The 55,335-nt window shown below is 70.8% G+C and carries 61 protein-coding genes and 3 pseudogenes (1 of these 64 cut by a window edge); 10 read left to right on the top strand and 54 right to left on the bottom strand.

The window, feature by feature from the left end; genetic code table 11:
- Nucleotides 1-336: 336 nt before the first annotated feature.
- A complete protein-coding gene (locus IXW69_RS01880) occupies nt 337-633 on the top strand; it encodes a WhiB family transcriptional regulator (protein ID WP_194784693.1) in 297 nt (98 codons plus the stop codon).
- Between the two features lie 121 nt (nt 634-754).
- Here the strand turns inward: IXW69_RS01880 and groES are convergent, their stop codons facing one another.
- On the bottom strand, nt 755-1,051 hold the full coding sequence (gene groES, locus IXW69_RS01875; RefSeq protein WP_067942120.1) for a co-chaperone GroES: 297 nt from the start codon (nt 1,049-1,051) through the stop codon (nt 755-757).
- A gap of 172 nt (nt 1,052-1,223) precedes the next feature.
- Nucleotides 1,224-2,063: a SanA/YdcF family protein gene (locus IXW69_RS01870; RefSeq protein ID WP_194784692.1), complete on the bottom strand. Its 840-nt coding sequence runs from the start codon at nt 2,061-2,063 to the stop codon at nt 1,224-1,226.
- Nucleotides 2,064-2,231: 168 nt separating this feature from the next.
- Here IXW69_RS01870 and IXW69_RS01865 point away from each other — a divergent pair, with 168 nt between their 5' ends.
- Both IXW69_RS01865 and IXW69_RS01860 read left to right on the top strand, forming a co-directional pair.
- Complete coding sequence (locus tag IXW69_RS01865; RefSeq protein WP_228524562.1) at nt 2,232-3,473, top strand: class I SAM-dependent methyltransferase; 1,242 nt, start codon at nt 2,232-2,234, stop codon at nt 3,471-3,473.
- A 114-nt stretch (nt 3,474-3,587) separates the two neighbouring features.
- Nucleotides 3,588-4,769, top strand: coding sequence for a glutamate--cysteine ligase (locus IXW69_RS01860; RefSeq protein WP_194784690.1), 1,182 nt, complete (start codon nt 3,588-3,590; stop codon nt 4,767-4,769).
- Between the two features lie 124 nt (nt 4,770-4,893).
- Here the strand turns inward: IXW69_RS01860 and tsaD are convergent, their stop codons facing one another.
- The 10 genes from tsaD to IXW69_RS01810 all read right to left on the bottom strand — a co-directional run bounded on the left by tsaD (nt 4,894) and on the right by IXW69_RS01810 (nt 15,951).
- A complete protein-coding gene (gene tsaD, locus IXW69_RS01855) occupies nt 4,894-5,940 on the bottom strand; it encodes a tRNA (adenosine(37)-N6)-threonylcarbamoyltransferase complex transferase subunit TsaD (RefSeq protein ID WP_194784689.1) in 1,047 nt (348 codons plus the stop codon).
- Nucleotides 5,941-6,063: 123 nt separating this feature from the next.
- Nucleotides 6,064-6,837, bottom strand: coding sequence for a succinate dehydrogenase/fumarate reductase iron-sulfur subunit (locus IXW69_RS01850; RefSeq protein ID WP_194784688.1), 774 nt, complete (start codon nt 6,835-6,837; stop codon nt 6,064-6,066).
- A complete protein-coding gene (locus IXW69_RS01845) occupies nt 6,834-8,831 on the bottom strand; it encodes a fumarate reductase/succinate dehydrogenase flavoprotein subunit (RefSeq protein ID WP_194784687.1) in 1,998 nt (665 codons plus the stop codon). Before IXW69_RS01845 ends, IXW69_RS01850 begins: the two co-directional genes overlap by 4 nt.
- 14 nt (nt 8,832-8,845) lie before the next feature.
- Nucleotides 8,846-9,565 (bottom strand): succinate dehydrogenase cytochrome b subunit, encoded by a 720-nt coding sequence (locus IXW69_RS01840; protein WP_194784686.1) that lies wholly within the window; start codon nt 9,563-9,565, stop codon nt 8,846-8,848.
- 301 nt (nt 9,566-9,866) lie between these two features.
- Nucleotides 9,867-10,322, bottom strand: a complete 456-nt coding sequence (locus IXW69_RS01835) for a GNAT family N-acetyltransferase (protein WP_228524560.1) — start codon at nt 10,320-10,322, stop codon at nt 9,867-9,869.
- A gap of 152 nt (nt 10,323-10,474) precedes the next feature.
- Nucleotides 10,475-11,197 carry a tRNA (adenosine(37)-N6)-threonylcarbamoyltransferase complex dimerization subunit type 1 TsaB gene (gene tsaB, locus IXW69_RS01830; protein ID WP_194784684.1) on the bottom strand — a complete coding sequence of 241 codons (723 nt, stop codon included), beginning with the start codon at nt 11,195-11,197 and terminating at the stop codon, nt 10,475-10,477.
- A gap of 9 nt (nt 11,198-11,206) precedes the next feature.
- Complete coding sequence (locus IXW69_RS01825; RefSeq protein WP_194784683.1) at nt 11,207-12,172, bottom strand: hypothetical protein; 966 nt, start codon at nt 12,170-12,172, stop codon at nt 11,207-11,209.
- 58 nt (nt 12,173-12,230) lie between these two features.
- On the bottom strand, nt 12,231-12,785 hold the full coding sequence (gene tsaE / locus IXW69_RS01820; RefSeq protein ID WP_194784682.1) for a tRNA (adenosine(37)-N6)-threonylcarbamoyltransferase complex ATPase subunit type 1 TsaE: 555 nt from the start codon (nt 12,783-12,785) through the stop codon (nt 12,231-12,233).
- Between the two features lie 109 nt (nt 12,786-12,894).
- The gene (alr, locus tag IXW69_RS01815) at nt 12,895-14,181 is read right to left on the bottom strand and encodes an alanine racemase (RefSeq protein ID WP_323745128.1); all 1,287 of its coding nucleotides are present in this window, start codon (nt 14,179-14,181) and stop codon (nt 12,895-12,897) included.
- A 108-nt stretch (nt 14,182-14,289) separates the two neighbouring features.
- Nucleotides 14,290-15,951 carry a bifunctional ADP-dependent NAD(P)H-hydrate dehydratase/NAD(P)H-hydrate epimerase gene (locus IXW69_RS01810; protein ID WP_194784680.1) on the bottom strand — a complete coding sequence of 554 codons (1,662 nt, stop codon included), beginning with the start codon at nt 15,949-15,951 and terminating at the stop codon, nt 14,290-14,292.
- A 90-nt stretch (nt 15,952-16,041) separates the two neighbouring features.
- On the opposite strand from IXW69_RS01810, the gene IXW69_RS01805 reads away from it, so the two are divergent.
- Entirely contained in the window at nt 16,042-16,428 is a 387-nt protein-coding gene (locus IXW69_RS01805) for a holo-ACP synthase (RefSeq protein WP_194784679.1), read from the top strand.
- A 140-nt stretch (nt 16,429-16,568) separates the two neighbouring features.
- On the opposite strand, the gene glmS is transcribed toward IXW69_RS01805, so the two are convergent.
- Nucleotides 16,569-18,473 carry a glutamine--fructose-6-phosphate transaminase (isomerizing) gene (gene glmS, locus IXW69_RS01800; RefSeq protein ID WP_194784678.1) on the bottom strand — a complete coding sequence of 635 codons (1,905 nt, stop codon included), beginning with the start codon at nt 18,471-18,473 and terminating at the stop codon, nt 16,569-16,571.
- A gap of 142 nt (nt 18,474-18,615) precedes the next feature.
- Between glmS and coaA the strand changes: the two genes are divergently transcribed.
- The 5 genes and pseudogenes from coaA to IXW69_RS01780 all read left to right on the top strand — a co-directional run.
- Nucleotides 18,616-19,686 (top strand): type I pantothenate kinase, encoded by a 1,071-nt coding sequence (gene coaA / locus IXW69_RS01795; RefSeq protein WP_407646510.1) that lies wholly within the window; start codon nt 18,616-18,618, stop codon nt 19,684-19,686.
- Nucleotides 19,687-19,703: 17 nt separating this feature from the next.
- Nucleotides 19,704-20,186: pseudogene (locus IXW69_RS11475) on the top strand (Re/Si-specific NAD(P)(+) transhydrogenase subunit alpha); the annotation flags it as partial.
- Between the two features lie 217 nt (nt 20,187-20,403).
- Nucleotides 20,404-20,715, top strand: a complete 312-nt coding sequence (locus tag IXW69_RS11470) for a proton-translocating transhydrogenase family protein (RefSeq protein ID WP_323745114.1) — start codon at nt 20,404-20,406, stop codon at nt 20,713-20,715.
- A complete protein-coding gene (locus IXW69_RS01785) occupies nt 20,715-20,864 on the top strand; it encodes a hypothetical protein (RefSeq protein WP_194784676.1) in 150 nt (49 codons plus the stop codon). The genes IXW69_RS11470 and IXW69_RS01785 overlap by 1 nt, the downstream gene beginning before the upstream one ends.
- Before the next feature lie 79 nt (nt 20,865-20,943).
- A pseudogene (locus IXW69_RS01780) lies at nt 20,944-21,748 on the top strand (NAD(P)(+) transhydrogenase (Re/Si-specific) subunit beta); the annotation flags it as partial.
- Between the two features lie 74 nt (nt 21,749-21,822).
- Here the strand turns inward: IXW69_RS01780 and glmM are convergent.
- The 4 genes from glmM to IXW69_RS01760 form a co-directional block, all read right to left on the bottom strand.
- Nucleotides 21,823-23,184 (bottom strand): phosphoglucosamine mutase, encoded by a 1,362-nt coding sequence (gene glmM, locus IXW69_RS01775; protein ID WP_194784675.1) that lies wholly within the window; start codon nt 23,182-23,184, stop codon nt 21,823-21,825.
- 213 nt (nt 23,185-23,397) lie between these two features.
- Nucleotides 23,398-23,895, bottom strand: coding sequence for a 30S ribosomal protein S9 (gene rpsI / locus IXW69_RS01770; RefSeq protein WP_194784674.1), 498 nt, complete (start codon nt 23,893-23,895; stop codon nt 23,398-23,400).
- Nucleotides 23,896-23,938: 43 nt separating this feature from the next.
- Nucleotides 23,939-24,382 (bottom strand): 50S ribosomal protein L13, encoded by a 444-nt coding sequence (gene rplM, locus IXW69_RS01765; RefSeq protein WP_194784673.1) that lies wholly within the window; start codon nt 24,380-24,382, stop codon nt 23,939-23,941.
- A gap of 254 nt (nt 24,383-24,636) precedes the next feature.
- Nucleotides 24,637-25,671, bottom strand: a complete 1,035-nt coding sequence (locus IXW69_RS01760) for a tRNA pseudouridine synthase A (RefSeq protein ID WP_194784672.1) — start codon at nt 25,669-25,671, stop codon at nt 24,637-24,639.
- Nucleotides 25,672-25,742: 71 nt separating this feature from the next.
- On the opposite strand from IXW69_RS01760, the gene IXW69_RS01755 reads away from it, so the two are divergent.
- The gene (locus IXW69_RS01755; RefSeq protein ID WP_194784671.1) at nt 25,743-26,501 is read left to right on the top strand and encodes an ROK family protein; all 759 of its coding nucleotides are present in this window, start codon (nt 25,743-25,745) and stop codon (nt 26,499-26,501) included.
- 209 nt (nt 26,502-26,710) lie between these two features.
- Here the strand turns inward: IXW69_RS01755 and IXW69_RS01750 are convergent, their stop codons facing one another.
- The 37 genes and pseudogenes from IXW69_RS01750 to rpoB all read right to left on the bottom strand — a co-directional run.
- Entirely contained in the window at nt 26,711-27,937 is a 1,227-nt protein-coding gene (locus IXW69_RS01750; RefSeq protein ID WP_194784670.1) for a hypothetical protein, read from the bottom strand.
- Nucleotides 27,938-28,401: 464 nt separating this feature from the next.
- Nucleotides 28,402-28,845: pseudogene (gene rplQ, locus IXW69_RS01745) on the bottom strand (50S ribosomal protein L17); the annotation flags it as partial.
- 30 nt (nt 28,846-28,875) lie between these two features.
- On the bottom strand, nt 28,876-29,877 hold the full coding sequence (locus IXW69_RS01740) for a DNA-directed RNA polymerase subunit alpha (protein ID WP_194784668.1): 1,002 nt from the start codon (nt 29,875-29,877) through the stop codon (nt 28,876-28,878).
- Between the two features lie 166 nt (nt 29,878-30,043).
- The gene (gene rpsK, locus IXW69_RS01735) at nt 30,044-30,445 is read right to left on the bottom strand and encodes a 30S ribosomal protein S11 (RefSeq protein ID WP_067942085.1); all 402 of its coding nucleotides are present in this window, start codon (nt 30,443-30,445) and stop codon (nt 30,044-30,046) included.
- A 70-nt stretch (nt 30,446-30,515) separates the two neighbouring features.
- Nucleotides 30,516-30,890, bottom strand: a complete 375-nt coding sequence (gene rpsM, locus IXW69_RS01730) for a 30S ribosomal protein S13 (RefSeq protein WP_194784667.1) — start codon at nt 30,888-30,890, stop codon at nt 30,516-30,518.
- A 176-nt stretch (nt 30,891-31,066) separates the two neighbouring features.
- Nucleotides 31,067-31,180: a 50S ribosomal protein L36 gene (gene rpmJ, locus IXW69_RS01725; RefSeq protein WP_005987264.1), complete on the bottom strand. Its 114-nt coding sequence runs from the start codon at nt 31,178-31,180 to the stop codon at nt 31,067-31,069.
- A 35-nt stretch (nt 31,181-31,215) separates the two neighbouring features.
- Nucleotides 31,216-31,437 (bottom strand): translation initiation factor IF-1, encoded by a 222-nt coding sequence (infA, locus tag IXW69_RS01720; protein WP_003781847.1) that lies wholly within the window; start codon nt 31,435-31,437, stop codon nt 31,216-31,218.
- Between the two features lie 284 nt (nt 31,438-31,721).
- Entirely contained in the window at nt 31,722-32,603 is an 882-nt protein-coding gene (map, locus tag IXW69_RS01715; protein WP_194784666.1) for a type I methionyl aminopeptidase, read from the bottom strand.
- A 155-nt stretch (nt 32,604-32,758) separates the two neighbouring features.
- Nucleotides 32,759-33,343: an adenylate kinase gene (locus IXW69_RS01710; RefSeq protein ID WP_228524503.1), complete on the bottom strand. Its 585-nt coding sequence runs from the start codon at nt 33,341-33,343 to the stop codon at nt 32,759-32,761.
- Nucleotides 33,340-34,632, bottom strand: coding sequence for a preprotein translocase subunit SecY (gene secY / locus IXW69_RS01705; protein ID WP_194784665.1), 1,293 nt, complete (start codon nt 34,630-34,632; stop codon nt 33,340-33,342). Before secY ends, IXW69_RS01710 begins: the two co-directional genes overlap by 4 nt.
- Nucleotides 34,633-34,905: 273 nt before the next feature.
- Nucleotides 34,906-35,379 (bottom strand): 50S ribosomal protein L15, encoded by a 474-nt coding sequence (rplO, locus tag IXW69_RS01700; RefSeq protein ID WP_194784664.1) that lies wholly within the window; start codon nt 35,377-35,379, stop codon nt 34,906-34,908.
- A gap of 1 nt (nt 35,380) precedes the next feature.
- Nucleotides 35,381-35,575, bottom strand: coding sequence for a 50S ribosomal protein L30 (gene rpmD, locus IXW69_RS01695; protein WP_194784663.1), 195 nt, complete (start codon nt 35,573-35,575; stop codon nt 35,381-35,383).
- Nucleotides 35,575-36,285: a 30S ribosomal protein S5 gene (rpsE, locus tag IXW69_RS01690; protein WP_194784662.1), complete on the bottom strand. Its 711-nt coding sequence runs from the start codon at nt 36,283-36,285 to the stop codon at nt 35,575-35,577. The genes rpmD and rpsE overlap by 1 nt, the downstream gene beginning before the upstream one ends.
- 34 nt (nt 36,286-36,319) lie before the next feature.
- Nucleotides 36,320-36,694 (bottom strand): 50S ribosomal protein L18, encoded by a 375-nt coding sequence (gene rplR, locus IXW69_RS01685; RefSeq protein ID WP_194784661.1) that lies wholly within the window; start codon nt 36,692-36,694, stop codon nt 36,320-36,322.
- 2 nt (nt 36,695-36,696) lie between these two features.
- The gene (gene rplF, locus IXW69_RS01680) at nt 36,697-37,236 is read right to left on the bottom strand and encodes a 50S ribosomal protein L6 (protein WP_194784660.1); all 540 of its coding nucleotides are present in this window, start codon (nt 37,234-37,236) and stop codon (nt 36,697-36,699) included.
- A 21-nt stretch (nt 37,237-37,257) separates the two neighbouring features.
- A complete protein-coding gene (gene rpsH, locus IXW69_RS01675) occupies nt 37,258-37,656 on the bottom strand; it encodes a 30S ribosomal protein S8 (RefSeq protein ID WP_067942071.1) in 399 nt (132 codons plus the stop codon).
- A 57-nt stretch (nt 37,657-37,713) separates the two neighbouring features.
- Nucleotides 37,714-37,899, bottom strand: a complete 186-nt coding sequence (locus IXW69_RS01670; RefSeq protein WP_194784659.1) for a type Z 30S ribosomal protein S14 — start codon at nt 37,897-37,899, stop codon at nt 37,714-37,716.
- Between the two features lies 1 nt (nt 37,900).
- Nucleotides 37,901-38,455 carry a 50S ribosomal protein L5 gene (gene rplE / locus IXW69_RS01665; protein ID WP_194784658.1) on the bottom strand — a complete coding sequence of 185 codons (555 nt, stop codon included), beginning with the start codon at nt 38,453-38,455 and terminating at the stop codon, nt 37,901-37,903.
- A 2-nt stretch (nt 38,456-38,457) separates the two neighbouring features.
- Nucleotides 38,458-38,802, bottom strand: a complete 345-nt coding sequence (gene rplX / locus IXW69_RS01660; protein WP_194784657.1) for a 50S ribosomal protein L24 — start codon at nt 38,800-38,802, stop codon at nt 38,458-38,460.
- 2 nt (nt 38,803-38,804) lie between these two features.
- Complete coding sequence (gene rplN / locus IXW69_RS01655) at nt 38,805-39,173, bottom strand: 50S ribosomal protein L14 (RefSeq protein WP_194784656.1); 369 nt, start codon at nt 39,171-39,173, stop codon at nt 38,805-38,807.
- 390 nt (nt 39,174-39,563) lie between these two features.
- Nucleotides 39,564-39,845, bottom strand: coding sequence for a 30S ribosomal protein S17 (gene rpsQ / locus IXW69_RS01650; protein WP_067942061.1), 282 nt, complete (start codon nt 39,843-39,845; stop codon nt 39,564-39,566).
- Nucleotides 39,842-40,087: a 50S ribosomal protein L29 gene (gene rpmC, locus IXW69_RS01645; RefSeq protein WP_067942059.1), complete on the bottom strand. Its 246-nt coding sequence runs from the start codon at nt 40,085-40,087 to the stop codon at nt 39,842-39,844. The genes rpsQ and rpmC overlap by 4 nt, the downstream gene beginning before the upstream one ends.
- Nucleotides 40,087-40,506 carry a 50S ribosomal protein L16 gene (rplP, locus tag IXW69_RS01640; RefSeq protein WP_194784655.1) on the bottom strand — a complete coding sequence of 140 codons (420 nt, stop codon included), beginning with the start codon at nt 40,504-40,506 and terminating at the stop codon, nt 40,087-40,089. The genes rpmC and rplP overlap by 1 nt, the downstream gene beginning before the upstream one ends.
- 3 nt (nt 40,507-40,509) lie before the next feature.
- Nucleotides 40,510-41,319 carry a 30S ribosomal protein S3 gene (rpsC, locus tag IXW69_RS01635; RefSeq protein ID WP_194784654.1) on the bottom strand — a complete coding sequence of 270 codons (810 nt, stop codon included), beginning with the start codon at nt 41,317-41,319 and terminating at the stop codon, nt 40,510-40,512.
- Nucleotides 41,319-41,696: a 50S ribosomal protein L22 gene (rplV, locus tag IXW69_RS01630; RefSeq protein WP_194784653.1), complete on the bottom strand. Its 378-nt coding sequence runs from the start codon at nt 41,694-41,696 to the stop codon at nt 41,319-41,321. Before rplV ends, rpsC begins: the two co-directional genes overlap by 1 nt.
- Nucleotides 41,697-41,724: 28 nt before the next feature.
- On the bottom strand, nt 41,725-42,003 hold the full coding sequence (rpsS, locus tag IXW69_RS01625) for a 30S ribosomal protein S19 (protein ID WP_194784652.1): 279 nt from the start codon (nt 42,001-42,003) through the stop codon (nt 41,725-41,727).
- A 12-nt stretch (nt 42,004-42,015) separates the two neighbouring features.
- Nucleotides 42,016-42,852, bottom strand: a complete 837-nt coding sequence (rplB, locus tag IXW69_RS01620; RefSeq protein ID WP_194784651.1) for a 50S ribosomal protein L2 — start codon at nt 42,850-42,852, stop codon at nt 42,016-42,018.
- A 23-nt stretch (nt 42,853-42,875) separates the two neighbouring features.
- Nucleotides 42,876-43,181 carry a 50S ribosomal protein L23 gene (gene rplW, locus IXW69_RS01615; protein ID WP_067942047.1) on the bottom strand — a complete coding sequence of 102 codons (306 nt, stop codon included), beginning with the start codon at nt 43,179-43,181 and terminating at the stop codon, nt 42,876-42,878.
- Nucleotides 43,178-43,822, bottom strand: a complete 645-nt coding sequence (gene rplD, locus IXW69_RS01610; RefSeq protein WP_194784650.1) for a 50S ribosomal protein L4 — start codon at nt 43,820-43,822, stop codon at nt 43,178-43,180. The genes rplW and rplD overlap by 4 nt, the downstream gene beginning before the upstream one ends.
- A gap of 4 nt (nt 43,823-43,826) precedes the next feature.
- On the bottom strand, nt 43,827-44,495 hold the full coding sequence (gene rplC / locus IXW69_RS01605; RefSeq protein WP_194784649.1) for a 50S ribosomal protein L3: 669 nt from the start codon (nt 44,493-44,495) through the stop codon (nt 43,827-43,829).
- Between the two features lie 11 nt (nt 44,496-44,506).
- On the bottom strand, nt 44,507-44,815 hold the full coding sequence (gene rpsJ, locus IXW69_RS01600; protein WP_005987219.1) for a 30S ribosomal protein S10: 309 nt from the start codon (nt 44,813-44,815) through the stop codon (nt 44,507-44,509).
- Nucleotides 44,816-45,223: 408 nt separating this feature from the next.
- On the bottom strand, nt 45,224-46,414 hold the full coding sequence (gene tuf, locus IXW69_RS01595) for an elongation factor Tu (RefSeq protein ID WP_194784648.1): 1,191 nt from the start codon (nt 46,412-46,414) through the stop codon (nt 45,224-45,226).
- A gap of 192 nt (nt 46,415-46,606) precedes the next feature.
- Entirely contained in the window at nt 46,607-48,751 is a 2,145-nt protein-coding gene (gene fusA / locus IXW69_RS01590) for an elongation factor G (RefSeq protein WP_194784647.1), read from the bottom strand.
- An 87-nt stretch (nt 48,752-48,838) separates the two neighbouring features.
- On the bottom strand, nt 48,839-49,309 hold the full coding sequence (gene rpsG / locus IXW69_RS01585; protein WP_067942036.1) for a 30S ribosomal protein S7: 471 nt from the start codon (nt 49,307-49,309) through the stop codon (nt 48,839-48,841).
- Complete coding sequence (gene rpsL / locus IXW69_RS01580; RefSeq protein WP_194784646.1) at nt 49,309-49,683, bottom strand: 30S ribosomal protein S12; 375 nt, start codon at nt 49,681-49,683, stop codon at nt 49,309-49,311. The genes rpsG and rpsL overlap by 1 nt, the downstream gene beginning before the upstream one ends.
- A gap of 416 nt (nt 49,684-50,099) precedes the next feature.
- Nucleotides 50,100-54,059, bottom strand: a complete 3,960-nt coding sequence (locus tag IXW69_RS01575) for a DNA-directed RNA polymerase subunit beta' (RefSeq protein ID WP_194784645.1) — start codon at nt 54,057-54,059, stop codon at nt 50,100-50,102.
- A gap of 161 nt (nt 54,060-54,220) precedes the next feature.
- Nucleotides 54,221-55,335, bottom strand: the 3' portion of a protein-coding gene (gene rpoB, locus IXW69_RS01570; RefSeq protein ID WP_194784644.1) for a DNA-directed RNA polymerase subunit beta. Its footprint extends 2,407 nt past the window's final position; 1,115 of the gene's 3,522 nt are visible here — the last part of the coding sequence; the start codon falls outside the window, past its right edge — the gene reads right to left on this strand; it ends in the stop codon at nt 54,221-54,223.

Genomic DNA, 55,335 nt, shown 5'->3' with positions numbered 1-55,335 from the left:
CACGTCGGGGCGACGGGCCCTGCACGCCGAGGCCCCTCAGTCACCCGGGCCCAGCCCGCGAGCGCCTCAGGAGACGCCCGAGAACACCCACTGACCTGCACTTTCACCCGTTTGAGGTCGAATCGACTTATACATCGTCCGCATCGTTATCAATCCATCCGCATCGATAGCAAAGGCACGGTCACCTCCGTCACAAAGCCCTTCGGGGACGGGTGAAACCCGCGCGGCAGTCCTTGTCGGTACCAGAGCCGTCTCTTAATGTCTGCGCCAGACACAGCGACCCGAGCCGTGCCGCCGGCGTCGCCGCTCGGCTCCCACCTGAGGAAGGCACCATCCATGACGGAGAGCTCGCGCCAGCCCGGTCCCATCGTCGCCCTGTGGGAGTGGCAGTACGAAGGCGCCTGCAGGGGGATGGACTCCGCGGCCTTCTTCCACCCGGAGGGCGAGCGCGGCAGCTCCCGCCGCCGCCGCGACGAGGAGGCCAAGGCCGTGTGCCAGACGTGCCCCGTCATCGTCGACTGCCGCAACCACGCTCTCGCGACGCACGAGCCCTACGGCGTCTGGGGCGGTCTCACGGAGGAGGAGCGCCGCGGGCTCATCGAGCAGCGCGGGCGCCACGAGCCGGTCGCCTGACTCCGCGGGCACGTGGCTCTCGCATGCGTCCAGGGGTCCGAGCAGCACGACGGAGGGGCGGGAAGCAGATGCTTCCCGCCCCTCCGTCATCTCCGCGCGACCAGGGGTCGCGCGGCCGGAGTCACTTGGTGACGACCGCGAGCACGTCGCGGGCCGAGAGGATGAGGTAGTCCTCGCCGGCGTACTTGACCTCGGTGCCGCCGTACTTCGAGTAGATGACGACGTCACCCTCGGCGACGTCCACCGGGATGCGCTTGCCGGAGTCGTCGACGCGGCCCGGGCCCACGGCCACGACCTTGCCCTCCTGCGGCTTCTCCTTGGCGGTGTCCGGGATGACCAGGCCGGAGGCGGTGGTCTGCTCGGCCTCGACCGTCTGGATGACGATCCGGTCCTCGAGCGGCTTGATGGAGATCGACATGGCGTCCTCCCCTTCTCGCTTGTTGAGCGTGTGGAATGTCGGTTGGTCGCGTCCGTCCGGGAGGGCCGCCGTCGCGGGGGTCAGCCTGTTCCGTCCTTGGCGCGAGCCGCGAGAGCGTGCCGGGCACGTCCCCGCGTCTGGACGAGAATCTACGCGCGGGATTAGCACTCAGTCAACGCGAGTGCCAAGGATGCGGAGCCGGTTCGCCGAGGGCGTGCGGGGCACGTTGAAGGGCGGCACGAGCACGCCACGGATCCGTGCTCGTCCAGGCGACGGCGGCCGCCACGTCGCCCTCAGGAGGCTCGGTGGAGGGCGCCCGGTGGCTGAGGACGTCCCAGGCGGCCTTGACGGCAGCAGGGCGCTCGCGCAGCCATGAGTCGCGCCAGCGGTGCGGGCTGCGGCGCCGGGCGAGCAGGTCGCCGGCACCGTCGGCACGCAGTCCGACGGCCCGGGCGATGGCGACGGCGCGAGGAACGTGGAAGTCCTGGCTGACGAGCACGGCTCGGCGCACGCCCAGGACCGTGAGCGCCCGCACGCAGGTGTCGTAGGTGTCCAGACCGGCTCGGTCAAGCACGATCGCCTCCACGGGCACGCCGACGCGCACGAGGTGGTCGCGCATGACGGCCGGCTCGTCCCGCCACTCGCACCGTCCGTCACCGGAGACGACGACGGCGTCGACGAGACCGGCCAGGTAGAGGCCCGCGGCCGCGTCGAGGCGGTAGGCGAGCCACGGCGAGGGCACTCCCCCGGGCCAGACGGCGGCGCCGAGGACGATGGCCACGCAGGCCCCCTCGTCCTCATCGGGGACGGCACGGCGGCGGGCGCCGACGCCCGCGCCACCGGACGCGACGAGCCGCTCCCAGTCCGTGACGCGTCCCGAGCTCGCCACCGCGACCCAGGCGTTGGAGACGACGAGGAGCGTCGCCGTACCGAGGACTCCCGCTCCCGCGAGCGCGGCTCCACGGCGGAGGAGCCGCTGGGCGGCACCGGCGCGGACGAGGGTGCGACCCACGAGACCTCCTGGAGCTGTTCGGGACCTACCGGCCAGCGCACTCTAGCGGGCCGTGCCATGATCCGTCCCGTGAGCCCCTCGACGCCCTCCGGCACCTCGTCGCGCAGTCCCCGACGGGAGGCCCCGCGCCCCGCCCGGGGCCCAGTCGAGGCGGAGTCACTCGCACCGCTGCTCACGCCGGAGGGCTGGGCGCTGCTCTCCTCGCTGCCGCCCTATGACGAGTCCGAGGCGCTCGCCCAGGGCGAGCGCCTGCGCGCGAAGGGGCACGACCCTGCGCTCGTCGCCGCCGCCCTCACCCAGCAGCGGCTTCGCGGCCGTGCCGCCGCGAAGTTCGGGCCCTTCGCGGAGCGGATGCTCCTCACCCCCGACGGGCTCGAGCAGGCGACGCGCCTCGTCGTCTCCGCCCACCACGCCTCCCGCTTCGCCTCCGCGGCGCCGAGCCGGGTGGCGGACCTGGGCTGCGGCATCGGCGGCGACGCGATGGTCCTGGCGGGCCTCGGGCTGCCGGTCCTCGCCGTCGAGCGCGACGAGGCCACGGCCGCCCTGGCCACCGTCAACCTCATGCCCTTCCCCGACGCCGAGGTGCGCTGCGCGGATGCCATGGAGGTCGACCTCGCCGCCGAGGGCGTCGACGCGGTCTTCGCCGACCCCGCTCGCCGCGCCGCCGGTCGTCGCCTCACCGACCCCGAGCAGTGGTCGCCCGCGCTCAGCCGCGTCCTGGCGCTTCGGGAGCGGGTCGAGGCTCTCGGGGTCAAGGTCGCGCCCGGCATCGACCACGCGCTCCTGCCCGCCGACTCCCACGCCCAGTGGGTGAGCGTCGACGGAGACGTCGTCGAGGCCGGGATCTGGTGCGGCCCCCTGGCGCCGGAGGGACCGGGCCGCTCCGCCCTGTGCCTGCGCACGGGGCCGGACGGCGTCGCCCGGCCCCACGTCCTGCACGATCCGGCCTGCACGAACCCGAGCTCACCGCCCGAGCAGCTCGATCCAATCACGGGGCCGGAGGACCTGTCCCCGTTCATCCACGAGCCCGACGGCGCCGTCATCCGCGCCGGCCTCGTCGCCGAGGTCGCCCGGCGGCTGGGCGCGAGGCCCGTCGGCGACCGGATCGCCTACCTCACCGGCGACGCCCCCGCCCCCGCGGAGCTCGCCCCCTTCGTGCGCTCGTGGCGGCTCGTCGACGTGCTGCCCCTGCACGTCAAGGCGCTGCGCGCCCGCGTGCGCCAGGACCGGATCGGGCGGCTCGAGATCCACAAGCGCGGCGTCGACCAGTCCCCGGACCTCCTGCGCAAGCAGGTGCGTCCCTCCGGGGCCGAGTCCGAGACCTGGATCCTGACCCGCGTGGGCGCACGGGACACCGGGTCCGCCCGGGGCACGGTGCTCGTCGTCGAGACGGTGCCTGAGGCCGGATGACTCGTTCGGAGGGGTCCCGACCGGCCGCGTGCCCAGGACCGACGCCGTCCGGCCCCCTACGATGAGTCTGCGGTCCCGCTCGGGGCCGCGCTCACGCGTCCCTCGAGGAGCCCCATGGCACCCGCCGCCCGACTCATCCACCGCGAGCCGCTGCCCTTCGCCGACTCACCGCGCTCGACGCTCGGCGTCGAGTGGGAGCTCCAGCTCATCGACCAGGACAGCCTCGACCTGCGCCAGTGCGCCGCCGAGGTCCTGCACGAGGTGGGCGAGGACGAGAACATCCACGGCGAGATGATGCTCAACACCGTCGAGCTCGTCTCGGGCGCGCGGCGCACGGTGGCCGAGTGCGTCCAGGACATCGCCCAGGCCTACGACCGCCTCCTGCCGGTGATCCAGCCGCTGCGCGTCGAGCTGGCGAGCGCCGGGACCCATCCCTTCGCCGATCCGCTCGTCCAGAAGGTGACCGACTCCGAGCGTTACGAGCGGCTGGTCGACCGCACACGGCTGTGGGGCCACCAGATGCTCATCTTCGGCACGCACGTCCACGTCGGGATCGAGGACCGGGACAAGGCCCTCCCGATCCTCAAGGCGCTCCTCACGCGCACCGCCCACCTGCAGTGCCTGTCCGCCTCCTCCCCCTTCTGGGCCGGCGAGGACACGGGCTACGCGGACAACCGCGCCATGATGTTCCAGCAGCTGCCCACGGCGGGCGCCCCGCACCAGCTCGTCACCTGGGACGAGCTCGAGGCCTACGCCGGCGACATGATCCACACGGGGGTCATCGAGGACTTCACCGAGGTGCGCTGGGACGTGCGCCCCTCACCGCGGCTCGGCACGATCGAGGTAAGGGCCTGCGACGCCGCCACCAACCTCACCGAGCTCGCCGGCATCGCCGCGCTCACCCAGTGCATGGTCGAGGACTTCTCACGGCGGCTGGACCGCGGCGAGGAGCTCGACGCGATGCCGGATTGGTACGTCGACGAGAACAAGTGGCGCTCGGCGCGCTACGGGATGGATGCCATCCTCATCACGGACTCCGCCGGCAACGAGGAGCTCGTGACGGACACCGTCCGCCGGATGCTCACCGAGCTCGAGCCGGTGGCCGCGGACCTGGGCTGCGAGGCCGAGCTCGCCGGGGTCGCGGCGACCCTTGACGCAGGCGCCTCGTACCAGCGGCAGATGGCCGCCGTCGGGGCGGCCGGCGGCGCGAACGAGGCGGCGGTGCGCCTGCTGCTCGCCGAGGTCCGCGCCGGGCGCCCGCTCACGCCGAGCGAGGTCCTCTCCCTCGGCGCCTGACAGGCTCACCGGACACGCGAGGAGGGCGGCCCGCACCTGCTGGTGCGGGCCGCCCTCCTGCGGCTGAGGCGCGCGTCAGGACGCCGGTGCGCGATGGAGCTCCGTGTCGGCCTGACGCGGTCGCTCAGTGGACGACGGTGACGTCGAGGGGCATGCCGGAGTCGGGCGCGAAGTCCATGGGGCTCGGGGCGACGCCGGCACGCACGGCCGCGGAGCCGAGCGCCGCGATCTGGGCGCCGTTGTCCGTGCAGTACCTGAGCGGGGGGAGGCGCAGCTCGACGCCCGCGGCCTCGCAGCGCTCGGCCGCGAGCGACCGGAGGCGGGAGTTGGCAGAGTAGCCGCCGCCCACGACGAGCGTGCTCACGCCCTTGTCGAGGCAGGCCTGGACGGCCTTGGCCGTGAGCGAGTCGTTGACGGCCTCGGAGAAGGCGGCGCAGACGTCGGCCTTCGGGACCTCGCTGCCGGCGTCCTCGAGGGACTCGACGTAGCGCGCGACGGCCGTCTTGAGCCCGGAGAAGGAGAAGTCGTAGCGGTGACGGTCCTTGTCCTTCGCGGCGGACAGGCCGCGCGGGAAGCGGATCGTCTTGCGGTCGCCCTCCTGGGAGAGGCGGTCGACGTGGGGGCCGCCGGGGTAGGGCAGGTCGAGGAGACGACCGACCTTGTCGAAGGCCTCGCCGGCGGCGTCGTCCAGGGTGCCGCCCAGCTCGACGACGTCGGTGGCGATGTCCGAGATCGACAGGATGTTGGAGTGGCCGCCGGACACGATGAGCCCGATGAACTGCTCGGGCAGCGGACCGTCCACGAGCTCGTCGACGGCGAGGTGCCCGATGACGTGGTTGACGCCGTAGATCGGCTTGTTGATGGAGGCGGCGAGCGCCTTGGCGGCGGAGATGCCGACGGTGAGGGAGCCGATGAGTCCGGGGCCCGCGCACACGGCGACGGCGTCGACCTCGGAGAGGTCCACGTCGGCCTTGGCGAGGGCGGCGTCGAGAGTGGGGACGAAGGACTGGAGGTGGGCGCGGGAGGCGATCTCCGGGATGATGCCGCCGAAGCGGGCGTACTCGTCCATGGAGGTGGCGACGACGTCGCCGAGGAGCTCGCGGCCGCGGACCAGCGCCACGCCGGTCTCGTCGCAGGTGGACTCGATGCCGAGAATCAGTGGTTCGCTCACGGTTCGCAAGCCTAGCCCCTCCCCCGGGCGTCCCGACTCCGGGGTGACAGGGACGACGCGCGAGGGGCGGCCGTCCTCACGGACGGCCGCCCCTCGCGGTGCTGATGGTCGCTTCGGCGGTCCTCAGGCGTGGGCCTTGGTGCCCTTCCAGACGGCGTGGCCGAGGTCGCGGTTGAGGCGCGTGATGACCTCGAGCGGGACGGACTTGGGGCACACCGCGGCGCACTCGCCGATGTTGGTGCAGCCGCCGAAGCCCTCGGCGTCGTGCTGGTTGAGCATGCTCACCACGCGGGGGAGGCGCTCCGGCTGGCCCTGCGGGAGCAGGCCCAGGTGGGAGATCTTCGCGGCGGTGAAGAGCATGGCGGAGGCGTTGGGGCAGGCGGCGACGCAGGCGCCGCAGCCGATGCACGCGGCTGCCTCGAAGGCGGCCTCGGCCTTCTCCTTCTGGACCGGCGCCGAGTGGGCCTCCGGGGCCGCGCCCGTGTTGACGGAGATGTAGCCGCCGGCCTGGACGATGTGGTCGAGGGCTGAGCGGTCGACGATGAGGTCCTTGAGAACCGGGAAGCCGGTCGAGCGGAAGGGCTCGATGGTGATGGTGGAGCCGTCCTTGAAGGACGGGTCCTCGGCCAGGTGGCGCATGTGCAGCTGGCAGGTCGTCGAGCGGATCGGGCCGTGGGCCTGACCGTTGATGACGACGCCGCACTGGCCGCAGATGCCCTCACGGCAGTCCGAGTCGAAGGCGACGGGCTCCTTGCCCTCCTGGAAGAGCTGCTCGTTGAGCAGGTCGAGGACCTCGAGGAAGCTCATGTGCTCCTCGACGCCGGACATCGAGTACTCCTCGAAGCGGCCCTCGGCGTCGCGGTTCTTCTGGCGCCAGATCTTGAGCTTGATGTTCACTTGTAACTCCGCTGCTTGAGCTCGATGTCCTTGTAGATGAGGTCCTCCTTGTGGAGGATCGGCGGCTGGTTCTCGCCGCCCCACTCCCACGCGGCCACGTAGAGGAACTCGTCGTCGTGGCGCAGAGCCTCGCCCTCGGGGGTCTGCGACTCGGCGCGGAAGTGGCCGCCGCAGGACTCGCGGCGGTGGAGCGCGTCGATGCACATGAGCTCGGCCAGCTCGAAGAAGTCGAGCAGGCGGCCCGCCTTCTCCAGGGACTGGTTGAGCTCCATGGCCTCACCGGTCACCTTGCCGTCGCGCCAGAACTCCTCCTTGAGAGCCCGGATCTGCTTGATGGCCTCGCGCAGGCCCTCGTCGCGGCGCTCCATGCCGCAGTACTCCCACATGATGCGGCCGAGGGCCATGTGGAAGTCATCGACGGAGCGGGTGCCCTGGAGCGCCATGAGGCGGTTGATCCGGTCCTCGACGCTCTTGCGGGCCTCGGCGATCTCAGGGGCGTGCGGGTCCGGCTTGCCCTCGCGCAGGGCGTCGGCGAGGTAGTCGTTGAGCGTGTTCGGCAGGACGAAGTAGCCGTCGGCGAGACCCTGCATGAGGGCCGAGGCGCCGAGGCGGTTCGCCCCGTGGTCCGAGAAGTTGGCCTCGCCGGCGACGTACAGGCCGGGGAGGCTGGACTCGAGGTCGTAGTCGACCCACAGGCCGCCCATCGTGTAGTGGACGGCGGGGTAGATGCGCATGGGGACCTCGTAGGGGTCTTCGCCCGTGATGCGCTGGTACATCTCGAAGAGGTTGCCGTACTTGGCGGACACCTGGTCCTTTCCGAGGCGGCCGATGGCCTCGGAGAAGTCGAGGTAGACGCCGCGTCGCATCTCGCGCTCGCCGCCCTCCGGCGAGGTCTCGCGGATGGCGGGTCCGACGCCGCGGCCCTCGTCGCACATGTTCTTCGCCTGGCGAGAGGCGATGTCACGGGGGACGAGGTTGCCGAAGGCCGGGTAGATGCGCTCGAGGTAGTAGTCGCGGTCCTCCTCGGGGATCTCGCGCGGGTCCTTCGAGCAGTCCTCGGCCTTCTTCGGCACCCAGATGCGGCCGTCGTTGCGCAGCGACTCGCTCATGAGGGTGAGCTTGGACTGGAAGTCTCCGGACTGCGGGATGCAGGTCGGGTGGATCTGCGTGTAGCACGGGTTGGCGAAGTAGGCGCCCTTGCGGTGCGCGCGCCAGACCGCGGTGCCGTTGCAGCCCATGGCGTTCGTCGAGAGGAAGAAGACGTTGCCGTAGCCGCCGGTGCACAGTACGACGGCGTCAGCGAGGTGCTCCTCGATCTCGCCCGTCACCATGTTGCGGGCGATGATGCCCTTGGCCTTGCCGTTGATGACGATGAGCTCGAGCATCTCGTGGCGGCGGAACTCCGTGACAGTACCCGCGTGGACCTGGCGCTCGAGCGCCTGGTAGGCGCCGATGAGGAGCTGCTGACCGGTCTGGCCGCGGGCGTAGAAGGTGCGGGAGACCTGGACGCCGCCGAAGGAGCGGTTGTCGAGCAGTCCGCCGTACTCGCGGGCGAAGGGGACGCCCTGGGCGACGCACTGGTCGATGATGTTCGCGCTCACCTCGGCGAGGCGGTAGACGTTGTCCTCGCGGGAGCGGTAGTCGCCGCCCTTGACCGTGTCGTAGAAGAGGCGGTAGGTCGAGTCGCCGTCGTTGCGGTAGTTCTTCGCGGCGTTGATGCCGCCCTGGGCGGCGATGGAGTGGGCGCGGCGCGCGGAGTCCTGGTAGAAGAAGGACTTCACGTTGTAGCCCTGCTCGCCGAGGGAGGCAGCGGCCGAGGCGCCGGCGAGACCGGTGCCGACGACGATGACCTCGAGCTTGCGGCGGTTCGAGGGGTTGACGAGCTTGGCCTCGAACTTGCGCTGCTCCCAGCGGCGGTCGATCGGGACCTCGTGGGGGGCCTTGGTGTCGGCGATCTTCTCGCCAACGGTGTACAGGTCGGTGGTGACAGTCATTTGGTGCGTCTCTCTCAGTGCGTGAGGATGCCGGCGGCCTGCGCGGCCTGGTGGTAGGCGGCGGCGCCCATCGGGGCGTCGACCCAGCCGAGGAGGATGGCCGTCGGGACGATCATGAAGGCGACGAAGACGCCGAAGGCGACGATGAAGGCGATGACGCGGATCGCGGGGACCGTGTTGCGGCGGGTGGCGCCGAGGGTCTGGAGCGCGGACCACACGCCGTGCCAGATGTGCAGGCACAGGGCGGCGAGGGCGACGAGGTAGATGAGGTACACCCACCACTGGTTGAAGCCGTAGTACATGTTCATGTAGGCGCGGCCGTGCTCGTAGTCGCCACCGGCCTGGATGGTCAGGGTGGTGAACTGGAGGATGTGCCAGATGATGAAGAGCAGGAGGATGACGCCGCCCCAACGCATGGTCCGCATCGCGTAGCGGGAGGCGAAGTACTCCGCGCCCGGCTTCTTGACCGCGTACTTGTCCGTGCCGCGCGCCTTCTTGTTGCGCGCCCACAGGTGGAAGGCGCTCCCGGCGTGCAGGACGATGAGCGCGATGAGCACGACGCGCATGATCCACAGGAAGCCGCCGTACGGGAGGATCGGCATGAGGAGCCGGCGCAGGAAGTGCGCGTACTCGTCGTAGGCGATCTCGCCCTCGAAGTAGTGGGTGTTCCCGTAGGCGTGGAAGACGAGGAAGAGCATGAACACGATGCCCGACCACGCCATCAAGCGCTTCATGAACACGGTGGTGCGGTAAGGGGTCCGCTTGCGGGGAGCGGAAACAGTCGAAGAGGCCACGTCCGCAGGTTAGGCAGGAGTGCTGCGCCGATGGTCCTAGATGACAGGGACTGCCGGCGGGCGCGATCCGCGATCCGCGCGATGCCGCGCCAAGACCGGGGCGCGCGCAGCGAGGTCCGCGACGGTGCGCCGGCGTTCGGGCGGAGCCTTGAGCGCCGACCCGCCGTTATTTCGTTACTAAGGCATCAGACAATTCCCAGCGTCGCGGTTCCCCGGACGCCGCAGGCGGGCAGCCGACCGCTCAGACGACCTCCGAGCCCACCGGGCCTGGGCCGCTCGGCACCCGCAGGACCCGCCGCATGACGAGGGCGTCCTCGATCGGGGCGAGGTAGTAGCGCCGCCTGGTCCCGATGCCCTCGAAGCCGTGCGCGGCGTACAGCCGCTGGGCCCCCACGTTCGAGGCGCGTACCTCGAGGAGGACGTCCTCGCAGCCCTGGCCGCCGACGAGCGCCACGAGGTGCTCGAGCATGGCGGAGGCGATCCCACGCCGGCGCGCGGTCGGAACCGTGGCGATGGTGAGGAGGTCGGCGCTCCCCCGGCCGTCCCCGAACCAGGCTCCGGCGTAGCCGAGGACGACGGGCCCGCCCTCGTCACCCGGCTCCTCGACGACGACGTAGGCGCGGTCCGCGCCGGGACCGGCCGCGGCGTCGAGCTCGCCGTCGAGCAGCGCCTGGCTCCAGGCCTCCCCGCCGAACAGCTCGCTCTCGAGGCGCGCGAGCTCCGCGGCGTGGGGGGGGGGGGGGGGGGGGGGGGGGGGGCGCCGGCGGGGGGGGGGGGGGGGGGGGGGGGGGGGGGGGCGGGCGGCCCGATCACCGGGCCCGCCCCCCCCGACGACGGTGGAGGGTGCGCTCACAGGGCTCGCTTGCGGCTCGTGGGAATCTGGACGTCCGCGTGGCGCAGGTAGAGGGGTTCGGTAGAGAGCTCCTCCCCCGCAGCGCGTCGGGCGAGGGCGATGCGCACCTGGGTGCGGGCGTCGCCGGAGACGGGGGCGAGGGTCTCGCGTCCCTGGGCGATCTCGGGGTAGAGGACGGCGCCGGAACCGGCGACGACGTCGGCCTGACCGAGCGCGGCGGCGTCGGTCGGGGCCAGCACCGTGAGGTCGTCGAGGCGCTCCACGTCGTCAGCGCCCTTGGCGCGGTACCGGGCGGCGTAGACCTCCTTGCGACGGGCGTCCGTGACGACGAGGACGGTCGTCGACGCCGCAGCCTCCTGGCCGTCGCGCTCTGCGACGGCGTCGAGCGCGAGGCGGGCGACGGCGTCGAGGCTCGGCACGCCGACGACCTCGATGCCGCGGGCTCGACCGACGGTGCGGGCGGTCACCAGGCCGGCGCGCAGCCCCGTGAAGGGGGCGGGACCGGTAGCGCCGACGACGAGCTCGAGGGTCCCCTCGGCGACGGCGGGCTCGGCGAGAGCGCCGGCGAGCATCGGGCCGAGGGACTCGGCGTGGTGGCGGGAGTCGGACTGCTCGGCGGAGGCGAGGACCTCGAGGGCGGTGCGGCCCTCAGTGCCCGTCCGCGCGTCGCAGACGAGGAGCTGGGTTCCGAGCGAGGAGTCGATGGAGAGGATGCGCACGGGCCCAGACTAGGCCCTCGGCGCCTCTGCACCGGTCTCGGGGGCCGTGGTGCTCGACGCTCCTCGTTCCTCGGTGACGCCCTCGACGGGCTCGGTCCCGCCTGGCTGGGCCTCCCCGGTGCCGACAGCGGTCCCTCCGCCGCGCTCCTGCCGGGCGGTCGGCACGGCCGTGGCGCCCGCCCGGCGGACGGGCGCCCCGGGGACGGCGGTGCGCGGCGAGACCCCGTCGCGCAGGGGAGCCATCACCTGCCGCTCGTGTCGGACGGTGATGACGATGATGCCGATGCCGATGAGGACGACGCCGGCCACGGTGGCCCACACGCTCCAGTCCGAGCCGCTGCTCGGGGCCGTCGTGGCCGTGGTTCCGGCGTCGCCGCGGCTTCGGTCGCGCAGGACGTCGAGGTAGGGACCGACCTCGACCGGCCCGGCGAGCTCGGCCCGGGCCGCCGTGCCGACGGCCGTCACCGTCGAGTCGGCGAGGAGGTACCACGCGCCGTCGTCGGAACGGATGAGCTCGGTCCCGTGCGCGTTCGTGAGGCCGGCGACGGCGCGAGCGACGTCGGCGTCCTGGACGAGCTGCCCGACCGGGGCGGAGCCCGTGGCCGAGACGAGGAGGACGGCCGTCGCCGCGCCGTCGACCGTGACGCTGACGGCCCAGTCGTCGGTGCTCGTCGTCGGGTCGGAGCCTCCGTCGTCGGCGGCGCTCTCGTTCCAGGCTCGCACCGCGACGGGGTCGCCCACGGAGATCCGGGCGTCGGCTCCCACCGCCTGCCGGACGAGGACGAGGCCGTCCTGCGAGGCCCAGCTCGCGACGGCTGCGCGCTGCTCGTCCGGGGTGCTGGCGGCTCGGGCGTCGTCCGAGGCCGTCGTCGCTCCTGTCGACGGCGTCGACGGAGTCGCCGTGGCGGCGAGCGCGGGTGCGGTGGGGGTGAGCAGAGCGGGGCCGGCCAGGACCGCGGCGGCCAGCAGGCGCAACGCCGCTCGTCCCGCGCGCGCCCTCGGCCGGCAGACCCTGCCTGTCATGGTCGAGCGCTCAGCGTGCGAGCGGGCTGAGGTCGACGTCGGCCCAGCGGGGTCCGAGGGCGGTGACGGTGACGGTGCGGCGGCCGTCGTCGACGCCGTCGAGGTCGGTGACGCCGGGCTCGGCGCTCGCGCCCTCGGCGACGAGGCCGCCGTGGGGGCGGGTGACGTCGATCTCGAGGCGGTCCTGGGAGAGTCCCTCGACCTTGTCCTCGCCCCACTCGACGAGGGTGACGGACTCGTCGAGCGAGGAGTCGAGGTCGAGGGCGTCGATCTCCTCGAGCGTGTTGAGCCGGTAGGCGTCGACGTGGATGAGGTCGGGACCGTCGCCGAGCGCGGGGTGGACGCGGGCGATGATGAAGGTGGGGCTGGAGACGCGCCCGCGCACGTCCATGGCGGCGCCGACGCCCTGGGCGAGGGTCGTCTTGCCGGCCCCGAGGCCGCCGGAGAGCATGACGAGGTCGCCGGGGCGCAGGAGTGCGGCGAGGCGCCCGCCGAGGGCGCGGGTGCCGTCGGCGTCGGCCGTCTCGATGACGACGCGGTTGGGGGTGTCCTGGTTCTGGCTCACTGCTGCTCCTGGATGGTGCTGACGGTGGTGACTGTAGCCGCGCGTGGGCCCGGGCACGAACCACGGGCAGCGCGCTGGTGCTCGGAGCGCAGCCCGTGCGCCGGGAGCCTCAGCGCGTCACGGGCTCACCGCCGCCGGTGGGGACGCGCGGGACGCGGGCTCCCAGGCGAGTGACGATCTCGTAGCTGATGGTGCCGCAGACGGCGGCCCAGTCGTCCGCGGTGGGGGTCGCGGAGTCGGCGCCCTCGGCGTGCGGGTCGCCCCACAGGACGGCGGGGTCTCCCGGCGCCGCCGGCGCGGGGACCGCTTCGCCGTCGGGGCCGACTGCGGGGCCGAGGTCGATGACGACCTGGTCCATGCAGACCTTGCCGACGATCGTGGTGCGCAGGCCGCCGACGGCAACGGGACCGGCCGAGGCGGCGGCCCGGGGCAGGCCGTCGGAGTAGCCCAGTGGGACGAGACCGAGCCACCGGTCCGTGGGCGCGGTCCAGGTACCGCCGTAGGACACGGCCTGGCCGGCGGGGATCCGCTTGACCTGGACGAGGGGCGCCTCGACGCGCATGACGGGCCGCAGGCCCAGCTCGGCGGAGGTGGCGACGCTCGGGTCCGGGGACAGTCCGTAGAGGCCGATGCCCGCGCGGACAAGGTCGAGGCGGGTGTCCGGGTGCCACAGGAGGCCACCGGTGGCGGCGAGGTGGCGGACGCGCGGGGCGAGGCCGGCGGCCCTCACGACGTCCTCCGCGTGGCGGAAGCGCTCGAGGTGCTCCTCGGTCGAGCCGGAGCTGGGCTCGTCAGCGCGAGAGAGGTGGGACCACAGGCCGACGACGTCGAGCACGCCCTCCTCCTCGGCTCGGCGGGAGGCTCGTGCGAGGGCGGGGAGGTCGTCGGCCGTCGCCCCAGCGCGTGACATGCCGGTGTCCGCCTTGAGGTGCACGCGGGCCGGGCGTCCCGCGGCGCGCGCGGCGGCGGCGAGGGCCTCGAGCTGGGCGAGGGTGGAGACGGAGAGGTCGATGTCGGCGTCGAGCGCCTGACGGAGCGCGGAGCCGGGCGCCGCCGCCTGCTTCGGGGTGAGGAAGGGGACGAGCCACGCCAGGAGGCGCGGGGAGCGGGGGGTGGTGACGGCGTCGGGGCCGGGCTGGGGGCGGGCGGTGCCGCGGGCGTCGAGGAGGGCGCGCAGGTGAAGGGCCTCGGCGAGCTGGGCGGTGCCGAGCCAGGTGGCGCCGGCGGCGAGGCACGTGGTGGCGACGGCCTCGATGCCGTGCCCGTAGGCGTCGGCCTTGACGACAGCGAGCCAGGGCGTGCCGGCGGTGCGCGCGAGAACCCGGGCGTTGTGGGCGAGGGCGTCGAGGTCGATGACGGCCCGGGAGGTCGCGGCGGCGGGGACGTCGGCGAGCACCTCGGGGTCCGCGGTCGGCTGCGTCGTCGGATCTGCCTGCTGCCCTGTGCTCTGCTCGCTCACGCCGGTCATTGTGGCACTGCGACCGCGCGGGCGGGCGCACCGTGCTCAGACAGCGACCGCCCCGCCGACGCCCCGTCCGGCGTCGTGGAGCCGTCGCCAGGCGACCGGGAGGGCTAGGGCGACGTCCAGGGCGGCGACAGGCCCGCCGTCCGGGGAGGCACCCGTGCGCTCGGCCGCGAGCCGTCCGGCGGTGGCGTGGAGACGGACGGCGAGCGCCGCGACGGCGGCGGGGTCGAGCGCCCGCCGGCCGTTCTCCTCGTCGGCTCGCGCCGCGGCCAGCAGGGCGCCGAGTGTCCCGGCGAGGACGTCGCCGCTGCCGGCGGTGGCGAGCCACCCGGGGCCGGCGTCGAGCGAGAGGAGCGGGGCGCCGTGGCCCGGGTTGGCGCGGGCGACCAGGGTCGGAGTCCCCTTGAGGACGACCGTCGCGCCGGTAAGAGCAGCGAGCCGCTGGGCGGCGGCCGAGGGTGCGGCGTCGACCTCGGAGCGGGTCCGCGCCTCCCCGAGGGCGGTGAGGAGGTCGGCCGCCTCGCCGGCGTGGGGGGTGAGGACGTGGACGGGTGAGCATCGCCGTCCCTCACGGAGAAGCCCGGGCAGGAGCGGGAGGGCGCCGGCGTCGACGACGGCGGGCGCCTCGTCGTCCAGTGCCTCGCCGAGGGCGGTGCGGAGCTCCTCGGTGCGTGCGTGCTCGGGGGAGGTCGGGTCGTCGGTCGGGGCCGTCCCGGGGCCGAGCACGAGGCACTGGCAGCGTCCGGCGGAGGGGACCGCCTCGGGCCGCACGGCGAGGACGAGGTCGACGACGCGACGGGACGCCAGGATCCGGCTCATCCCGGCACCGGCGCGGACCGAGGCGGTGGTCGCCAGGAGGGCGGCTCCCGGGTAGCTCTCGGAACCGGCGAGGAGGCCCACCACGCCGCGCGTGTACTTGTGGTCGGCGTCGCCGGGCACGCGCAGGAGGGCCCCCAGCTCCGCGTCGGAGGGGCGCTCCACGAGCGGCGCGTCCTCGGGCACGGGCAGGCCGAGGTCGACGACGTCGAGGAGGCCGCAGCGCTGGGCCGCGGGAGGGAGGAGGTGAGCGGCGCGCGGGCAGGTGAAGGTGACGGTGCGGTCGGCGACGAGCACGGGACCGGGCAGGGTCCCGTCATCGACGCCGGTGCCGGAGGGCAGGTCGACGGCGAGCACGCGGAAGGGGCGGTGCCCCCGCTCCCCCGCGTCGACGAGAGGAGTCACGAGCGCCGCCGGGAGCGGTCGGAGCGGGCCGGCGGCGCCGATGCCCGTGAGGCCGTCGACGACGAGGTCGGTGCCGGCAGCGAGGGCGGCGGCGTGCTCCGAGGCGTCCTGCTCGCTCACCGCGAGGAGCTCGACGCGCGCCGCTCGGGCGCGCTCGAGAGCGGCCGGGTGCGGGTGCTGCGTCGCGAGGAGCGCGGTGACGCGGCACCCGCTCGCAGCCAGCCGGGCTCCGGCGAGGAGGGCGTCACCCCCGTTGTGACCGCCCCCGACGAGGAGGAGGACGCGGGAGCCGCGGACGGCGCCGCGAGCGAGCCGGAGCTCCTCGGTGGCCGCGAGCGCGAGGGCGTGGGCAGCCGCCTCCATGTAGCGGTCGGTGCCACGGGTGAGGGGCGCCTCGGCACCTCCGATGGCGCCGGCGCGGTGGGCGCGGTGGGGCTCGAGGGTGCGGGGCTCGGTCATGGTCGTGGTCACGGTCGTCATGTCTCCATCATCGCGCGGCCCGCGGCGCACCGCGCCGGGGCCGGCCACGGATGACGCCGGAGGGGCGGCGCCGTCGTGCAGACTGGGGCCGTGATCATCGCCGTCGGGACCGACCTCGTGGACGTGGCGCGCCTGGAGGCGCGGCTGCGCCGGGCGCCGTCGCTGACGGCGCGCGCCCTCACTGCGGAGGAGCTCGAGGTCTGCGCCGGTAGGACCGAGTCGGTGGCGGTCCGTCTCGCTGCCAAGGAGGCCGTCCTCAAGGCGCTCGGGGGCGCCCTGGAGGGTGCGGGGCTCGAGGCACCCGGCGCCTGGTCCCTGCGGGAGATCGAGGTGCGCGGGGGACGCGGCAGCGCGCCGACGCTGCGCCTGAGCGGGGTGACGGCCTCGGTCGCGGCCCGGGTGGGAGCGCACCGCTGGCACCTGTCGCTCGCGCACGACGGCGGTCTCGCTCAGGCCTTCGTCGTGGCGGAGGGCTGAGCGCTCCGACGCCTGACCGCGAGCGCCCTGGTGGGCGCCGTCGGCAGGCGTTGAGGAGCCCCCGCGCCGCGTGGGCGGCACGGGGGCTCGGCGTCGTCGCGGAGCGTCCGACCGTGGCGGTCCCCGGGGCGCTCAGCGAGTCACTCGACGGTGACCGACTTGGCGAGGTTGCGCGGCTGGTCGACGTCGAGGCCCTTGGCCTTGGCGAGTGCCGCCGCGAAGACCTGCAGCGGGACCACCGTGAGCAGCGGCCACATGAGGGTGGGCGCGCGCGGGACGCGGATGACGTCGTCGGCGAAGGGCTCGACGGCGGCGTCGCCCTCCTCCGCGATGACGATGGTGCGGGCGCCGCGGGCGCGGATCTCCTGGATGTTGGAGATGACCTTGTCGTGCAGCACGGGCCGGCGCGGGGTGGGCACGATGACGAAGACCGGCAGGCCGTCCTCGACCAGAGCGATCGGACCGTGCTTGAGCTCGCCGGCCGCGAAGCCCTCGGCGTGGACGTAGGCGAGCTCCTTGAGCTTGAGCGCGCCCTCGAGGGCGACCGGGTAGCCGACGTGACGGCCGAGGAAGAGGAAGGAGTCCTTGTCCGCGAGCTCCGCGCCGAGGGCCTTGACCGCCTCCTCCTCGGTGTCGAGGAGGTGCTGGATCTTGTCCGGCATCCGCTCGAGGTTCTCGAGGTACTCGGCGACCTCGTCGGGCCACTTGTTGCCGCGCAGCTGCGCCAGGTAGAGGCCGAGGAGGTAGCAGGCGGTGATCTGGGCGAGGAAGGCCTTCGTCGAGGCGACGGCGACCTCGGGTCCGGCGTGCGTGTAGAGGACCGCGTCGGCCTCGCGCGCGATGGTCGAGCCGTAGGTGTTGACGATGGCGAGGACCTTGGAGCCCTGCTCGCGGGCGTGGCGGACCGCCTGGATCGTGTCCATGGTCTCGCCGGACTGGGAGATGGCGACGGTGAGGGTCTTCTCCGAGACGATGGGGTCGCGGTACCGGAACTCGTGGGCGAGCTCGATCTCGACGGGGACGCGGCACCAGTGCTCGATGGCGTACTTGGCGACGTGGCCGGCGTAGGAGGCGGTGCCGCAGGCGATGACGATGATCTTGTCGACGCTGCGCAGGACCGCGGGGTCGATGCGCATCTCGTCGAGGACGAGCTCGCCCTTCTCGTCGACGCGGCCGCGGAGGGTGTCGGCGACGGCGGTGGGCTGCTCGTGGATCTCCTTGTCCATGAAGGTCTCGTAGCCGCCCTTGACCGCGGCGGAGGCGTCCCAGGAGACCTCCCAGGTGCGGGGCTCGACGACGGTGCCGTCGGCGTCCCAGACGGTGACCTCGTCGGCGGTGATGCGCAGGACCTGGTCGTCGTCGACCTCGGCGGCGCGCTTGGTGAAGGCGACGAAGGCGGCGACGTCGGAGCCGAGGAAGTTCTCGCCCTCGCCCAGGCCGATGACGAGGGGGCTGGAGCGGCGGGCGGCGACGATGACGCCCGGGGCGAGCGGCGTGACCGCGAGGAGGGAGAAGGCGCCCTCGAGGCGCCTGGTCACGGCCAGCATGGACTCGACGAGGAGGTCGGCGACGACGTCGTGGGTGAGGGCCGTGCCCTCGTTCTCGGTCGCGTCGAGCCGGGCGGCGAGGTCGAGGTCGAGGACGTGGGCGGCGACCTCGGTGTCCGTGTCGGACAGGAGGACGCGACCGGCCTCCTCGACCTCCGCGCGCAGCGGGCGGAAGTTCTCGATGATGCCGTTGTGGACGACGGCGAGGTTTCCGGCGCGGTGCGGGTGGGCGTTCTCGGTGGTGGGGCCTCCGTGGGTGGCCCAGCGGGTGTGCCCGATGCCGGAGACGGCCGGAGCCGGCGGGTTCTCCGCGAGGGCGGCCCGCAGGTTGTCAAGCTTGCCGGCGGACTTGACGACGTCGAGGCCCTCAGGGCCGACGAGCGCGACGCCCGCGGAGTCGTAGCCGCGGTACTCGAGGCGCCCCAGTCCGTCCATGAGGACGGTGAGGGAGCGGTCGGAGGGTGACAGGGGGCCGACGTGGCCGACGATTCCGCACATGGGGATGATCGAAGCATGAGCGGAGCGTGCGCTCAATGACTGCCCCGCGCGCGTTGCGCTCACGATCGTGAGGTCTCGGGCGCACCTGCGCGGACCTGCTCGGTTGCACTCCTCGTGGCGCGGGATGCGTCAGACTGGTGCGGTGACTTCCGCGCGCCACGCCCCGGACCGCCCCACCGCCTCCCCCGCCCCGGGCCGGACGGCAGCACCCTTGAGCCCCACCCCGTACGTCGAGCTCTCGCGCGACCAGTGGCGCTCGCTCGCACGGACGGCGCCCCTGCCGCTGACCCAGGCGGACGTCGAGAAGCTCCGAGGCCTCGGCGACCCCATCGCCCTACCCGAGGTTGACGTCGTCTACCGCCCCCTCACCGCGCTCCTCGAGGACTACATCACGGCGACCCGCGAGCGCGGGCGCCGCACGTCCCGGTTCCTCGGCGTCGACGTCCCACCGACCCCCTTCATCATCGCCGTGGCCGGGTCGGTGGCCGTGGGCAAGTCGACGACGGCGCGCCTCATCGCCCACCTCCTCCGCCGGTTCCCGGGGACGCCCCGCGTCGACCTCGTGACGACCGACGGCTTCCTCCTGCCCAACGCGGTGCTCGAGGAGCGGGGCCTCACGGCGCGGAAGGGCTTCCCGGAGTCCTACGACCGGCGCGCCCTGCTCGACTTCGTCTCCTCGGTCAAGTCCGGGGCGGCGCGGGTGGAGGCTCCCGTGTACTCCCACAAGGTCTACGACGTCGTCCCCGGGGAGTCGATCACGGTGGAGCGTCCCGACGTCCTCGTCCTCGAGGGCCTCAACGTCCTCCAGCCGGCCCCGCGCGGGAGGCAGGCGCTCGAGGTCGAGGAGGCGGCCGTCTCGGCGCCGTCGGTCTCCGGGGTGCCCGGCGCCCGGATCAGCTCCTCCGCCCTGGCGGTGAGCGACTTCATCGACTTCTCGATCTACGTCGACGCCGACCCCGAGCACATCCGGCGCTGGTACCTCGACCGCTTCCTCACGCTCAAGCACACCGCCTTCGAGGACCCCGAGTCCTACTTCCAGCGCTACGCCTCGGTCCCCGACGACGTCGCCCTGACGGCCGCGAACGAGGTCTGGGAGTCGGTCAACCTCACGAACCTGCGGGAGAACATCGCGCCGACGCGCGGGCGCGCGACGCTGGTCCTGCACAAGGACGAGCACCACCACGTCTCCAAGGTGCTCCTGCGCAAGGCCTGACAGGCGCGGCCCACCCGATGGGCGCTACCGTCCACGGCACTGACGTCCGGCCGGAGGCCGCCGAGCAGGTCGAGTCCATGGGAGCCCAGTTCGTGCCGCTCAGCGCCGCCCAGGAGGTCTCCAGCGACGGCTACGCCAAGGAGATGACGGGCGACCAGGCAGCCTCAGCAGCCGTCGTCTACGCGCGCGAGGCCGCCGAGGCCGACATCGTCATCACGACCGCCGCCGTCCCCGGGCGCCGGGCCCCTCTGCTCCTGGACGCCGACGCGCTCGCCGGCATGCGGCCCGGCGCCGTCGTCGTCGACATGGCCGCCGCGACGGGCGGCAACACCGCGCTCACCGTCGCCGGCACCACGACCACGACCGGGACCGGCGTCATCATCGTCGGCGCGACCGACCTCGCCTCGCGCCTGCCGGAGCAGTCCACCCAGCTCTACGCGCAGAACCTCGTCAACCTGCTCACCCTCATGTCGCCGGGCAAGGACGGCGAGCTGGTCGTCGACCTCGATGACCAGCTCGTCCGCGGCATCGCCGTCTGCCACGGCGGGGAGGCCCTGTGGCCGCCGCCGCCCGTCACCGTGAGCGCCGCGCCCGCAGCCGCGGCGCCGCCCCCCCCCCCGGGAGGCCGAGCGGGCGCAGGCGGCGGCCGGGGCCGAGCAGGCGGCGAGCGCGGCCCGTGCCCGCCGGACCCGGCTCGTCTGGGCGACGGTCGGCGTCGTGCTGCTCGTCGCGCTCGTGCTCGCCACTCCCCCAGCGGCGGCCGGGAGCTACGTGGTGCTGCTTCTCGCCGTCGTCGTCGGCTTCCACGTCATCACGAACGTCACCCACTCGCTGCACACACCGCTCATGAGCGTGACCAACGCGATCTCCGGCATCATCCTCGTCGGCGCGATCCTCCAGATCGGCTCCGAGCACCTCGCGGTGACGATCCTCAGCTTCCTCGCGATCATCGTCGCCTCGATCAACATCTTCGGCGGGTTCACCGTGACCCACCGGATGCTCGCCATGTTCAGGAGGGCTGACAGCTGATGGTCACCGGATCCGTTCTCACCACAGCCCTCGCCGCCCCTGTCGGGAGCGCGCCGATCGGCGTTCCCAGCCTGCCCGTCCTGCCCTCGCGGACCGCGAGCACGGGGCTCGTCGACCTGCTCGCCTCACGTGGGACGAGCCTGGCGTAACTCGTCGCGGCGCTCCTGTTCATCGTGGCGCTCTCCGGTCTGTCCCGGCATGAGACGGCCCAGCGCGCAGGCTCGAGCGCTCGGCGCCTTCATCGGCGGCGTCACGCTCACGGGCTCGATCATCGCCTACCTCAAGCTTTCCGCGCGGATCAAGGGCGCTCCCCTCACGCTGCCGGGTCGCAACTGGCTCAACCTCGGGGCGCTCGTCGTCAGCGCCCTCCTCATGGTCGTCCTCCTGCGCGTCGAGGAGGGCTCCGCGCTGTCGTGGATCGCGCTCCTGCTCATGACGGTCGTCGCGCTCGCGCTCGGGCTCCACCTCGTCGCCGCGATCGGCGGAGGCGACATGCCCGTCGTCGTCTCCATGCTCAACTTGTACTCCGGGTGGACGGCGGCGGCCGCCGGCTTCATGCTGAGCAACTCGCTGCTCATCATCACCGGGGCGCTCGTGGGCTCCTCGGGCGCCTACCTGTCCTGGATCATGTGCCAGGCGATGAACCGGTCCTTCACCTCGGTCATCCTCGGCGGCTTCGGCGCGGACACCTCGTCCGCGGGCGCAGGCGGGGCGGCGCAGGACCAGGGCGAGGTCGCCCCCATCGACGCCGAGGGAGTCTCCCAGCTCCTCGCAGACGCCCGCAAGGTCGTCATCACCCCCGGCTACGCCATGGCAGTCGCCCAGGCGCAGTACCCGGTAGCGACGCTCACCGATCGCGGGCATGCCGGTGCTCAGGGTGTGGGAGTCAAGGCGCGTCATCGTCTTCAAGCGCTCGATGGCCGCGGGCTACGCGGGAGTCCAGAACCCGCTGTTCCTCAAGGACAACACCTCGATGCTCTTCGGGGACGCCAAGGAGACCGTCGAGGCCATCATCCGGGCCCTGCCCGCGTAGACGGCGCCCCGGAAGCCCACAGGATCGACGAGGGGCCCCACCGCGGTCGGTGGGGCCCCTCGTCGATCCTCAGCTCAGAGGCTGAGCTCAGCCTTCACGACCTCGGCGAGCTCGCCGGCGACGGCGTCGGCCTCCTCCTGCGTGGCGGCCTCGACCATGACGCGGACGAGGGGCTCGGTGCCCGAGGGGCGCAGGAGGACGCGGCCGGTCTCACCCAGGCGCGCCTCCGCAGAGGCGACGGCGTCCTGGACGGCCTTGTTGGTGCCCGCCGCGGCCTTGTCGACGCCCTTGACGTTGATGAGGGTCTGCGGGAGACGCTGGACGATGGAGGCGAGCTCCTTGAGGCTCTTCCCGGTGCGCTTCATGCGCGCCGCGACGCGCAGCGAGGTGAGGACCCCGTCGCCGGTGGTGGCGTGCAGCGAGTCGATGACGTGGCCGGACTGCTCACCGCCCAGCGTGTAGCCGCCCTGGAGCATCTTCTCGAGGACGTAGCGGTCGCCGACGCCGGTCTGCACGGTGCGGATGCCGTGCTCCTTCATAGCGAGGATGAGGCCGAGGTTGCTCATGACGGTGACGACGAGGGTGTCGGAGCCGAGCGTCCCGTCCTCCTTCATGCCGACGGCGAGGAGACCCATGATCTGGTCGCCGTCGACGAGAGTGCCCTCGGCGTCCACGGCCAGGCAGCGGTCGGCGTCTCCGTCGTAGGCCACGCCCATGTCCGCGCCGACGAACTGGACGTACTGCTGGAGCTGCTCGGGGTGGGTGGAGCCGCAGGCGTCGTTGATGTTGAGGCCGTCCGGCGAGGCGTTGATGACGATGACCTCGGCTCCGGCGGCGCGCAGGGCGGCGGGGCCGACGTTGCTGGCGGCGCCGTTGGAGGCGTCGACGACGATGCGCAGGCCGGACAGGTCGGTGGCGACGGAGTCGACCAGGTGGTTGATGTAGTTCTGGTCGGCGACCGTCTCACCCTTGATGACGCGGCCGACACCGTCGCCGGTGGGCAGGTCGGCGACCTTGCCGAGCAGGGACGCGATCTCGTCCTCGACGGCGTCGTCGAGCTTGTAGCCGCCACGGGCGAAGAACTTGATCCCGTTGTCCTGGAAGGGGTTGTGGGAGGCGGAGATGACGACACCGAGGTCGATGTCCTGGGTGGCCGTCAGGTGAGCGATTGCCGGGGTCGGCAGGATGCCGACGCGGGTGACGTCGACACCGGAGGAGGCGAGGCCGGCGCTGATGGCGTGGTCGAGGAACTCCCCGGAGGCGCGGGTGTCGCGGCCGACGATGGCACGCGGACGACCGGTGCGGGAGCGCTTCGAGGCGGGGGTGTCGCGGGTGAGGACCTTCGCGGCGGCCTCACCGAGCTGGACCGCGAGCGCGGGCGTGAGCAGGTCGTTGGCCAGTCCGCGCACGCCGTCGGTGCCGAAGAGTCGAGCCATGGGTTCCGTTCCTCCTGTAAGTGGGCTGGGGCCATCATCCCACGCGCATCGCGCGGAGCCTGCGAGTCACTGGGGCCTCACCTGTGCGCGTCGCCCGGCGCGGTCGCGGGTGACCGCCGTGCGAGCACGACGACGCCCCGCCGACCGCCGTCCTGAGGACGGGGTGGGCGGGGCGCCGTGAAGGGCTGGGTGCCGAGCGAACCCGGCGCGAGATCAGCGCTTGGAGTACTGCGGGGCGCGGCGAGCCTTGTGCAGACCGGCCTTCTTGCGCTCGACGATGCGGGCGTCGCGGGTGAGGAAGCCGGCCTTCTTGAGCGTCGGGCGGTTGGCCTCACGGTCGATCTCGTTGAGGGCGCGGGAGATGCCGAGGCGCAGGGCGCCGGCCTGGCCGGAGATGCCGCCGCCGTCGATGCGGGCGATGACGTCGAAGCGGCCCTCGAGGTCGAGCAGGGCGAAGGGGGCGCGCACGAGCTGCTGGTGCAGCTTGTTCGGGAAGTAGTCCTCGAGCGTGCGGCCGTTGAGCGTCCACTGGCCGGTGCCGGGGACGAGACGGACGCGAGCAACGGCCTCCTTGCGGCGGCCCAGGCCGGCGCCGGGGGCGGTCGCGGACTGGCCGCGGCCCTCGACGGAGGCTCCGTCGGTCTCAGTGGTGTAGCTGGAGGGGGCGTTCTCCTCGTCCAGCGCGTCGATGTCGACAGTGGTCTCAGCCACGATATGTCCTTTGCTTGTCGCGGGGTGCCGAGCGCCGGGGCGCTTACTGGGCGACCTGGTTGATCTCGAAGGCCTGCGGGTTCTGCGACGCGTGCGGGTGCTCCGCACCGGCGTAGACCTTGAGCTTCTTCAGCTGGGCACGGCCGAGCTTGGTGTGGGGCAGCATGCCCTTGACGGCCTTCTCGACGGCGAGCTCGGGGCGGGTGGCCAGCAGCTCGCTGTACGGGGTCGCGGTGAGACCGCCCGGGTGGTTCGAGTGACGGTAGGCGATCTTCTTGTCCGCCTTGCCGTTGGTGAGGGCGACCTTGTCGGCGTTGATGATGACGACGTAGTCGCCGGTGTCCGCGTTCGGGGCGAACTGGGGCTTGTGCTTCCCACGGAGCAGGGTCGCGGCCTGGGCCGCGAGGCGGCCGAGGACGACGTCAGTGGCGTCGATGACGTACCAGTTCTTCTCGACGTCGCCGGGCTTCGGTGTGTACGTGCGCACGGGCGTTGCCTTCGTTTCTCTTGGCGAGTGGACGCGCCGATCGAGCGTTGAAGCGTCGCTGTTCGGCGAGACCACCATGGTCAGGTGAGTGGTCGGAGCACTGGCGATCCGGGGCGAGTGGGACGGCACCGCGGACGCGCAACCTCGTGCTGCACGACGATTGCCCACCATACCGGCGCCGCTGCGGGAGGGTCAAAGGATGGAGCGCCGACGGCGGGGTGAGTCCCGCCACGCGAGCCCGTTCCCCCAGTCCCTCAGCAGCCGCAGTCCCCTCCGGGCAGGCTCCGCACAATCCGGGCGCGCTTGGCCTGGGCGGCGAGCTCGTCGTCCGGCGGGTAGGAGACGGCATCGAGGGTGAGACCGTGGGGCGGCGCGACGGGTGCCGCGCCGTCGCGGCTGCGGGCGGCGAGCAGGTCGCCTGGCCACGAGGACGGACGACGTCCCTGGCCGACGGCGAGCCCGGCGCCCACGAGGGACCGCACCATCGAGTGGCAGAAGGCGTCGGCGACGACCGTGAGGGTGACGAGCCCGGCGTCCGCGCCCGAGGTCTCCCGGCGCCACTCGAGACGTTTGAGGGTGCGGATGGTGGTGGCGCCCTGGCGGGGCTTGCAGTAGGAGAGAAAGTCGTGCTCGCCCTGCAGGGGCGGGGTCGAGGCCGCCATGGCGCCGACGTGGAGCGGGTCGGGGACCCACAGGACCTGCCCGCGGCGGGCGGGATCGCGCGGCGCCGCCGGGCGCCCCTCCCCCGCGCCGTCGGCGATCCGGTAGACGTACCGGCGCTCGAGGGCTGAGAAGCGCGCGTCGAAGCCGGCGGGTGCGAGCCCTGCCGCGGTGACGACGAGGTCGGAGGAGCCCCTCGGGACGGCGCCGAGGCCGTGGGCCCCGCTGGAACCGGCCGCCTCGCGCGCGAGGACGCCGGCGAGACGTGTCAGGAGGGCCTTCCCGGGCGCTCGGTCTGAGCGGCCGGGCAGGCGCTCCCACGCGGCCCTACTGAGGTCGACGTGGGCGACCTGAGCCGCGGCGTGGACGCCGGAGTCGGTGCGCCCGGCGACGGTGAGGCGGACGGGTTCACGCAGGACCGTGGTGAGGGCGGTGGTGAGGACGCCCTCGACGGTGCGCAGTCCTGGCTGGGCCGCCCAGCCGGCGAAGGCGGTTCCGTCGTAGGCGAGGTCGAGACGGACCCGGAGCCGCTCACCTTCCGGGTCCACGGGGGCGCGCACGGCCCTGTCCGCCGCCGCGGCGGCACTCGCGCCCCAGGGCAGGGCGTCGGGCTCGTTCTGCTCGCTCATGCCTCCCATTCGATCACGCCCGGGACGCCCCCTCGCCGCGGGTCGGGGTCCGAGGCGGTAGCGTCGTGCGGGTGACCACGACCTCCACGCTCTCCGTCGACTGCGGCGGCGGCGGCATCAAGGCCTCCGTCCTCGACGCGGAGGGCACGATGACCTCCCGTGCCGTCCGCACCCCCACGCCCTACCCCTTGCCGCCGACGAAGCTCGTCGACACGATCGCGGGGCTCGCCGAGCAGCTTCCGGGGGCCGACCGGGTGACGGTGGGCATGCCGGGCATGATCCGCCACGGGGTCGTCGTCGCGACACCGCACTACATCACGAAGGACGGGCCGCGCTCCCGCGTACTCCCCGATCTCGTCGACGAGTGGTCGCACTTCGACATGGGACGTGCCGTCACGGAGCGCCTGGGCGTGCCCGCGCTCGTGCTCAATGACGCCGAGGTCGCGGGCGCCGGGGTCGTCACCGGGCACGGGCACGAGATGATCGTGACCCTCGGGACGGGTCTCGGCAACGCCGTCTTCGACAACGGCGTGCTGGCCCCGCACGTCGAGGTCTCCCAGGGCCCGGTGCGCTGGGGACTCACCTACGACGACTACATCGGCGAGCACGAGCGCCTCCGCCTGGGGGACGCGCACTGGTCGCGCCGGGTCCGCCGCGTCGTCGAGGCGCTGCGCCCCATGTACATGTGGGACCGCCTCTACCTGGGCGGGGGCAACTCCCGTCGCATCACCCCGGCGCAGCTGGCCCGGATCGGCGACGACGTCGTCGTCGTGCCCAATGAGGCCGGGATGACCGGCGGTGCCCGCTGCTGGGCCATGACGCGCGCCTGAACCGCCTGCCGCCGCTGCGCTGGACGTGCCGACCGCGGCCAGGGACGCCGCAGCCGTGTCTCCGCACCGGGATGACGGGCGCTGCGGCCGAACCATGACGAGGCCGCCGCATCCGTTCCTGGTACTCAGAACGCCGAGGGGCCCGGCACCGGTTGATTCGGTGCCGGGTCCCTCTGCGTCATCCGGCGCTCAGGCCGACGCGCCCGGTGTCAGGCACGGCGACGAGACACGGCCACCGCGGAGGCTCCGGCGCCCAGGGCCGAGACGGCAGCCAGCCTGAGGCCCGCGTCGGCTCCGGTGTGAGCGAGGGACTGCCGCGAGGTCGACGCGGACCCCGGAGTCGTGGTGGTCGTGCCGTGCGCGGCCGAGGGCGTGACGCAGCCGGCTGTCCGGGCCGTCGTGCCGGTGGCGGCGGGACCTGAGGCGCTCGGCGTCGTCGGGGCGGAGGCAGAGCCCGAGGCGGCGGACCCGGCAGCGGTGGACGGGGCGGCTGTCGTCGAGGCGCAGGCCGACGGCGTGGCGGAGGCGCTCCGCGCCGCGGGGGCGAAGCCGTTCAGCCTTGCGGAGGTGGAACGGGTCGGCGTGGCGGTGGCGGACTCGCTCGGCGTCGCCGACGGGGTGGCGGAGGCGGTCTCGGCCGGCGTCGGGCTGGCGACCGGGGTCGCCGCCCCCGTGGCCCATCCCTCGCCCTGCGCGGTGGCCTGAGCGGTGCCCGTGAAGGACACGCCGTTGACCGACGCCGTGTTCGTCGCGGAGTCGGCGGTCGTCGTCGACGTGACGGTGACCCGGCAGACCGTGGTCGTGGCGGGTGCGGTGAAGGAGGCTGTTCCGTCACCGATGACCGCGGCGGGCGTCGGGGCGTAGGCGTCGTCCCAGGATCCGTCCGTGCTGCTGACGCCGACCACCGTGGTGCCCGGGTCGGAAACGGTGTAGCTGGTCGAGCCGGTGACCTTGACCGCCCACTGGAACTCATTGGTGCCGTCCGCGAGGGGCTCCTTGAACCACCCGTGCTTCGAGTCCGTCGTCGAGGGCTCGAGGGGGGTGACCCCGCCGCAATCGGCGTTGCTGAGACCGTCGCCGTCGCTGTCCCCGGGTACGAGGTCGTAGGTGATGCCGCTGGCGGTGAGGGTCGACGAGGTGCGCCCGACGAGCGCGTCGGTGATCTGCCCGTAGGCGGTGACGCCGCCCTGCAGGGTGTCCCAGTTCTCAGCGTTCTTGTTCAGCGTGCAGACGAGGTCCGACGAGCTCCCAGCGGCGATGCACGTGCCGACTGACTGCTTGGTGGTCTGCGCCGTGAGCGAGAAGGCGACGCCGGCGGGCCAGCGCAGGCCCTCGCCGAGGGTGAGCGTGAAGGTCTGCCCCTCCTTCGGCGAGCTAGCGGTCCAGTCCGCCGACACGGCGACCGTCGACCACTCCTGCGAGGACGCACTCGTCACCGTGACGTTGGAGACGCAGACCTCGTCCGCCGCGGCAGCGGGAGCGGATGAAGACGCGACGACCGGATGGGGGCGACGACGAGCGCGAGTGCCGCGGTCGAGGTGAGGGTGTTCTTGAGAAGCTTCACGAGGGTCTCCATGGGACACGGAGGTTGGATACCTCGAGGCTAGGAGGACGCTGGCCCGCGTGGGTCCGCTGCCGTGCCGCACCCCACCCGCACCCGGACCGTGCGCCCCCCAAGGCGGTCGTGATCCCGGACGCAGGGAGGCGCTGTCGAACCCCTGCAGTCCCTGGCGTGCTCACCGTCGAGGGGCGCGACGGCCACGGCCGGCTCTGACGTCTCCCGTGTGCCCCTGCCGACCGCGTCGTCATGACGACGCGGCGCCCGCCGTCCCCGAGGGGACGGCGGGCGCCGCGTGCGGTGCTCGGACCGTTGACCGGCTCAGGCCTCAACCTTCTGGGCCTCGGCGTCGGGGGCCTCGGTGACGGCGGCGTCGGCGGCCTTCCTGGCGGTCTCGACGGCGTCCTGGACGACCTCCTTCTTGGCGACCGGCTCGAGGACGAGGGAGATGACGGCCATGGAGGCGTTGTCGCCCTTGCGCGGCGCGGTCTTCACGATGCGGGTGTAACCGCCGTCGCGGCCCTCGAACTGGGGAGCGAGCTCCTCGAAGAGGCGGTACACGGCCTGCTTGTCCGTGACCTTCTTGAGAACGGTGCGACGGGCGTGGAGGTCGCCGCGCTTGCCCTTGGTGATGAGCTTCTCGACGTAGGGGCGCAGGCGACGGGCGCGGGCCTCAGTGGTCGTGATGGACTCGTGGATGAAGAGCTGCGTGGCCAGGTTGGCCAGCATGTGGCGCTCGTGCTGGGCGGAGCCGCCCAGGCGGGGTCCCTTGGTGGGGCGAGGCATTGTTGTCTCCTAGTAGAAAGGCGAGCGGGCTCAGGCCTGCTGCTCGTCGCTGAACGTGGGGTTGGTGTAGTCGTCCTCCGAGACGTAGTCGACCGGGGAGCCCTTGAGGGACAGCCCCAGCTCGGCCAGCTTCTCCTTGATCTCGGAGATGGACTTGGCACCGAAGTTGCGGATGTCGAGGAGGTCCGCCTCGCTGCGCGCGACGAGCTCACCGACGGTGTGGATGCCCTCGCGCTTGAGGGCGTTCGAGGAGCGGGCCTGCAGGTCGAGCTCGTCGATCATGAGGGCGAGGTCCTGCTGGAGGGCCTGGTCCATCGGGGACGGGCCGACCTCGATGCCCTCGGCCTCGACGTTGAGCTCGCGGGCGAGCCCGAAGAGCTCGACGAGCGTCTTGCCGGCGGAGGCCAGCGCGTCGCGCGGGGTGATCGAGGCCTTCGTCTCGACGTCAACGACGAGGCGGTCGAAGTCCGTGCGCTGCTCGACACGGGTGGCCTCAACGGCGTAGGAGACCTTCTTGACCGGCGAGTAGATCGAGTCCACGGGGATCCGGGAGATCTCCGCGTTCGGGTCCTTGTTCTGGTTGGCGGAGACGTAGCCGCGGCCGCGCTCGACCGTCAGCTCGATCTCCAGCTTGCCCTTCTCGTTGAGAGTGGCGATGACAAGGTCCTCGTTGTGGATCTCGACGCCGGCGGGCGGGGTGATGTCACCGGCGGTGACGACGCCCGGGCCAGCCTTGCGCAGGTACATGACGACCGGCTCGTCGTTCTCCGAGGAGAGGACGATCTCCTTGATGTTGAGGATGATCTGGGCGACGTCCTCCTTGACCCCGGCGATGGTGCGGAACTCGTGGGGCACGCCGTCGATACGGACGCTGGTCACGGCCGCGCCCGGGATGGACGACAGCAGCGTGCGGCGCAGGGAGTTGCCGAGCGTGTAGCCGAAGCCGGGCTCGAGGGGCTCGATGACGAACCGCGAGCGGCGGTCCTCCTCGATGACCTCCTCGGAGAGAGTGGGTCGCTGTGCGATGAGCACTGAAGGTTTCCTTTCGTCGCGACGCCCGCTATATGACGTCGTTCCTCATGGGTGGGCGGGCGGCCGGAGGAGCCCGGGCCTCCGCCCGCGCGCGCCCCGGTGGGGCGGGCGCGCTGGGGCCGACGCCGTCAACGCGCGGTGGCGGGGCGGCGTCGGCCTCGTTGTCTCAGACGCGGCGGCGCTTCGGGGGGCGGCAGCCGTTGTGGGCCTGGGGGGTGACGTCCGTGATGGAGCCGACCTCGAGGCCGGCGGCCTGGAGAGAGCGGATCGCGGTCTCACGGCCGGAGCCCGGACCCTTGACGAAGACGTCGATCTTCTTCATGCCGTGCTCCTGCGCGCGACGGGCAGCGGCCTCGGCGGCGAGCTGAGCGGCGTACGGCGTGGACTTGCGGGAGCCCTTGAAGCCGACCTGGCCGGAGGAGGCCCAGGCGATGACGGCGCCGGTCGGGTCCGTGAGGGACACGATCGTGTTGTTGAAGGTGGACTTGATGTAGGCGTGACCGTGAGTGACGTTCTTACGGTCCTTGCGGCGCGGCTTGCGCACGGCGGAACGGGACTTGGCAGGCATGTTTCCTTCTTCTGCGATGAGGTCGTCGATCCACGGCGGGCCCCGGGGGCCCGGCGTCGTGGACTACTGCTTACTTGGCCTTCTTCTTACCGGCCACGGTGCGCTTGGGACCCTTGCGCGTGCGCGCGTTGGTCTTGGTGCGCTGACCGTGCACCGGGAGGTGACGGCGGTGGCGCAGGCCCTGGTAGCAGCCGATCTCGATCTTGCGGCGGATGTCCGCCTGGACCTCGCGGCGGAGGTCGCCCTCGACCTGGTAGCTGGAGTCGATGTGGTTGCGGAGCTTGACGAGGTCGTCCTCGGTCAGGTCCTTGACGCGGGTGTCGGGGTTGACCCCGGTCGCCGCGAGGGTCTCGTCCGCGCGCGTGCGGCCGATCCCGAAGATGTAGGTGAGTGCGACCTCGACTCGCTTCTCGCGAGGCAGGTCGACACCGGAAATGCGTGCCACGGTGTGGTTCTCCTGTGTGCTCCCGGAGGTCGTCGCCCACCTCCCCCGCCTTCCTTCACCGGCGGCCCCGGCCTCCAGGAACCAGGGGTTGCGGACCGCGCTCGGCGGTGCCGCTGGGGTGGGTGCTTGTTGTTGGCCGCTGGGACATCGCCCTCAGCGGCCGGCAGCTGCGGGCCTCAGCCCTGGCGCTGCTTGTGCCGCGGGTTCTCGCAGATGACCATGACACGGCCGTGGCGACGAATCACCTTGCAGTTGTCACAGATCTTCTTGACGCTCGGCTTGACCTTCATGATGTTCCTCCGTCATCCCCTCACGGGGAGGACTGTCACTTGTACCGGTAGACGATGCGGCCGCGGGAGAGGTCGTACGGGCTCAGCTCGACGACCACGCGGTCCTCGGGGAGGATGCGGATGTAGTGCTGCCGCATCTTGCCGGAGATGTGCGCGAGCACGACGTGCCCGTTGCTCAGCTCCACCCGGAACATCGCGTTCGGAAGGGCCTCGACGACCGATCCCTCGACCTCGATGACGCCGTCCTTCTTAGCCATGTTCCTCCATCGGTGCTTTCTCGCTCGAGTGGTCCCGGCGACGACGTCGCCGGACGGCGCGTGCGGTCCGGACCGGGAGCCTCACGATCGGGGCCCCGGGCGCACCGGACCGTCGGGCGCACCGACTGCCAAGAATACGGCAGGCGCGCCGTCGCGTTCCATGCGAGAACGGCCACTCCCCCGGTGCTCCTGGACACACCGCGTCGCCGGCCGCCAGCCGACGGCGCCGTGCCGGCACCAGCGGCCAGCGGGCGCCCGGCGCCCGCCCGAGTCGCCCGGCCCCGTCAGGTCAGAGGGCGGGGCTCGATGCCGTAGGGCGCGAGTCCCTCGACGCCGCCGTCGGGGGCCGTCAGCACCCAGACCCCTCCGGGGACGAGTGCGACCGTGTGCTCCCACTGGGCGGCGCGGGAGCCGTCCTCGGTGACGACGGTCCAGCCGTCGTCGAGCTCGCGGACCTCGGGACCGCCGGCGGTGAGCATCGGCTCGATGGCGATGACCATGCCCGTGCGCAGGCGCGGGCCGCGGCGCTTGACGGAGTAGTTGAGGACGTCGGGGTCCATGTGCATGGCGGTGCCGATGCCGTGACCGACGTAGTCCTCGAGGATGCCGAGCGGCACGCCCTCGCGCAGGGACGCCTCGGCCACGACCTCCTCGACGGTGTCGCCGACGACGTTGAGCCGCTCGGCGCGGCCGTGTGCCTCCCCGGCTGCGGCGCGGGCGACGGCGGCGACGGCGGCCCACAGGGCCTCGCGGGTCGTGGTGTCGAGGACGCGGTCGCTCTCGGACGCGTACCGTCCGCCGACGACGGTGGTGAAGGCGGCGTCGCCGTGCCACTGCGTGCCGGCGCCGTCGGTGACGTAGGCGCCGCAGTCGAAGGTGACGAGGTCCCCGGTCTCGAGGACTCGCTCGCCCGGGATCCCGTGGACGACCTCGTCGTTGACCGAGATGCACACGGTGGCCGGGTAGCCCTCGTACCCCAGGAAGTTGGAGCGGGCCCCGCCGCGCTCGATGGCGGCAGCGGAGACGGCGTCAAGCTCGGCGGTCGTCACGCCGGGACCGACCGCCTCGCGCAGCGCTGCGTGGATGTCTGCGACGACGAGCCCCGCCTCGCGCATGCGCAGGACCTGGTCCCTGGTCTTGATCTGGATGTGCTCCCGTGACAGCACGGCCTTCTCCTCGTTCGGTGCTCTCTCGCGTTGGTGCGCAGCGGTGGGGAGGGGACCCGGCCGGGTGCCGGGGTCGGCGTCGGGACGCCGTCGTGCTGTGCGGGTGCCGCCGGAGCGGCTGACCCGGCGGCGGGAACCGCCGGGCCGGTGGGGCGTCAGGCGCTGACGCCGGCGGCCTCGAGCCCCGTCATGATGCGCTCGGTGACCTCGTCGACCTCGCCGATGCCGTCGACGCGCACGAGGAGGCCCTTGGCCTCGTAGAGGGCCGCCAGGGGGGCGGTCTGCTCCGCGTAGACCTCGAGGCGGCGTCGGATGACGGGCTCGGTGTCGTCGGCGCGGTTCTGCTCGCTGGCCCGCTTGAGGAGGCGGTCGACGACGACCTCGTTGTCCGCGGTGATCTCGAGGACGACGTCGAGGGCGAGGCCGACCTCGGCGAGCATCGCGTCGAGCTCGTGGACCTGGGCCTCGGTGCGCGGGTAACCGTCGAGGAGGAACCCGTCGGCGGCGTCGTCCTGCGCGATGCGGTCCTTGACCATCGCGTTGGTCACGGAGTCGGGCACGTACTCGCCCCTGTCCATGTACTGCTTGGCCTGCTTGCCGAGCTCGGTCTCCCCCGCGACGTTCGCGCGGAAGATGTCGCCGGTCGAGATGGCGGGGACGCCGAGACGCTCGGAGATGCGGGCCGCCTGGGTGCCCTTGCCGGCCCCGGGAGGACCGAGGAGGACCATGCGTGCGCTCATGAGAGGAACCCTTCGTAGTGGCGCTGCTGGAGCTGGGAGTTGATCTCCTTGACGGTCTGGAGACCGACTCCCACCATGATGAGGATCGTCGTGCCGCCGAACGGAAGGTTCTGCGACAGGCCCATGACCGTGACCGCTATGGTCGGCAGGAGGGCCAGGACGACCAGGTAGACGCTGCCGGCCGTCGTCACGCGGTTGATGACGTAGGACAGGTAGCGGACGGTGGGCTCGCCGGCGCGGACGCCGGGGATGAAGCCGCCGTACTTCTTCATGTTGTCCGCGATCTCCTCCGGGTCGAAGGTGATCGCCGTGTAGAAGAACGTGAAGAAGAGAATGAGGAGACCGTAGCCGATCAGGTAGATCGTGTCGGTCTGCTGCAGGTTGTTCGACACCCACTGGACCCAGCCGGAGGTGGGCTTGGCGAACTGGGCGACGAGCTGGGGCATCGCGAGGATGGAGGACGCGAAGATGACCGGGATGACGCCCGCGGTGTTGATCTTGATCGGGATGTAGGTGGTGGACCCGCCGTACTGCCGACGGCCGACCATGCGCTTCGCGTACTGGACCGGGATGCGCCGCGTGGCCTGCTCGACGAAGACGACGGCGAGCGTCGCGACGAGGATGATGACGACGACGCCGAGGAACTTCGCGAAGCCGCCGTTGCCCCCGATGATGGAGAACAGGTTGTTGGGCATGCGCGCGACGATCGAGGTGAAGATGAGCAGCGACATGCCGTTGCCGATTCCGCGCTCGGTGATGAGCTCGCCGAGCCACATGATGAGGCCCGTGCCGGCGGTCATGGTGATGATCATGAGACCGAGCGTGAGGGGCGAGTCGTCGGGGATGACGTCCACGGAGCAGCCAGTGAAGAGCTTGCCGTTGGCCGCGGTGGCGACGATCGTCGCGGACTGGAGGACGCCGAGCCCGATCGTGAGGTAGCGCGTGTACTCGGTGAGCTTGGCCGTGCCCGCCTGCCCCTCCTTGTGGAGCTCCTCGAAGCGGGGGATCACCACGCGCAGGAGCTGGATGATGATCGACGCGGTGATGTAGGGCATGATGCCCAGCGCGAAGACGCTCAGCTGGAGCAGCGCGCCACCCGAGAACACGTTGATGAGGTTGAGCAGGCCAGCGTCCTCGCTCTCGCCGACGCACTGCTGGACGTTCGCGAGGTCGACCCCAGGGGTCGGCATGACGGAGCCGAGGCGGAACAGGGCCATGATGCCCAGAGTGAAGAGCAGCTTTCGCCGCAGGTCGGGCGTCCTGAACGCCTGCATGAACGCGCTGAGCACTCGGTCTCCTGTGGACGGGGAAAGAGGTGCGCCGCGGGACGCGGCACGAGAGGGCGCACGGGACGCCCGGCGACACCCTACCCCGGTGGCTGCTCGTCGTCGGCGTCGAGGGGACCACGGCAGCGGGGCGTGCGTCACTCCCCCCCGACCCGAGGCGCAGCGCTCAGGTCGGAGGCCGTGCCGCCCCGCCCACGGGCGCGGCGAGGGCCCCGGCCCGAGGATCTCTCCTCGGGGCCGGGGCCCTCGTGGACGCGTCAGCGCCCGTCAGCAGCCTCAGCGGGCGGTGACGGAACCGCCGGCGGCCTCGATCTTCTCCTTGGCGGAGCCGGACCAGGCGTCGACCGTCAGCTCGAGCTTGACGGAGACGTCACCGGAGCCGAGCACCTTGACAAGATGACCCTCGCGCACGGCGCCCTTGACGACCAGGTCCTCGACCGTCACGGCGCCGCCCTCGGGGAAGAGCTCGGCGATGCGACCGACGTTGACCGGCTGGAACTCCACGCGGTTGAAGTTCTTGAAGCCGCGGAGCTTCGGGAGGCGCATGGCCAGAGGCATCTGGCCGCCCTCGAAGCCTGGACGGACCTGGTAGCGGGCCTTCGTGCCCTTCGTACCGCGGCCCGAGGTCTTGCCCTTGGAGCCCTCACCGCGGCCGACGCGGGTCTTGGCCTTCTTGGAGCCCTCCGCAGGACGGAGGTGGTGCAGCTTGACGACCTGCCCCGAACCCTGGGTGTTCTCGTTGTCAGCCATCTCAGGCCTCCTCAACGGTGACGAGGTGCGCCACCGTGGCGATCATGCCGCGGACGGACTCGCTGTCCTCGCGGACGACGGACTGGCGGATCTTGCGCAGGCCGAGGGACTTCAGGGTCTCGCGCTGACGGCGGGTACCGCCGATGCCCGACCGGACCTGGGTGACCTTGATCTGCTTGGTCGTGGTGCTAGCCATCACGCCTCAGCTCCTTCGGCGGCCTTCTCGGCCTCCTTCTTCTCGGCCTCGGCACGCTTGTCGGCCTCGCCCTCGGCGCGCGCACGCAGCATCGACTGCGGGGCGACGTCCTCCAGGGGCAGGCCGCGACGGGCCGCAACGGCCTCGGGCTGCTCGAGCTTCTTGAGCGCGTCAACGGTCGCGTGAACGATGTTGATCGAGTTCGAGGAGCCGAGCGACTTCGACAGGATGTCGTGGATGCCCGCGCAGTCCAGCACGGCGCGGACCGGACCGCCGGCGATAACACCGGTACCGGGGGACGCCGGGCGCAGGAGGACGACTCCGGCGGAGTCCTCGCCCTGGACCAGGTGCGGGATGGTGCGACGGATCATCGGGACGTGGAAGAAGTTCTTCTTCGCCACCTCCACGGCCTTGGCGATGGCGGCGGGAACCTCCTTCGCCTTGCCGTAACCGACGCCGACGGCGCCCTCGCCGTCACCGACGACGACGAGCGCCGTGAAGGTGAAGCGGCGGCCGCCCTTGACGACCTTGGACACGCGGTTGATGGTGACGACGCGCTCGATGTACTTGTCGTCGTTGCCGCGACCGTTGTTGCGGTCACGACGGTCGTTGTTGCGGTCGCGACGGCCGCGGCCCTCGCCGCGTCGGTCGTCGTGGTTCTGGGCCGAGCCGTTGGACGACGCGGACCTGTCTCGCTGCGGTGCAGCCATCAGATGTTCCTCTTCTTTCTCGTCGTCGTCGTGCTCAGAGCACCAGGCCGCCGTCGCGGGCGCCGTCGGCGACGGCGGCGACACGGCCGTGGTACTTGTTGCCTCCGCGGTCGAAGACAACCTTCTCAATGCCCAGGGCCTTGGCGCGCTCGGCCACGAGCTCACCGACCTTGTGCGCCTGGCCGACCTTGTGGCCCTCGACGCCCTTGACGGCGTCCTCGAGGGTCGAGGCCGAGCACAGGGTGTGGCCGATGGTGTCGTCGATGACCTGCGCGACCATGTGGCGGTTCGAGCGGGTGACGACGAGGCGCGGGCGCTCCGGCGTGCCGTTGACGTGCTTGCGCACGCGCTGGTGGCGGATCTTGCGGGCGACAGCCTTCGACTTGCCCCTCTTGATCGTGTAAGCCATGGTCACTTACCAGCCTTTCCGACCTTGCGGCGGACGTTCTCGCCGGCGTAGCGCACGCCCTTGCCCTTGTAGGGCTCCGGCGGACGGATCTTGCGGATGTTCGCCGCGACCTCGCCGACCTGCTCCTTGGAGATGCCGGAGACGGCGATCTTGAGGTTGCCGTCGACCGTGAGGGTGATGCCCTCGGGGGCCTCGACGGTCACGGTGTGCGAGAAGCCGAGCGAGAGCTCGATCGCGGTGCCGCGCTGCTGGGCGCGGTAACCGGTGCCGACGATCTCGAGGTTCTTGGTGTAGCCGTCGCTGACGCCGACGACCATGTTGTTGATGAGCGTGCGCGACAGGCCGTGCAACGAGCGCGACTCGCGCTCGTCGTCGGGACGGGTCACCAGGATGGTGCCGTCCTCCTGGCGGGTGACGCTCAGCGGGGCGGGGATGACGCGGGAGAGGGTGCCCTTGGGGCCCTTCACGGTCACCTCGTTGCCGTTGATGGTGACGTCCACTCCGGCGGGAACCGGAACGGGAAGTCGTCCAATACGAGACATGGTTTTCCTCCGTTCCTTATCTCACCAGACGTAGGCGAGCACTTCGCCGCCGACGCCCTTGGACTCGGCCTGCTTGTCCGTGAGGAGGCCGGAGGAGGTGGACAGGATGGCCACCCCGAGGCCGCCGAGGACCTTGGGCAGGTTGGTGGACTTGGCGTAGACGCGCAGGCCGGGCTTGGAGACGCGCTTGAGGCCCTGGATGGCCCGCTGGCGGTTGGCTCCGTACTTGAGGCTCAGCGTGAGCGTCTTGCCGACCTCCGCGTCGGTGACCTCGTAGTCGGCGATGTAGCCCTCGGCCTTCAGCATCTCAGCGATGTTGACCTTGAGCTTGCTCGACGGCATCGAGACGACGTCGTGGTAGGCGTTGTTGGCGTTGCGCAGACGGGTGAGCATGTCTGCGATCGGGTCTGTCATAGTCATGAGTGGGCCTCAGCCCTTCCTCGTCGCGGTTTCCTCGCGGACCTGCGACGTAGTTTCTTACCAGCTGGACTTCGTCACGCCGGGGAGCTGGCCGTTGAGAACCATCTCGCGCAGGCAGACTCGGCACAGGCCGAACTTGCGGTAGACAGAGTGCGGGCGGCCGCAGCGCTGGCAGCGCGTGTAAGCCCGGACGCCGAACTTCGGCTTGCGGTTGGCCTTCTCCTTGAGAGCGGTCTTCGCCATGTCACTTCTCCTTGAAGGGGAAGCCGAGCTGCTTGAGCAGCGAGCGGGCCTCCTCGTCGGTCTTGGCCGTGGTCACCACGGTGATGTCCATGCCGCGCACGCGGTCGATGGAGTCGGCGTCGATCTCGTGGAACACGGACTGCTCGGTGAGACCGAAGGTGTAGTTGCCGTTGCCGTCGAACTGCTTCGGGGACAGGCCGCGGAAGTCGCGGATGCGGGGAAGCGAGACGGAGATGAGGCGGTCGAAAAACTCCCACATGCGGTCGCCTCGCAGCGTGACGTGCGCGCCGATGGGCTGCCCCTCGCGCAGCTTGAACTGCGCGATGGACTTGCGGGCCTTGGTGACCTGCGGCTTCTGGCCGGTGATGGCGGTGAGGTCGCGGACGGCGCCCTCGATCATCTTGGAGTCGTGAGCGGCCTCGCCCACACCCATGTTGACGACCACCTTGATGACGCGGCCGACCTCGTTGACGTTCGCGTGCTGGAACTCCTCGCGGAGGGCCGGCGCGACGTCGGAGGCGTACTTGGTCTTGAGACGAGGCGTGTAGTCGGCCATGGTCACAGGTCCTCCCCGGACTTCTTGGCGTAGCGGACGCGGACGGATCGCTTGGCGCCGTTGGCGCGCTCGCCCTCCTCGACACGGAAGCCGACGCGGGTGCGCTGCTTGGTCTTGGGGTCGACGAGCATGACGTTGGAGGCGTGAATCGGGGCCTCCACGGTCTCGATGCCGCCGGTGCGGGCGCCCTGGGCGGACTGCCCGACACGGGTGTGCTTGGTGACGCGCTGGACGCCCTCGACGAGGACCCGGTCGACGTCGGGGAGGACCTCGAGGACGCGCCCCGTCTTGCCCTTGTCCTTGCCGGCGATGACCAGAACCTGGTCACCCTTCTTGATGCGTGCCATTGTCAGATCACCTCCGGGGCGAGCGACACGATGCGCATGAACTTCTTGTCACGAAGCTCGCGGCCCACGGGGCCGAAGATGCGCGTGCCGCGGGGCTCGCCGTTGTTGTTGAGGATGACGGCCGCGTTCTCGTCGAAGCGGATGTACGAGCCGTCCGGACGGCGGCGCTCCTTGCGGGTGCGCACGACGACCGCCTTGACGACCTCGCCCTTCTTGACGTTGCCGCCGGGGATGGCGTCCTTCACGGTGGCGACGATGGTGTCGCCGATACCCGCATAGCGCCGTCCCGAGCCACCGAGAACACGGATGCAAAGGATCTCCTTGGCACCGGTGTTGTCGGCGACCTTCAGTCGCGACTCCTGCTGGATCATTGAGTGTTCTCCTGTCGTCGAGCCGGTTCTCGACGCCCCCGAGGGGGCGCGAGCCTAGCCGAACGTTCCTTCTGCGAATGCGCACTGCTCTCCCGCCAGGGGCGAGTGGAGTCCGTCGTGCGGAGGTCCCGGCAGACACAGGCGCAGGTGCGCGAGGTCTCTGTCGGGCGCACTCCGGGCGCGCGCAACTCTCATAGCCTAGTAGAAGCCCGTCCTGCCGCGGAACCTGGGATCAGCCAGCACCCCTGTGCCTTTGCTCACCGGGGGTCCGGCGGGGACAGTCTCTCCCCCGGCCCTGCGCCAGGCGCCGCCGACGCACGACGACGCCGCCACCTCCCCGAGGGGACGGTGGCGGCGTCGTGCTGCTGCTGAGTGGGTCTCAGCGAGAGGTCACTTGGCCTTCTCGATGACCTCCACGAGGCGCCAGTGCTTGGTGGCGCTCAGCGGACGGGTCTCCATGACGCGAACGAGGTCGCCGACGTGGGCCTCGTTGTTCTCGTCGTGGACCTTGGCCTTCTGGGAACGACGGAGGACCTTGCCGTAGAGGGAGTGCTTGTAGCGCTCCTCGATCTCGACGACGACGGTCTTGTCCATCTTGTCCGAGACGACGTAACCGGTGCGGACCTTGCGCTGGGCGCGCTCGGTGGACTGCTGGACGTTCTGCTCGCTCACTTGGACTCCTCCGTGCTCGGAGCGGTACGGATGCCGAGCTCGCGCTCGCGCACGATCGTGTAGATGCGGGCGATGTCGCGACGCACGGCCTTGAGACGGCCGTGGTCCTCGAGCTGGCCGGTCGCCGAGGCGAACCGGAGGTTGAACAGCTCGGCCTTGGCCTTGGAGAGCTCCTCAGCGAGGCGCTCGTTGTCCATGGCGTCGAGGTCGGACGGGGTCAGCCCCTTGGAACCGATAGCCATCAGACGTCACCACCCTCACGAGTCACGAAACGGGTCTTCATAGGAAGCTTGTGCTGCGCGCGGCGCATGGCCTCGCGAGCGAGGGGCTCGTCGACGCCGCCGAGCTCGAACAGGATGCGTCCGGGCTTGACGTTGGCGACCCACCACTCGGGGGCGCCCTTACCGGAACCCATGCGGGTCTCGGCGGGCTTCTTGGTCAGCGGGCGGTCCGGGAAGATGTTGATCCACACCTTTCCGCCGCGCTTGATGTGGCGGGTCATCGCGATACGAGCCGCCTCGATCTGGCGGTTGGTGACGTAGGCGGGCTCGAGGGCCTGGACGCCGAAGTCACCGAAGGCGATCTGGTTGCCGCCCTTGGACAGGCCCGTGCGGTGCGGGCGGTGCTGCTTGCGGAACTTGGTCCGGCGAGGGATGAGCACGGCTCAGGCCTCCGTTCCCTGGTCTGCGGCAGCGTTCTCGGCGGCCGGCGTCTGCTCGGCCTGCTGCTCGTTGCTCTGACGCGGAGCGCGGTCACCGCGGCGGCCGCCGCGGCGCTCGCCACGGCCACCACGGCCGCGGGGGCTGGACACGGCCTGCTGCGCCTCGAACTCGCGCTCGGTCATGTCGCCCTTGTAGATCCACACCTTGACGCCGAGACGTCCGAAGGTGGTCTTGGCCTCGTAGAAGCCGTAGTCGATGTTCGCACGGAGGGTGTGCAGCGGCACGCGGCCCTCGCGGTAGAACTCGGAGCGACTCATCTCGGCGCCACCGAGACGGCCCGCGCACTGGACGCGGATGCCCTTGGCGCCAGCGCGCATCGCGGACTGCATGCCCTTGCGCATGGCGCGGCGGAAGGAGACTCGGCTGGCGAGCTGCTCCGCGATGCCCTGGGCGACGAGCTGCGCGTCGAGATCGGGGTTCTTGACCTCGAGGATGTTGAGCTGGACCTGCTTGCCGGTCAGCTTCTCGAGCTGACCGCGCAGGCGCTCGGCCTCGGCGCCGCGGCGACCGATGACGATGCCGGGACGGGCGGTGTGGAGGTCGACGCGGACGCGGTCACGGGTGCGCTCGATGTCGACCTTGGAGATACCGGCCCGCTCCATGCCGTCCTCCATGAGGCGGCGGATCTTGACGTCCTCGTCGACGAAGTCGCGGTACCGCTGACCGGGCTTCGTGGAGTCGGCGAACCAGCGCGAGCGGTGGTCCGTGGTGATGCCCAGGCGGAACCCGGTCGGGTTGACCTTCTGCCCCATTACCGGGCTCCTTCCTTCTTCGCGGAGTCGGCCTTGTCGCCGACGATGACGGTGATGTGCGAGGTGCGCTTGAGGATCCGGCTGGCGCGCCCCTGGGCGCGCGGCCGGAACCGCTTGAGGGTCGGGCCCTCGTCGGCGAACACCTCGGTGATGAAGAGCTCGTTCTCGTCGAACCGCTCGCCGTCACGCTCGGCCTTGACCCGGGCGTTGGCGATGGCGGACTCGATGACCTTGCGCACCGGCACCGCAGCGGCCTGCGGGGCGAAACGGAGCACGTTGACGGCCTCGACGGCGCGCTTGCCGCGGACGACGTCCACGACGCGGCGAGCCTTCATCGGCGTGCAGCGCACGTACTTGGCCTGCGCCTTGGCTTCCATGTTCTCTGCCTCTCTGCTTCCGACGGCGTCAGCGACGCGCCTTGCGGTCGTCCTTGACGTGCCCACGGAAGGTACGGGTCGGAGCGAACTCGCCGAGCTTGTGGCCCACCATGGACTCGGTGATGAAGACCGGGACGTGCTTGCGACCGTCGTGGACGGCGAAGGTGTGTCCGAGGAAGTCCGGCGTGATGACCGAACGACGGGACCAGGTCTTGATGACGTTCTTGGTGCCCTTCTCGTTCTGGGCGTCCACCTTCTTGAGGAGGTGGTCGTCGACGAAGGGACCCTTCTTCAGACTGCGCGGCATATCAGGCTCCTATCAGCGCTTCTTGCCGGTCCGACGACGACGCACGATGAGGCGGTCGCTGGACTTGTTGGGACGACGGGTACGGCCCTCGGGCTTGCCCCACGGGGAGACGGGGTGACGACCACCGCTGGTGCGGCCCTCACCGCCACCGTGCGGGTGGTCCACCGGGTTCATGACGACACCGCGGACGGTCGGGCGGACGCCCTTCCAGCGCATGCGGCCGGCCTTGCCCCAGCTGATGTTGGACTGCTCGGCGTTGCCCACCTCGCCGATAGTGGCGCGGCAGGAGATCTCGACGTTGCGGATCTCGCCGGAGGGCATGCGCAGCTGGGCGTACTTGCCCTCCTTGGCGACGAGCTGCACCGAGGTGCCCGCGGAGCGGGCGATCTTGGCGCCGCCACCGGGGCGGAGCTCGACGGCGTGGACGACCGTACCGGTCGGGATGTTGCGCAGCGGCAGGTTGTTGCCGGGCTTGATGTCGGCGTTCGGGCCGGCCTCGACGACCTCGCCCTGCGAGAGGCGGTTCGGCGCGATGATGTAGCGCTTCTCGCCGTCCGCGTAGTGCAGGAGCGCGATGCGGGCGGTGCGGTTGGGGTCGTACTCGATGTGAGCGACCTTGGCGGGAACGCCGTCCTTGTCGTTGCGACGGAAGTCGACGACGCGGTAGGCGCGCTTGTGGCCGCCGCCCTTGTGACGCGTGGTGACGCGGCCGTTGGAGTTGCGGCCGCCGGACTTGCTGAGCGGACGGACGAGGGACTTCTCGGGCTCGCTGCGCGTGATCTCGACGAAGTCGGCCACGGAGGAGCCGCGGCGACCCGGCGTCGTCGGCTTGTACTTACGGATTGCCATGTCGATCCTTTACCTTCCCTGGCTCACTCAGCCAGTTCGCCAAAGATGTCGATGGTCCCCTCGCGCAGCGTGACGATCGCGCGCTTGGTGTCCTTGGCCTTGCCGGTGCCCGTGCGGGTGCGACGGGTCTTGCCCTTGCGGTTGACCGTGTTCACGGAGTCGACCTTGACGTCGAAGATGGCCTCGACGGCCTGCTTGATCTCGGTCTTGTTGGAACCCGGCGCCACGATGAACGTGTACTGGCCACGGTCCATGCAGGCGTAGGACTTCTCGGAGACGACCGGCGCGACGATGACGTCGCGGGGGTTCTTGGACTTCTCGAGGCTCACTTGGACTCCTCCTCGCCCGTGCCGAGGAACGAGTCCAGGGCGGCGGCAGTGAAGACGACGTCATCGTTGACGAGGACGTCGTAGGTGTTGAGCTGATCGGCCCAGAGCACGAGCGCCTCAGGGGCGTTGCGCAGACTGAGCGCGGTGAGCTCGTCCTCGCGTGTGGCGACGACCAGGGACTTGCGGCCCGTGAGGTTGCGCAGCGCCGTGAGAGCCGACTTGGTGGAGGGCGTCTCGGAGGTGACGAACTCGGTGATGACGTGGACGCGGCCGTTGCGGGCGCGGTCCGACAGGGCCGAGCGCAGGGCGGCGGCCTTCATCTTCTTGGGCGTCCGCTGGCTGTAGTCGCGCGGCTGCGGACCGTGCACGGTGCCACCGCCGACGTACTGCGGGGCGCGGATCGAACCCTGGCGGGCGCGGCCGGTGCCCTTCTGGCGGTAGGGCTTCTTACCACCGCCGCGGACGTTGCCGCGGGTCTTGGTGGCGTGCGTGCCCTGGCGGGCCGCGGCGAGCTGCGCGACGACGACCTGGTGCATGAGCGGGATGTTGGTCTCGACGTCGAAGACCTCGGCCGGAAGCTCGGCCGTGCCGGTCTTGGCGCCCTTGGAGTCGACGATGTCGACGGTCAGTGCCTGTGCCATGGTGTCAGGCTCCCTTCACGGCGGTGCGGACGACGACGACCGCGCCCTTGGGGCCCGGGATGGCGCCGTTGACAAGGAGGACGCCCTTGTCGGCGTCGACCCCGCGCACCTTGAGGTTCTGGACGGTGGAGGTCTCGTGACCCATGTGGCCGGCCATGCGCAGGCCCTTGAAGATGCGACCGGGGGTGGCGCAGGCGCCGACGGAGCCGGGCTTGCGGTGGTTGCGGTGGGCACCGTGGGAGGCCGAGACGCCCTGGAAGCCGTGACGCTTCATGACGCCGGCGAAGCCCTTGCCCTTGGAGGTGCCGGTGACGTCGACCTTCTGGCCGACCTCGAAGGTCTCCGCGGTGAGCTCCTGACCGGGGGCGAACTCCCCGGCGAGGGAGGTGCGAACCTCGGCGACGTGACGGCGGGGGGCGACCCCGGCCTTGGCGAAGTGGCCCGCGAGGGGCTTGGTGACCTTGCGCTCGTCGACGTCGCCGAAGGCGAGCTGGACGGCCTCGTAGCCGTCGGTCTCGACGGTGCGGACCTGGGTCACGACGTTGGTGTCGACGCGGACAACGGTGACGGGACGGAGGATGCCGTTCTCGTCCCAGATCTGCGTCATGCCGAGCTTGGTGCCGAGCAGCGCCTTGGCAGGCGCGGCAGCAGCCGGCTGGTTAAGCGTAGTCATGGCTTCAGTCCTCAGAGCTTGATCTCGATGTTGACGTCGGCCGGCAGGTCGAGACGCATGAGCGAGTCGACGGCCTTCGGCGTCGGGTCGATGATGTCGATCAGCCGCTTGTGCGTGCGCATCTCGAAGTGCTCGCGGCTGTCCTTGTACTTGTGCGGCGACCGGATGACGCAGAACACGTTCTTCTCGGTCGGCAGCGGCACGGGGCCCACGACCGTCGCACCAGCGCGGGTCACGACGTCGACGATCTTGCGCGCCGAGCTGTCGATGACCTCGTGGTCGTAGGACTTGAGCCGGATGCGGATCTTCTGTCCCGCCATGGCGCCTAACCTCTCTCGTACTTTCGGTGACCGGTCCACGCGCTCGGGCGTGTCGCGATCGCGACGCGCAAGGAGCTCCGCTGTGAAGTAGATGTGGCCGGTCTGGACACACGGAAACCCGAGTGGAGCGGGTCCGTCAGACTGGTTCCCGGGTCGGCCCCGGGAGTTGGCTCGCGCGGACGCCCGTCCGCACCAGCCCGGTAACGCTATCAGCGTCGTCGGTGCCGACGGTAGTCGAGAGGGCGCCCGACCCCTGTGAGACCGCCCACCTGGTCCACGCGTTCGGGCGTGTCGCACATACGCCGCACGCCGTGTCGGCCGGCCGCCGCGCGGAGACGGAGAATCCCCCGGCCTCCTCGCGGAGGCCGGGGGATCCAGGTGACTTCTCAGTCAGGCAGCGTCAGATCGTCACTTGATGATCTTGGTGACGCGGCCGGAGCCGACGGTGCGGCCACCCTCGCGGATGGCGAAGCCGAGGCCCTCCTCCATGGCGATGGGCTGGATGAGCTCGACAGACATCTCGGTGGTGTCGCCGGGCATGACCATCTCGGTGCCCTCGGGGAGGGTGATGACACCGGTGACGTCCGTGGTGCGGAAGTAGAACTGCGGGCGGTAGTTCGAGTAGAAGGGGTTGTGGCGGCCGCCCTCGTCCTTGGTGAGGATGTAGACGTGGCCCTCGAACTCGGTGTGCGGGGTGATTGAGCCGGGCTTGCAGACAACCTGGCCGCGCTCGACGTCCTCACGACGGGTACCGCGGAGAAGGAGACCGCAGTTCTCGCCGGCCCACGCCTCGTCCATCGACTTGTGGAACATCTCGATGCCGGTGACCGTGGTCTTCTGCGGGTCGCGGATACCGAGGATCTCGACCTCGGAGTTGATCGCGAGCTTGCCGCGCTCCACACGGCCGGTGACGACGGTACCGCGACCGGTGATGGTGAAGACGTCCTCGACGGGCATGAGGAAGGGCTTGTCGAGGTCGCGCTCCGGGGTCGGGATGTACTCGTCGACCGCGTCCATGAGCTCCTTGATCTTGCCGGCCCACTCCTCGTCGCCCTCGAGGGCCTTGAGGGCGGACACGCGGATCACGGGGGCGTTGTCGCCGTCGTAGTCCTGCGAGGACAGGAGCTCGCGGACCTCCATCTCGACGAGGTCGAGGAGCTCCTCGTCGTCCACCATGTCGGCCTTGTTGAGGGCGACGAGGAGGACCGGGACGCCGACCTGACGGGCGAGCAGGACGTGCTCGCGGGTCTGGGCCATCGGGCCGTCGGTGGCGGCGACCACGAGGATGGCGCCATCCATCTGGGCGGCACCGGTGATCATGTTCTTGATGTAGTCGGCGTGGCCGGGGGCGTCGACGTGGGCGTAGTGACGCGCGGCGGTCTGGTACTCGACGTGCGCGATGTTGATCGTGATACCGCGCTGGCGCTCCTCAGGAGCCTTGTCGATCTCGTCGAAGGGGGTGAAGGGGTTGAGTTCCGGGTACTCGTCGTGCAGGACCTTGGAAATCGCCGCGGTCAGCGTCGTCTTACCGTGGTCGACGTGTCCGATGGTGCCGATGTTGACGTGCGGCTTGGTCTTGTCGTACTTGGCCTTGGCCACTGGTGTCCTCCTGGACTCGGGTAGTTCTCTTCGTCGGGATACGACTGGGTCACATGCTAGCCGTGGTGACGCAGAGAGTCTCTACTGGTGAATTGTTGGAAATCTTACTGGAAAGGGCGTCACGGGTGCGAGCGCCCGGGACCTCCCGGGGGCCGGTCAGGAACCGTCCGGCCCCCGGGAGAGCCGGAGGGGTCACTCGCCCTTGGCCTTGGCGATGATCTCGTCGGCGACGTTCTTCGGGACCTCCGCGTAGGAGTCGAAGCTCATCGAGTACACGGCGCGGCCCTGCGTCTTGGAGCGCAGGTCGCCGACGTAGCCGAACATCTCGGACAGGGGCACGGCGGCCTTGACGACCTTGACGCCCTGGGCGTCCTCCATGGACTGGATCATGCCGCGGCGGGAGTTGAGGTCGCCGATGACGTCGCCCATGTACTCCTCGGGGGTGCGGACCTCGACGGCCATGACGGGCTCGAGGAGGACCGGGCTGGCCTTCTTCGCACCCTCCTTGAACGCCTGCGAGCCGGCGATCTTGAACGCCATCTCGGAGGAGTCGACCTCGTGGTAAGCACCGTCAAGGAGGGTCGCCTTGATGTCCACCATCGGGTAGCCGGCGAGGACGCCCGTCTGCATGGCGTCCTGGACGCCCGCGTCGACGGACGGGATGTACTCGCGCGGGACGCGGCCACCGGTGACGGCGTTGACGAACTCGTAGTGCGCCTGGTCCTCGTCGTCCTTGGACTTCTCCTCGTCCGTGAGGACGAGGGGCTCGAAGGACATCTGCACCTTCGCGAACTGGCCGGATCCACCAGTCTGCTTCTTGTGCGTGTAGTCGACCTTCTCGACCTTCTTGCGGATGGTCTCGCGGTAGGCGACCATCGGGTTACCGACGTTGGCCTCCACCTTGAACTCGCGGCGCATGCGGTCGACGAAGACGTCGAGGTGCAGCTCGCCCATACCGCCGATGACGGTCTGGCCGGTCTCCTCGTCGAGCTCGACCGTGAAGGTCGGGTCCTCCTCGGAGAGCTTCTGGATGGCGACGCCGAGCTTCTCCTGGTCGCCCTTGGTCTTGGGCTCGATGGCCACGTGGATGACCGGCGCCGGGAAGCTCATGGACTCGAGGATGACCGGGTCGTTCTGCGCGCAGAGCGTGTCACCGGTGGTGACGTCCTTGAGGCCGATGAAGGCGTAGATGTGGCCGGCGTGGGCCTGCTCGACCGGGTTCTCCTTGTTGGAGTGCATCTGGAAGAGCTTGCCGATGCGCTCCTTCTTGCCCTTGGTCGCGTTGAGGACCATGTCGCCCTGCGCGACCTTGCCGGAGTAGACGCGCACGTACACGAGCTTGCCGTAGAAGGGGTGCGTGGCGACCTTGAACGCCAGGGCGGAGAACGGGGCGTTCTCGTCCGCCTCGCGGGTGAGGACCGTCTCCTCGTCGCCGACGGCGTGGCCCTCGACGGCGGGGACGTCCAGCGGGGACGGGAGGTAGTCGAGGACGGCGTCGAGCATGGGCTGAACGCCCTTGTTCTTGAACGCGGAGCCCGCGAGGACCGGGAAGGCCTCGCCGGCGATGGTGAGCTTGCGGATGCCGCGCTTGAGCTCGGCGATCGTCAGCTCCTCGCCCTCGAGGTACTTCTCCATGAGCTCGTCGTCGGCCTCAGCGACGGTCTCGACGAGCTCGCTGCGCAGCTCCTCGGCCTTGGCCTGGAGCTCGGCGGGGATCTCCTCGTACTCGACGACGGAGCCGCGGGTCTCGACGCCGTCGGCGTCCTTCTCCGGGAAGCGGACGGCGCGCATCTCGAGCACGTCGACGACGCCGGAGAAGTCGTTCTCCGCACCGATCGGGAAGTTGAGGACGATCGGCGTCGCGTGGAGGCGGTCCTTGATCGTCTGGACCGAGTAGTCGAAGTCGGCGCCCAGCTTGTCCATCTTGTTGATGAAGCAGATGCGGGGGACGTTGTACTTGTCGGCCTGACGCCACACGGTCTCGGACTGGGGCTCGACGCCCTCCTTGCCGTCGAAGACGGCCACGGCACCGTCGAGCACTCGCAGGGAGCGCTCGACCTCCACCGTGAAGTCGACGTGCCCGGGGGTGTCGATGATGTTGATCTGGTTCTTCTTCCAGAAGCACGTCGTCGCGGCGGACGTGATCGTGATGCCGCGCTCCTGCTCCTGCTCCATCCAGTCCATCGTCGAGGCGCCGTCGTGGGTCTCGCCGATCTTGTAGTTGATGCCCGTGTAGAAGAGGATGCGCTCCGTCACGGTCGTCTTGCCGGCATCGATGTGGGCCATGATGCCGATGTTGCGGACCTTGGTGAGGTCGGTCAGCACGTCAAGTGCCACGAGTTGAGTCCTTCGTTCAGTGTGGTTGAGGAAGAAGAGCCGTCGGCCGGGGCCGCCGGGGGCGGACCCCGGCCGACGTTCTGCTGGTTACCAGCGGTAGTGGGCGAAGGCCTTGTTGGACTCGGCCATTCGGTGCATGTCCTCGCGACGCTTGACGGCGGCGCCGAGACCGTTGGACGCGTCCAGGATCTCGTTCATGAGGCGCTCGGTCATCGTGTTCTCGCGACGCTCGCGCGAGAAGTCGACGAGCCAGCGAAGGGCGAGGGTGGTGGCGCGGTTCGGGCGGACCTCCACCGGGACCTGGTAGGTCGCGCCGCCGACGCGGCGGGAGCGGACCTCGAGGGCCGGGCGGATGTTGTCCAGGGCGCGCTTGAGGACGGTGACCGGGTCCTGGTCCGTCTTGGCGCGGACGCCCTCAAGGGCTCCGTAGACGATGCGCTCGGCGGTGGACTTCTTGCCGTCGAGGAGGACGCGGTTGACGAGCTGGGTGACGACCGGCGAGCCGTAGACGGGGTCGACGACGAGCGGGCGCTTGGGGGCGGGACCCTTGCGAGGCATTACTTCTTCTCCTTCTTGGCGCCGTACTTGGAGCGCGCCTGGCCACGGCCCTTGACGCCCTGGGTGTCGAGGGCGCCGCGCACGATGTGGTAGCGGACACCGGGAAGGTCCTTCACACGACCGCCGCGGACGAGCACGATCGAGTGCTCCTGGAGGTTGTGCCCCTCACCGGGGATGTACGCGGTGACCTCGATGCCGGACGAGAGGCGCACGCGGGCGACCTTACGAAGGGCGGAGTTCGGCTTCTTCGGGGTCGTGGTGTACACGCGGGTGCACACGCCACGACGCTGCGGGCTGGCCTTGAGCGCCGGCGTCTTGGACGCCGCGCGCTTCGTCGAGCGGCCCTTGCGGACCAGCTGCTGGATGGTAGGCACTACTGATTCTCCATCTTGAAGTGCGTGGGACAGTTCTGCTGCCCTCGTGCCGCCCCCGCTCCCCTTACGGCGCACGTCGCCGCGGGTCTTGGGCCGGTGCGTCCCACGGACCCGTGGTCCGGACGCCCGGAGCCCCGCGGAGGGGCCCGTCGGTTCCCGCCGCGGCAGACCCGCGTGGCCGGCTGGGCCGGCTGGGAACGGAATGGAGAACGGCGACCCGCAAGGGGGCACCGAATGACACGATACCGGTGCACCTCGCCTCACCGCCAGGTCGCGACGGCCCCCGGGGCCGTGGTGCTCGACACCCCGCACCCGCGCGGGTGTCGGTCCCGACGACGGACGGCCCGTCACCCCGCGAGGGGTGACGGGCCCGCCGAGGGTCCGGTCCCGGGCGCCGGAGCCGCCCGGTCAGCGGGTCAGAACTGGTAGTCCTCGCCGCCGTGGAAGCCGGTGCGGAAGTCGTCGGAGAAGTCCGCGCGGAAGTCGCCGCCGAAGGAGAAGTCGTCCAGGGCGACCGACTCGCCGACGCCGAAGACGTCGTCGTTGTAGCCCGTGCGGGAGAAGACCTCCTGCTTGACCTCCTCGGTGGGCTCGACCTCGATGTCCGAGTAGCGGGACAGGCCCGTGCCGGCGGGGATGAGCTTACCGAGGATGACGTTCTCCTTGAGGCCCAGGAGCGGGTCGGACTTGCCGTTCATCGCGGCCTCGGTGAGGACGCGCGTCGTCTCCTGGAAGGAGGCGGCGGACAGCCAGGAGTCCGTGGCCAGCGAGGCCTTGGTGATGCCCATGAGCTCCGTACGCCCGGAGGCGGGCTTGCCGCCCTCGGCCATGACGCGGCGGTTCTCGGCGCGGAAGTTCATGACGTCCACCAGGTCGCCCTGAAGGAGGTTCGTGTCCCCCGCCTCGAGGATCGTCACGCGGCGCAGCATCTGGCGCACGATGACCTCGATGTGCTTGGAGTGGATGTCCACGCCCTGGGAGCGGTAGACCTCCTGGACCTCGTCCACGAGGTGGCGCTGGGTGGCGCCGACGCTGCGCAGGCGCAGGACCTTCTTGGGGTCGATCGGGCCCTCGGTGAGGGCGTCGCCCGGCTCCACGTGGTCGCCGTCGGTGACGAGGAGGCGCTGGCGGCGCGAGACGGGGACCACGAGGTCCTCCTCGCCGTCGTCGCGGGTGATGATGAGGCGCTTGCCCTCGGCGTCGTCCTCGATCTTGACCGTGCCAGCCGCCTCGGCCACGGCGGCCTCACCCTTCGGGGTCCGGGCCTCGAAGAGCTCCTGGACGCGGGGAAGACCCTGCGTGATGTCGGCGGCGCCGGCCGCACCACCGGTGTGGAAGGTACGCATGGTCAGCTGCGTGCCGGGCTCACCGATGGACTGGGCGGCGATGATGCCGACCGCCTCGCCGATGTCGACTCGCTTGCCGGAGGCCAGCGAGCGGCCGTAGCAGGCGGCGCAGGTGCCGACCTGGGAGTCGCAGGTGAGGACCGAGCGGCAGACGACCTCCTCGATCCCGGCCTCGATGGCGGCCTGGATCTCGGCGTCGCCGAGGTCGGTGCCCGCGGCGATGATGACGTTGCCGTCAGCGTCGACGGCGTCGCGCGCAAGCGTGGTGCCGTAGACGGTGGTGCCGAGGATCTCGCTGGGCTCCTTGACGCGCTCGCCGTCGATCTCCTTCCAGGAGAAGATCCGCTTGGTGAGGCCCTTGCGGGTGCCGCAGTCGTCCTCGCGAACGATGACGTCCTGGGAGACGTCGACGAGACGGCGGGTCAGGTAGCCGGAGTCGGCCGTGCGGAGCGCGGTGTCGGCGAGGCCCTTGCGGGCGCCGTGGGTCGCGATGAAGTACTCGAGGACGGACAGGCCCTCGCGGTAGTTCGACTTGATCGGGCGCTCGATGAGGCGCTGCTTCGGGTCGGCCACGAGGCCGCGCATGCCGGCGAGCTGGCGGATCTGGTCCCAGTTGCCTCGACCACCGGAGGACACCATCTGGAAGACGGTGTTGCGCTCGGGGAAGTTCTCGCGCATGGCGTCGGCGACCTCGTTGGTGGCCTTCGTCCAGATGTCGATGAGGGAGGAGTAGCGGTCCTCCTCGGTGAGCGCACCGAGCTCGAACTGCTCCTCGATCTCGGCGGCCTCGGCCTCGTAGCGGGCGAGGATCTCCGGCTTGGAGGCGGGGGAGACGACGTCCGCGAAGGCGACGGTGATACCGGACCAGGTGGACCAGTGGAAGCCGTTGGACTTGAGCGCGTCCAGCGAGGCGGCGACGTCCACGCGCGGGTAGGACTCGGCCAGGGTGTTGATGATGTTCCCCAGCTTCTTCTTGTCCACCACGTAGTTGACGTACGGGAAGGACTCCGGAAGACCGGTGTTGAAGATCGCGCGGCCGAGCGAGGTGCGCAGCGTGATCGGGTCGCCATCCTCGTAGCCCTCGGGGGCCTCCCAGTCCTCGGGGGGCGTGATGCCCTCCTCGAAGCGGATGTCGGCCGTGGCGTTCATGTCGAGGAAGCCGAAGTCGTGGGCCATGATCGCCTCCGCGAAGGAGGAGAAGGCCGGGACGACCTCGTTGCCCTCGGCGTCCTTGAAGACCTCGACGGCCGGGTCCGGCGTGTTCGTGAGGTAGTAGGTTCCGATGATCATGTCCTGCGAGGGCATGGTGACGGGGCGGCCGTCGGAGGGCTTGAGGATGTTGTTGCTCGAGAGCATGAGGACGCGGGCCTCGGCCTGCGCCTCGGCGCCCAGCGGCAGGTGGATCGCCATCTGGTCGCCGTCGAAGTCGGCGTTGAAGGCGCCGCACACGAGCGGGTGGAGCTGCATGGCCTTGCCCTCGATGAGCTGCGGCTCGAAGGCCTGGATGCCCAGGCGGTGCAGCGTGGGGGCGCGGTTGAGAAGCACCGGGTGCTCGCGGATGACCTCGGCCAGGACGTCCCACACCTTGGGGTTCTGGCGCTCGACCATGCGCTTGGCGGCCTTGACGTTCTGGGCCTCCTTGAGCTCGACGAGGCGCTTCATGACGAAGGGCTTGAAGAGCTCGAGCGCCATGACGCTCGGCAGGCCGCACTGGTGCAGCTTGAGCTGGGGGCCGACGACGATGACCGAACGGCCCGAGTAGTCGACGCGCTTGCCCAGGAGGTTCTGGCGGAAGCGGCCCTGCTTGCCCTTGAGCATGTCGGAGAGGGACTTGAGCGGCCGGTTGCCGACGCCCGTGACCGGGCGCCCGCGACGGCCGTTGTCGAACAGGGCGTCGACGGCGTCCTGCAGCATGCGCTTCTCGTTGTTGACGATGATCGTCGGGGCGCCGAGGTCCATCAGCCGCTTGAGGCGGTTGTTGCGGTTGATGACGCGGCGGTAGAGGTCGTTGAGGTCGGAGGTCGCGAAGCGGCCGCCGTCCAACTGGACCATGGGGCGCAGGTCCGGCGGGATGACCGGGATGTTGTCCAGCACCATCGCCTCGGGCGCGGTACCGGTGATCCGGAACGCGTTGATGACCTTGAGGCGCTTGATGGCGCGGGTCTTGCGCTGGCCGGAGCCGTTGGCGACGATCTCGGAGAGGGACTCGGCCTCGGCGTCCAGGTCGAAGGTGCGCAGGCGGGACTGGATGGCCTCCGCACCCATGGCGCCCTTGAAGTAGATGCCGTAGTCCGCGACCATGTCGCGGTACAGGACCTCGTCGCCCTCGAGGTCTCCGACCTTGAGGGACACGAAGCGGTCCCACACCTTGTCCATGTGCTCGAGGGTGCGGGTGTTCTTGCGGCGCAGGGCGCCCATCTCGCGCTCGGCCGTCTTGCGGAGCTTGTCGCGCTGGGCCTGGTCGGCGCCCTCGGCCTCGAGCTGGGCGAGGTCCTCCTCGAGGCGCTTCTGGCGCGCCTCGACGTCGGCCTCGCCGGCCTCCTCGACGTGCTGCTTCTTGACCTCGAGCTCGGCGCGGAGCGACGGGAGGTCGTCGTGGCGCCCCTCCTCGTCGACCTCGGTCACCATGTAGGCGGCGAAGTAGATGACCTTCTCGAGGTCCTTCGGCGCCAGGTTGAGCAGGTAGCCCAGGCGCGAGGGGACGCCCTTGAAGTACCAGATGTGGGTCACGGGCGCGGCCAGCTTGATGTGGGCCATGCGCTCGCGGCGGACCTTGGAGCGGGTCACCTCGACGCCGCAGCGCTCGCAGACGATGCCCTTGTAGCGCACGCGCTTGTACTTGCCGCAGGCGCACTCCCAGTCACGGGTGGGGCCGAAGATCTTCTCGCAGAACAGTCCGTCCTTCTCCGGCTTGAGGGTGCGGTAGTTGATGGTCTCGGGCTTCTTGACCTCACCGTGGGACCAGGACTTGATGTCCTCAGCGGTGGCGAGGCCGAGCTGGATCCTGTCGAAGACGTTGGCGTCGAGCACAGTTCCTACTTCCGAATGAAATGTCAGCTCAGGTGTCTGTGGGGGCTGCCCGCCGTCGTGGTTCCACGACGACGGCGGGGCCCGTGGGCTCCCGGGAGGGGCGGGCGCGGCTCAGGTGGTGAGCCGCTCCCCCGCCCCTCGACCGGGGCCTGTGGGTTCGGTCAGATCTCGTCGACCGTCGAGGCGGTGGCGCCGCCCGGGCGGCGGCCCAGGTCGAAGCCGAGCTCCTCGGAGGCGCGGCGGCCGTCGTCGTCCGTGTCGTCCAGGCCGATGACGTTGCCCTCGTGGTCGAGCGCCTCGACGTTCAGGCAGAGCGACTGCATCTCCTTCATGAGCACCTTGAAGGACTCGGGGATGCCGGGGTCGGGGATGTCCTCGCCCTTGACGATGGCCTCGTAGACCTTGACGCGACCGTTCACGTCGTCGGACTTGACGGTGAGGATCTCCTGGAGGGCGTGGGCGGCGCCGTACGCCTCCATGGCCCACACCTCCATCTCGCCGAAGCGCTGACCACCGAACTGGGCCTTACCACCGAGCGGCTGCTGGGTGATCATCGAGTATGGGCCGGTGGAGCGGGCGTGGATCTTGTCGTCCACCAGGTGGTGGAGCTTGAGGATGTACATGTAGCCGACCGAGATCGGGTACGGGAAGGGCTCGCCGGAGCGGCCGTCGAAGAGACGGGCCTTGCCGTTGGGCTGGACGAGCTGGACGCCGTCGCGGTTCGGGAGCGTGGAGTCCAGCAGACCCATGAGCTCGTCGTCGCGGACGCCGTCGAACACCGGGGTGGCGACGGGCGTGCGCGGCTCGGCCTTGACGCCGTCCTCGGGCAGGCGGACGGCCCACTCCTCGCCGGCCTCGCGGGCGGCGGTGGCGTCCCAGCCGCGGGAGGCGACCCAGCCGAGGTGCAGCTCGAGGACCTGGCCGACGTTCATGCGGCTCGGCACGCCGAGCGGGTTGAGGATGACGTCGACCGGGGTGCCGTCGGCGAGGAAGGGCATGTCCTCGATCGGGTTGATCTTGGAGATGACGCCCTTGTTGCCGTGGCGGCCGGAGAGCTTGTCGCCGACCGTGATCTTGCGGCGCTGGGCGATGTAGACGCGGACCATGCGGTTGACGCCGGCGGGCAGCTCGGCGTCCTCACTGGAGGCGTCGAACTCGCGCACGCCGGTGACGATGCCGTACTCGCCGTGCGGGACGCGCAGGGAGGTGTCGCGGACCTCGCGGGCCTTCTCACCGAAGATGGCGCGCAGCAGGCGCTCCTCGCTGGTCAGCTCGG

It is taken from the genome of Actinomyces haliotis (assembly GCF_015355765.1).
Lineage (GTDB): Bacteria > Actinomycetota > Actinomycetes > Actinomycetales > Actinomycetaceae > Actinomyces > Actinomyces haliotis.
This window is presented reverse-complemented; position numbering and strand designations above follow the sequence as displayed.

Bases quoted from the DNA above. Each gene is read 5' to 3' on its own strand.
- IXW69_RS01785 (WP_194784676.1), top strand. From the start codon at position 20,715: ATGGTCACCGGATCCGTTCTCACCACAGCCCTCGCCGCCCCTGTCGGG.
- rplE (WP_194784658.1), bottom strand. From the start codon at position 38,455: ATGGCCGACTACACGCCTCGTCTCAAGACCAAGTACGCCTCCGACGTC.
- IXW69_RS01840 (WP_194784686.1), bottom strand. From the start codon at position 9,565: ATGAAGCGCTTGATGGCGTGGTCGGGCATCGTGTTCATGCTCTTCCTC.
- rplX (WP_194784657.1), bottom strand. From the start codon at position 38,802: ATGGCACGCATCAAGAAGGGTGACCAGGTTCTGGTCATCGCCGGCAAG.
- rplR (WP_194784661.1), bottom strand. From the start codon at position 36,694: ATGGCTTACACGATCAAGAGGGGCAAGTCGAAGGCTGTCGCCCGCAAG.
- rplB (WP_194784651.1), bottom strand. From the start codon at position 42,852: ATGGCAATCCGTAAGTACAAGCCGACGACGCCGGGTCGCCGCGGCTCC.
- IXW69_RS01860 (WP_194784690.1), top strand. From the start codon at position 3,588: ATGGCACCCGCCGCCCGACTCATCCACCGCGAGCCGCTGCCCTTCGCC.
- rplD (WP_194784650.1), bottom strand. From the start codon at position 43,822: ATGGCACAGGCACTGACCGTCGACATCGTCGACTCCAAGGGCGCCAAG.
- rplF (WP_194784660.1), bottom strand. From the start codon at position 37,236: ATGTCTCGTATTGGACGACTTCCCGTTCCGGTTCCCGCCGGAGTGGAC.
- rpmJ (WP_005987264.1), bottom strand. From the start codon at position 31,180: ATGAAGGTCAAGCCGAGCGTCAAGAAGATCTGTGACAACTGCAAGGTG.
- rpmC (WP_067942059.1), bottom strand. From the start codon at position 40,087: ATGGCTATCGGTTCCAAGGGGCTGACCCCGTCCGACCTCGACGCCATG.
- glmM (WP_194784675.1), bottom strand. From the start codon at position 23,184: ATGGCTCGACTCTTCGGCACCGACGGCGTGCGCGGACTGGCCAACGAC.
- groES (WP_067942120.1), bottom strand. From the start codon at position 1,051: ATGTCGATCTCCATCAAGCCGCTCGAGGACCGGATCGTCATCCAGACG.
- glmS (WP_194784678.1), bottom strand. From the start codon at position 18,473: ATGTGCGGAATCGTCGGCCACGTCGGCCCCCTGTCACCCTCCGACCGC.
- IXW69_RS01845 (WP_194784687.1), bottom strand. From the start codon at position 8,831: ATGACTGTCACCACCGACCTGTACACCGTTGGCGAGAAGATCGCCGAC.
- rpmD (WP_194784663.1), bottom strand. From the start codon at position 35,575: ATGGCTAGCACCACGACCAAGCAGATCAAGGTCACCCAGGTCCGGTCG.
- rpsH (WP_067942071.1), bottom strand. From the start codon at position 37,656: ATGACTATGACAGACCCGATCGCAGACATGCTCACCCGTCTGCGCAAC.
- infA (WP_003781847.1), bottom strand. From the start codon at position 31,437: ATGGCTAAGAAGGACGGCGTCATCGAGGTCGAGGGATCGGTCGTCGAG.
- rpsS (WP_194784652.1), bottom strand. From the start codon at position 42,003: ATGCCGCGCAGTCTGAAGAAGGGTCCCTTCGTCGACGACCACCTCCTC.
- rplC (WP_194784649.1), bottom strand. From the start codon at position 44,495: ATGACTACGCTTAACCAGCCGGCTGCTGCCGCGCCTGCCAAGGCGCTG.
- rplO (WP_194784664.1), bottom strand. From the start codon at position 35,379: ATGGCTGACAACGAGAACACCCAGGGTTCGGGGCAGGTCGTCAAGCTG.
- rplV (WP_194784653.1), bottom strand. From the start codon at position 41,696: ATGGAAGCCAAGGCGCAGGCCAAGTACGTGCGCTGCACGCCGATGAAG.
- IXW69_RS01810 (WP_194784680.1), bottom strand. From the start codon at position 15,951: ATGACGACCGTGACCACGACCATGACCGAGCCCCGCACCCTCGAGCCC.
- IXW69_RS01710 (WP_228524503.1), bottom strand. From the start codon at position 33,343: ATGAGCGCACGCATGGTCCTCCTCGGTCCTCCCGGGGCCGGCAAGGGC.
- rpsC (WP_194784654.1), bottom strand. From the start codon at position 41,319: ATGGGGCAGAAGGTCAACCCGACCGGGTTCCGCCTGGGCATCACCACG.
- rpsJ (WP_005987219.1), bottom strand. From the start codon at position 44,815: ATGGCGGGACAGAAGATCCGCATCCGGCTCAAGTCCTACGACCACGAG.
- IXW69_RS01760 (WP_194784672.1), bottom strand. From the start codon at position 25,671: ATGAGCGAGCAGAACGAGCCCGACGCCCTGCCCTGGGGCGCGAGTGCC.
- rplN (WP_194784656.1), bottom strand. From the start codon at position 39,173: ATGATCCAGCAGGAGTCGCGACTGAAGGTCGCCGACAACACCGGTGCC.
- rpsE (WP_194784662.1), bottom strand. From the start codon at position 36,285: ATGGCTGCACCGCAGCGAGACAGGTCCGCGTCGTCCAACGGCTCGGCC.
- IXW69_RS01880 (WP_194784693.1), top strand. From the start codon at position 337: ATGACGGAGAGCTCGCGCCAGCCCGGTCCCATCGTCGCCCTGTGGGAG.
- IXW69_RS01670 (WP_194784659.1), bottom strand. From the start codon at position 37,899: ATGGCGAAGACCGCTCTCAAGGAGAAGGCCAACCGCAAGCCGAAGTTC.
- rpsK (WP_067942085.1), bottom strand. From the start codon at position 30,445: ATGCCTGCCAAGTCCCGTTCCGCCGTGCGCAAGCCGCGCCGCAAGGAC.
- rpsG (WP_067942036.1), bottom strand. From the start codon at position 49,309: ATGCCTCGCAAGGGTCCCGCCCCCAAGCGCCCGCTCGTCGTCGACCCC.